The 57671-nt window shown below is 44.5% G+C and carries 39 protein-coding genes and 2 pseudogenes (2 of these 41 only partly in view); 30 read left to right on the forward strand and 11 right to left on the reverse strand.

Annotated elements, in window-relative coordinates; all coding sequences use genetic code 11:
- The 17 genes and pseudogenes from NST69_RS15430 to NST69_RS15510 form a co-directional block, all read left to right on the forward strand.
- Positions 1-594: the 3' portion of a sigma-70 family RNA polymerase sigma factor gene (locus NST69_RS15430; protein ID WP_342549967.1), read on the forward strand. Its footprint begins 1383 nt before the window's first position; only the last 594 of its 1977 coding nucleotides appear in the window; the start codon falls outside the window, past its left edge; it ends in the stop codon at positions 592-594.
- Positions 595-900: 306 nt separating this feature from the next.
- Positions 901-6237 carry a sugar-binding protein gene (locus NST69_RS15435; protein WP_342549969.1) on the forward strand — a complete coding sequence of 1779 codons (5337 nt, stop codon included), beginning with the start codon at positions 901-903 and terminating at the stop codon, positions 6235-6237.
- Positions 6238-6504: 267 nt separating this feature from the next.
- The gene (locus tag NST69_RS15440; RefSeq protein WP_342549971.1) at positions 6505-7653 is read left to right on the forward strand and encodes an AMP-binding protein; all 1149 of its coding nucleotides are present in this window, start codon (positions 6505-6507) and stop codon (positions 7651-7653) included.
- Positions 7646-8152 carry a phosphopantetheine-binding protein gene (locus NST69_RS15445; protein ID WP_342550182.1) on the forward strand — a complete coding sequence of 169 codons (507 nt, stop codon included), beginning with the start codon at positions 7646-7648 and terminating at the stop codon, positions 8150-8152. The genes NST69_RS15440 and NST69_RS15445 overlap by 8 nt, the downstream gene beginning before the upstream one ends.
- Before the next feature lies 1 nt (position 8153).
- The gene (locus tag NST69_RS15450) at positions 8154-9101 is read left to right on the forward strand and encodes a DUF6005 family protein (protein WP_342549972.1); all 948 of its coding nucleotides are present in this window, start codon (positions 8154-8156) and stop codon (positions 9099-9101) included.
- Positions 9064-10437: a glycosyltransferase family 4 protein gene (locus NST69_RS15455; RefSeq protein ID WP_342549973.1), complete on the forward strand. Its 1374-nt coding sequence runs from the start codon at positions 9064-9066 to the stop codon at positions 10435-10437. The genes NST69_RS15450 and NST69_RS15455 overlap by 38 nt, the downstream gene beginning before the upstream one ends.
- Positions 10424-12220 (forward strand): ABC transporter ATP-binding protein, encoded by a 1797-nt coding sequence (locus tag NST69_RS15460; RefSeq protein WP_342549974.1) that lies wholly within the window; start codon positions 10424-10426, stop codon positions 12218-12220. The genes NST69_RS15455 and NST69_RS15460 overlap by 14 nt, the downstream gene beginning before the upstream one ends.
- The gene (locus tag NST69_RS15465; protein WP_342549976.1) at positions 12217-13761 is read left to right on the forward strand and encodes a class I adenylate-forming enzyme family protein; all 1545 of its coding nucleotides are present in this window, start codon (positions 12217-12219) and stop codon (positions 13759-13761) included. The genes NST69_RS15460 and NST69_RS15465 overlap by 4 nt, the downstream gene beginning before the upstream one ends.
- Entirely contained in the window at positions 13745-14002 is a 258-nt protein-coding gene (locus NST69_RS15470; protein ID WP_342549977.1) for an acyl carrier protein, read from the forward strand. The genes NST69_RS15465 and NST69_RS15470 overlap by 17 nt, the downstream gene beginning before the upstream one ends.
- Positions 13999-15141 carry a hypothetical protein gene (locus NST69_RS15475; protein ID WP_342549979.1) on the forward strand — a complete coding sequence of 381 codons (1143 nt, stop codon included), beginning with the start codon at positions 13999-14001 and terminating at the stop codon, positions 15139-15141. Before NST69_RS15470 ends, NST69_RS15475 begins: the two co-directional genes overlap by 4 nt.
- Positions 15142-15145: 4 nt before the next feature.
- On the forward strand, positions 15146-16138 hold the full coding sequence (locus NST69_RS15480) for a hypothetical protein (RefSeq protein ID WP_342549980.1): 993 nt from the start codon (positions 15146-15148) through the stop codon (positions 16136-16138).
- Between the two features lie 46 nt (positions 16139-16184).
- Positions 16185-16997, forward strand: coding sequence for a sugar phosphate isomerase/epimerase family protein (locus tag NST69_RS15485; RefSeq protein WP_342550183.1), 813 nt, complete (start codon positions 16185-16187; stop codon positions 16995-16997).
- On the forward strand, positions 16994-18280 hold the full coding sequence (locus tag NST69_RS15490) for an ATP-grasp domain-containing protein (protein WP_342549981.1): 1287 nt from the start codon (positions 16994-16996) through the stop codon (positions 18278-18280). Before NST69_RS15485 ends, NST69_RS15490 begins: the two co-directional genes overlap by 4 nt.
- Entirely contained in the window at positions 18277-19548 is a 1272-nt protein-coding gene (locus NST69_RS15495; protein WP_342549982.1) for a hypothetical protein, read from the forward strand. Before NST69_RS15490 ends, NST69_RS15495 begins: the two co-directional genes overlap by 4 nt.
- Positions 19549-19578: 30 nt before the next feature.
- Positions 19579-20637 (forward strand): hypothetical protein, encoded by a 1059-nt coding sequence (locus NST69_RS15500; RefSeq protein WP_342549983.1) that lies wholly within the window; start codon positions 19579-19581, stop codon positions 20635-20637.
- 445 nt (positions 20638-21082) lie between these two features.
- Complete coding sequence (locus NST69_RS15505) at positions 21083-21946, forward strand: hypothetical protein (protein ID WP_342549984.1); 864 nt, start codon at positions 21083-21085, stop codon at positions 21944-21946.
- A gap of 386 nt (positions 21947-22332) precedes the next feature.
- Positions 22333-22782, forward strand: a pseudogene (locus tag NST69_RS15510) (AbiH family protein); the annotation flags it as partial.
- A 690-nt stretch (positions 22783-23472) separates the two neighbouring features.
- Here the strand turns inward: NST69_RS15510 and NST69_RS15515 are convergent.
- On the reverse strand, positions 23473-23634 hold the full coding sequence (locus NST69_RS15515) for a hypothetical protein (protein ID WP_342549985.1): 162 nt from the start codon (positions 23632-23634) through the stop codon (positions 23473-23475).
- Between the two features lie 151 nt (positions 23635-23785).
- On the opposite strand from NST69_RS15515, the gene NST69_RS15520 reads away from it, so the two are divergent.
- Entirely contained in the window at positions 23786-24778 is a 993-nt protein-coding gene (locus NST69_RS15520; RefSeq protein WP_342549986.1) for a hypothetical protein, read from the forward strand.
- Between the two features lie 558 nt (positions 24779-25336).
- Here NST69_RS15520 and NST69_RS15525 read toward each other — a convergent pair.
- Positions 25337-26419: a hypothetical protein gene (locus tag NST69_RS15525; RefSeq protein ID WP_342549987.1), complete on the reverse strand. Its 1083-nt coding sequence runs from the start codon at positions 26417-26419 to the stop codon at positions 25337-25339.
- Between the two features lie 1217 nt (positions 26420-27636).
- Between NST69_RS15525 and NST69_RS15530 the strand changes: the two genes are divergently transcribed.
- Entirely contained in the window at positions 27637-28608 is a 972-nt protein-coding gene (locus NST69_RS15530) for an ATP-binding protein (protein WP_342549988.1), read from the forward strand.
- A gap of 343 nt (positions 28609-28951) precedes the next feature.
- Here the strand turns inward: NST69_RS15530 and NST69_RS15535 are convergent, their stop codons facing one another.
- Entirely contained in the window at positions 28952-29428 is a 477-nt protein-coding gene (locus tag NST69_RS15535; protein WP_342549989.1) for a helix-turn-helix domain-containing protein, read from the reverse strand.
- 228 nt (positions 29429-29656) lie between these two features.
- Here NST69_RS15535 and NST69_RS15540 point away from each other — a divergent pair, with 228 nt between their 5' ends.
- The 9 genes from NST69_RS15540 to NST69_RS15580 all read left to right on the forward strand — a co-directional run bounded on the left by NST69_RS15540 (position 29657) and on the right by NST69_RS15580 (position 45101).
- The gene (locus NST69_RS15540) at positions 29657-30880 is read left to right on the forward strand and encodes a restriction endonuclease (protein ID WP_342549990.1); all 1224 of its coding nucleotides are present in this window, start codon (positions 29657-29659) and stop codon (positions 30878-30880) included.
- Between the two features lie 817 nt (positions 30881-31697).
- Positions 31698-32276, forward strand: a complete 579-nt coding sequence (locus NST69_RS15545; protein ID WP_342549991.1) for a hypothetical protein — start codon at positions 31698-31700, stop codon at positions 32274-32276.
- A 261-nt stretch (positions 32277-32537) separates the two neighbouring features.
- Positions 32538-33341, forward strand: a complete 804-nt coding sequence (locus NST69_RS15550; RefSeq protein WP_342549992.1) for a hypothetical protein — start codon at positions 32538-32540, stop codon at positions 33339-33341.
- Between the two features lie 97 nt (positions 33342-33438).
- A complete protein-coding gene (locus NST69_RS15555; RefSeq protein ID WP_342549993.1) occupies positions 33439-33816 on the forward strand; it encodes a hypothetical protein in 378 nt (125 codons plus the stop codon).
- Between the two features lie 2052 nt (positions 33817-35868).
- Positions 35869-36546, forward strand: coding sequence for a hypothetical protein (locus NST69_RS15560; protein ID WP_342549994.1), 678 nt, complete (start codon positions 35869-35871; stop codon positions 36544-36546).
- A gap of 244 nt (positions 36547-36790) precedes the next feature.
- On the forward strand, positions 36791-37540 hold the full coding sequence (locus NST69_RS15565) for a hypothetical protein (protein WP_342549995.1): 750 nt from the start codon (positions 36791-36793) through the stop codon (positions 37538-37540).
- A gap of 1231 nt (positions 37541-38771) precedes the next feature.
- The gene (locus NST69_RS15570) at positions 38772-39992 is read left to right on the forward strand and encodes a hypothetical protein (protein WP_342549997.1); all 1221 of its coding nucleotides are present in this window, start codon (positions 38772-38774) and stop codon (positions 39990-39992) included.
- 129 nt (positions 39993-40121) lie between these two features.
- Positions 40122-43934, forward strand: coding sequence for a hypothetical protein (locus NST69_RS15575; protein WP_342549998.1), 3813 nt, complete (start codon positions 40122-40124; stop codon positions 43932-43934).
- 261 nt (positions 43935-44195) lie between these two features.
- Positions 44196-45101 carry a DUF4238 domain-containing protein gene (locus NST69_RS15580; protein ID WP_342549999.1) on the forward strand — a complete coding sequence of 302 codons (906 nt, stop codon included), beginning with the start codon at positions 44196-44198 and terminating at the stop codon, positions 45099-45101.
- Between the two features lie 41 nt (positions 45102-45142).
- Here the strand turns inward: NST69_RS15580 and NST69_RS15585 are convergent.
- Positions 45143-45742: pseudogene (locus NST69_RS15585) on the reverse strand (Ku protein); the annotation flags it as partial.
- Positions 45743-46309: 567 nt separating this feature from the next.
- On the opposite strand from NST69_RS15585, the gene NST69_RS15590 reads away from it, so the two are divergent.
- Together NST69_RS15590 and NST69_RS15595 are read left to right on the forward strand one after the other, a co-directional pair.
- Positions 46310-47839 carry a PIN domain-containing protein gene (locus NST69_RS15590; RefSeq protein ID WP_342550000.1) on the forward strand — a complete coding sequence of 510 codons (1530 nt, stop codon included), beginning with the start codon at positions 46310-46312 and terminating at the stop codon, positions 47837-47839.
- A gap of 275 nt (positions 47840-48114) precedes the next feature.
- Complete coding sequence (locus tag NST69_RS15595; RefSeq protein WP_342550001.1) at positions 48115-48894, forward strand: ATP-binding protein; 780 nt, start codon at positions 48115-48117, stop codon at positions 48892-48894.
- Positions 48895-49601: 707 nt separating this feature from the next.
- Here NST69_RS15595 and NST69_RS15600 read toward each other — a convergent pair.
- The 7 genes in view from NST69_RS15600 to NST69_RS15630 are tightly spaced (at most 20 nt apart) and all read right to left on the reverse strand, a layout consistent with a single transcriptional unit that may run on beyond the window.
- Entirely contained in the window at positions 49602-51383 is a 1782-nt protein-coding gene (locus NST69_RS15600; RefSeq protein ID WP_340952623.1) for an ABC transporter ATP-binding protein, read from the reverse strand.
- Entirely contained in the window at positions 51364-53136 is a 1773-nt protein-coding gene (locus tag NST69_RS15605; protein ID WP_340952620.1) for an ABC transporter ATP-binding protein, read from the reverse strand. The genes NST69_RS15600 and NST69_RS15605 overlap by 20 nt, the downstream gene beginning before the upstream one ends.
- Positions 53133-53585 (reverse strand): hypothetical protein, encoded by a 453-nt coding sequence (locus NST69_RS15610; RefSeq protein WP_340952619.1) that lies wholly within the window; start codon positions 53583-53585, stop codon positions 53133-53135. The genes NST69_RS15605 and NST69_RS15610 overlap by 4 nt, the downstream gene beginning before the upstream one ends.
- A gap of 20 nt (positions 53586-53605) precedes the next feature.
- Positions 53606-55144 (reverse strand): radical SAM protein, encoded by a 1539-nt coding sequence (locus NST69_RS15615; protein ID WP_340952615.1) that lies wholly within the window; start codon positions 55142-55144, stop codon positions 53606-53608.
- Entirely contained in the window at positions 55125-56198 is a 1074-nt protein-coding gene (locus NST69_RS15620; RefSeq protein ID WP_340958045.1) for a radical SAM protein, read from the reverse strand. The genes NST69_RS15615 and NST69_RS15620 overlap by 20 nt, the downstream gene beginning before the upstream one ends.
- Entirely contained in the window at positions 56125-56394 is a 270-nt protein-coding gene (locus NST69_RS15625) for an acyl carrier protein (protein WP_340952612.1), read from the reverse strand. The genes NST69_RS15620 and NST69_RS15625 overlap by 74 nt, the downstream gene beginning before the upstream one ends.
- 12 nt (positions 56395-56406) lie before the next feature.
- Positions 56407-57671, reverse strand: the 3' portion of a protein-coding gene (locus NST69_RS15630) for a class I adenylate-forming enzyme family protein (RefSeq protein ID WP_342550002.1). The gene runs 199 nt beyond the window's last position; 1265 of the gene's 1464 nt are visible here — the last part of the coding sequence; the start codon falls outside the window, past its right edge; it ends in the stop codon at positions 56407-56409.

Raw genomic sequence — 57671 nt, forward strand, 5'->3', positions numbered from 1 at the left:
AATGACCGGTCTTGGAAGGCCTATTGGGCTAATCAGATGGAGGGAGCGGTTAAGGCGCGAGTAGACAGCCAAACCGGACAACTGATTGACTTTGTTTCGCATGTTAAGCCAGATCAACTAGCTCCATTAACCTGGGATCGAGACGCATGTATAGAAGTAGCTATGGACTATGTCCGAGGACTAGCAGCCGAAATGTTGCCGTATCTCAAGCTTCTAACTGAAGAGACCGACGACGAAGATCGTTTGGAAATCATTCGCTTTGGTGTATATGTTCAAGACGTATCTGTCAGGGATGAATGCTATCAACTAGCTGTTGACCGCTCTAATGGGAGGGTCAAAAGCTTGATGTCCCCCTCGATAAGGCCAGAACAGTTAAAGAAGCTGGAAACCGTGCCTTCATTTGATTCCCAGTCAGCCATCCTCCGATGGACGGCACAGGCCAAGCTGCGTCTGCAATGGGAACGGATGCACAATGCTAGGGCGAAAGAGGCCCCGTACGAACTAGTGTATCGAATGATTGGTAGCGAGTACGAGCGGACGCCCGAAGTGCTTGATGCGCATACGGGGAAATTATACGAAAATACTTTTTACTGACGAACAAAAACATCTTTTGTCAGTGGACAAGAAAATAGCCCTATTAGAACCCGCGCCCAGCGTGGGTTTTCTGTTTTAAGGGATCAAGTTCTTGTCCTTTTCTCAGGACAAGAACTATAACAACACTGTAGATTGATATTTGAATAAACTGTGAAATTCTGCATAGGGTGAAATAATAACAAATTTATGGAGGAGAAAATATGAAAGCGCTATTATATTCGCTGCGATGAAGTAAGCTGTTGAAGCCTTGGTGTTTACGATATGGGTAAGCCGTGGGTGCACGGATCGAAAAAAGGAGGATTTTCAATGATATCAAAACGATTTGGCAAAATGCTCGTGTTCCTATGTTGCTTGCTAATGGTGGCGTCACTAATGCCTGCCAGCTTTGCCGCCGCCACTGACAACAACGAGTATACAGAAGCACTTAATGGCGACAGCAGTTCTACAGATCTTACAAGCTTGCAGACAAATGAAACGCCTACCGCCATTTTTGGCACTCCCGAACTCGGGTCAAACGACCCGCTGTGGGCCCTGACAATGGAGCATCTTATCAACAAAAGCACTGTGCCCGACGACCCCAGGCCCCATTCCACAGGCACAGCCAGGATTCTTTGGGACCAAGACTATCTGTATGCCCGCGTAGTCGTGGAGGACAGCAATCTATATCAGGGACCCGGCAATGATTATCAGTACGACGGCCTGGAGTTTTATGCCGGCGCTGGAACCCAAGGTGCGAATCAATGGCGCATCAGCGCAACGGGCGTGTTTTCAGGGCAAAACGCTCCGGGCAGAGCTGCGTGGACTGAGATCACGGACACAGGATATATCGTGGAGATGAGAATCCCTAAAAGAACCTTGAACTTGCAGGCAGGCCCGTTTACCTTTGAAGTATATATCAATAACTCGTCGGAAAAGGGCGGTGACCGCTATGAAGTCGTTTCCTGTTTCGGAACTCCGGATGCGGCTTACAACAATGCTGCTTCTTATACAAACAGCCTGAATCTCATTGCCGCTAGTGGAGCGGACGAGAGATTCTCAATCACCGCCACGGCGGAATCGGGCGGCCGAATAACGCCGAACGCACCCGGCAATGTTCTGAGAATAGCCAGCGGCTCAGACACAACCTTAACGGTTACCCCCGATTACGGCAAAATTGTAGATACCGTAAAGGTAGACGGAGAGGACGCAGTTCTATCCGATGATGGCACTTATACCTTCTCAAATGTTGTCGCTAACCATACCCTTCAAGTGACTTTCAAAAATGATTCGGCCGCGGAGTTGCTCCCCTTTATCGTATGGAATGACAACTTCGCCCGTGGCGAGTACACGACGGCTGTCATCATTGACTTAGGCGAAGGGAAGGCAGCGGAAGGCTCCAAGCTTAATCCGGACTTGTTTACCGTCGCGGCCAGGAACACGACCCTGAACGGCGACTCGGTAACCTTTGAAGGGACGCGCAAGATCACTAGGGTATACGCCAATGACGAACCGAAGGTACGCGGCTATCTGGGGACGGTAAGCCGTTCACCGGATTATCAGGAGGGACTGGAACGCGGCCGTTACATCGTAATTGAGTTTGAGTTCTATTCAGAGAGCGGCGGCAATATAACGCTGGATGGCAACATGAACTCAACAAAACAGGTTTACAGCGTGGTCCAAAACGGCGAGATCCCACTGACAGAAGGGGATCCGCTTAACTTCGCGGTTTTTGAACAGGATAAAGTTGTGAATCCGATCCTTGACCAATTTACAACACCTACGGGCAATTCGGTCAATCGCGCACTCTACCTTCACAAGGATGGAAACGGTGAGGTGTCGCGGGGCTTGCCGCTGTATGTCTATACCCACGGCATGGGGCGCGGCGGCACAAGCGCTGCGACTGACCCAAAAGCGGCGATGAAATCCGCGAATGGCTCGGTCGCTCTGATGAAGAAAATGGAAAAGTCCCCCGAGAAATACGCCAGCCATATCCTGAATATTTCCTATAATGGCACGAGTACTCCCTCCACAGCCAATGTTAAGAAGGTTATAGATGACCTGGTTGCCAGCGGTGCAGTAGACCCTAACCGTATTTACGCGGCGGGCTTCTCATGGGGCGGTCAGTATACGAACAGCTTAATTAACGCTTATCCCGGCTTCTTCGCGTCCGCCGCACCTATGTCTCCGGTAAGCGGCTCACCGAACGCGAACGCCAACTACGTTCACACCAACCTGGCCTATTGGATGTTTATCAATGAGTATAACGTTGGAGTATACCAGACTAACCTCGCTAACTTCATAAACACCAATATGCCAAAAATGATCAACGCGAAAGCTTCGCGCTTTGAGAGCAATGAGGCTCTTGTATGGCCTTACAATCAATTTGATCAGCCGAATCAGAAACCGAATCCGAACCATTCACCTGCCCTGAGTGATTCGGTGGCGCATGAAGTTGAAGCGGCTGTTCTTTACAATGACATAACGATGGGGACTTGGAGCATAGCGCCAACAGCGCAGTCCTCTAACTTGCCGGCTTGGAACAATGACTACACTGACGTCTTTGATTGGATGTTCGCGCAGACCGCAGCAAACAATCGGCCTGTTGCCGGATACGGTTCACCTGTACTCAGCACTAACGACAAACTGTGGGAACAAGCTGCGGAGTTCGACATCAACAACAGTAGCGCACCCGACCAAAAGATAGGCCCCAAGGCCACCGGCAAAGCCAAAGTATTTTGGGACGAAGACTTTCTATATGCACGCGTTGTGGTTACAGACCCGAATGTCTGTGCCGGTCATACGCCTGGCACTGAGTACATGACCGACAGTGTGGAATTTTATGTCGGTGACGGAAAAAGTGGCTCAAACCAGTGGCGTATTGGCGCAAGCGGTATTTTCTCAGGTCAAGCCGCTGAGGGCCGCGACGGTTCAGTTACACGAACGGATACCGGGTATATCGCGGAAGTGAAGATACCTAGAAGAACCATTGAATTCACAAGCAATTCCCCGATTACGTTTGATGTGTACATCAATAACTCAACTGGTGCAGGGAATGACCGTTATGAGGTTGTATCCGCTTTAGGTAAGCCCGACGCGGGTTATGGCAGTTCTGACAGCTTCAAAAATAGCTTGCTGCTGCTTGGGAGCTCCACGGTAACCAGACACCCCGTTAACGCCACGGCAGGATTAAACGGCACCATCTCGCCATCCGGCTTGATTCGGGTAGCTGACGGCGGAAGCCAATCCTTTACATTCACTCCGATCGGCGGTTATGTCGTGGATACCGTAACTGTAAATGGAGAGTCTGTAGAGATTGCAAACAATACCTATACCTTGAATAATGTGAACACCGATGACAAGGTAATCCATGTTACATTCAAACCCGATCCTGCCGCAACGTTACTTAACTTTATCGTATACAATGATAACTTTGCCACCGGAGAATTTACCACAGCTGTTATCATTGATCTGGGTGAGGGAAATGAAGCTGTGGGTGCCGACCTTAGTTCAAACCTGTTTACAGTATCGGCGAGGAATACTTTGCTGGGCGGTAGCCTCGCATATCAAGGCACACGCACCGTCAACAGAGTATACGTCAATGACCAACCTAGACCCAGAGGGTATAAGGGTGTGAACCAGAACTCCCCTGATTATCAAGCTGGACTTACTAAAGGCCGCTACATCGTTGTAGAATTGGAATTTTGGACATTAACCGGCGGACAATCCACTTTGGAAGCATCCAAATCCACCGTCCAGAATTACAGCATTGTATCTAGTGGCGATATCAAGCTTGATGGCAAGGCTGCCATTGTTAAGTCGGCTTTCGCACAGTCAGGTACCGTCAATGAAATCATCGACAAATTTGAAGTGGGTCCCAAAATTGATAAAGCGGACGCGATGCAGTATGGACTCTATATTCATAAGGACGGCAACGGCGCTCCGGTAAAAGGGCTTCCCCTTTACATCTATGCTCACGGTTCTACCCGCGGCGGTACACAGGACGGGGATACCTTTGCGCCCATCAGGTCCGCCAACGGAGCCACCGCGCTTATGAAAAAAATGGAGAAGAACGCTAAATACGCTAGTCATATCATCGCTCTGCGGGCTCAAAACAACGTTCAGGCAACACCCGCTACCTTAAAGGCTTATATCGATGATCTGGTAAGTAAGGGACTTGTTGACCCCAACCGTATCTACATGGCAGGCTTCTCTATGGGATCCGCTTATACGAATACTTTCTTGACGACATATCCCGATTTGCTCGCAGCCGCGGCGCCTATGTCTTTTCCACCATCAATCAACGCGAAACAAGCCGAAACTCTTAAAAACTTTGCATACTGGTCATTCGTTAACACAACTGATTCTTCAACAATAAAAACAGGGGCGGAAACTTATATAGCGAATATAATGCCCCTATTGGAAAACGCTAGGCACACGTTCATCGACAGAAATGAAATATTCGTCTGGCCTTATGACCAATGGACCAAGGCGGAAGCACCTGTTAATGGAACCAATTGGATTCCTTCCGGCCATGAGATGGAAGCTTCAGTTCTGTGGAACAATATTTCAGGGTACACAGATACTTTGTCCAATGTAGGTTCCAACAAAGAGTGGAGCCTTAAGCCTACGGCGCAGTCCTCTAAGTTGCCGACTTGGAACAATGACTACACTGACGTCTTTGATTGGATGTTCGCGCAGAGAAAAACGAGCGTACCCGGTGCTTCTGGTGGCAATACCGGCAATACCAGCAGTTCGGGCAATACCGGCAATACGGGCAATACCAGCACCGGGACAGTCACTGGATCGTTGAAGCCGACCTACAAAGTGAACACACCGAAGGATAAGCCCGCGGTCACGGACAAGAACGGCAATACCATCCTGCCCGGCGGCGGCGAGATTACGACCAAGGGCGGGACGAAGATTAAGGTACCCGAAGGCACGACTATAGACTCAAAAGGTAAGGTGACCATTCCGGCGGGCAAGAGCGCCGAAGTGACACTACACGGCGGCGCGAGTGCCGGCTTAGACAAAGGCATGTCGCTGAACATCCATGAGGGTACGGAATTTGTATTCGATGACGACACCCCGCTGGGCTTCCTCGTGGTGTCTGGCAATCCTTTCAGGGATGTCAACATGGACGACTGGTTCTACAGCTACGTAAACTCCGCCTACACATACGGTCTTTTCAACGGCACGACGTCCACAACGTTCTCACCGGGCACCTCAATGACGCGTGCGATGTACGTGCAGGTACTGGCCAATCTTGAGAACGTAAACCGCTCCAGCTACACGAATTCCCGTTTTAGCGACGTGACGGATGGGCAGTGGTACACGGCGGCAGTCGAGTGGGCGGCCCAAAGCGGCATCGTCAACGGTATAAACGCAGACCTGTTTGAACCCAATTCACCGGTTACACGCGAGCAGATGCTGGTGATGCTGTACAATTACATGAAGTACAAGGGCTATGAGATACCTGAAAGTCAATCGAAGTCCTTCGCGGACGAGAGTCAGATCAGCTCATGGGCGTTGAAGGCCGTTCAGGCACAGCAGGGCATCGGAATTGTATCAGGCAAGCCAGGCAACTTCTTTGCCCCCCAATCCAATGCCACCCGCGCTGAAGTAGCTACTATCTTTATAAAGTTCATCGAATATCTCGCTAAGTAAAAGCGTAAACAGAAACATGCGGACCCTTTCGGCTGAGCAAGATCCAGCCGGAAGGGTCTCTTTTTAGCAATCCTGATTACAAGGGAAGGAAAACGTCGTTATGTGGCGAAAATACTCAAAGAAGTAAAAAAATCTCATGGGAAAGGAGACCCCATGTTCATTGTTAATAAAGAACATTATGACCAGCATGAACTGGAACGTCGAATACACGCGATATACGTATTATTGGGTTCCTCTGCTTGGAAGAAACGGCGGACAGCTGTATGTATGAAGGAGCCGGCGAATATTCTGGCCGCCACGGAGCTGATGATCAGGAATGAGGGTTCGGTGCTTCTGATAAACGGCGACACCCCGATTGAAACCGCTCTCAGTCAAGCCGATGACGCAGGCTGTACGGGTCTGCTGACCGACGCAGGAGGCAGCACCGTCTTTCACCCTCTGCACTCACGCCTGGATCGGATGAACGGGGAGCCGTCCTTGCTTCAATTCAGCTCCGGCACGACCGGCGCTCCCAAGCTAGTGGAACGGTCTTGGTCTCATGTGCAAATGGAAATCGAGGCCTACAACAAGCTGCTGCCCTGCAGCGGGGAGGATACACCGATCATTCTGGTGCCCGTGTCCCATTCCTTCGGATTCATCACAGGCACGCTTTCCGCACTTAAGCGCGGTGTAGCGCCGGTTATCGTGACGGACAAGAACCCCAAATTCGCCCTGCATCTCATGCAGCAGCATGATCGCCATGTGGTGTATGCGGTGCCCTTCCTCTTTCAAATTCTGCTCAGTCTGATGAGAGAGAAGGTGCTTCTTAGAAAGCTGGTATCCTCTGGCTCCCCGATGTCTGCAGAACTGCTGAACAGGCTTGGGGGTGCAGAGGTGGAGGTGATCCAGCAATACGGGTGCTCTGAGGCGGGCTGCATCTCGCTTGGCGACCGGCCCTCTGATTCTACGGATGCCGGGATGCTTCTGGAGCATATGGCAATGGAAAGGGCCGGAACCCGGGAGCAGCCGGATGAAATCATCATTGCCACAGGCGGACGCCGGATTCATACCGGAGATTTGGGATATTGGCTCAGCGGCAGGCTTCATGTTCAGTGCCGGATGGATGATCTGATTAATGTGTCAGGACTGAAGGTAGCTCCCTCCGAGGTGGAGGATGTCATCCGAAGGCTGGACGGCGTTCAGGAAGCTGTCGTGCACAAGGCTCCGCATCCCGTTTGGGGGGAAGCTGTCAAAGCCCGAATCGTCCGGAAGGGCGATGCGCTGTCTCAGGAGGAGGTGAAGAGGTGGTGCGCGCGGTTTCTGCCTGCTTATAAAGTTCCGGGCTTTATTGCTTTTACGGAGGACATTCCGAAGACGAGTACAGGGAAGGTTATGCGAAAACAATTGGTAGAAGAGGAGTATGGTATTCATGGATAAGGAACAAACGATAGCTCAATTGAGGCAGGTCATGTCCGAACAATTGGAGCTCGCTCTCCCGGACGTCATTAAAGAGGAAGACCGGCTGTACGAAGACTTAAACGTAGATTCGATCATGGTACTCCAATTGGTGGTCTACATCGAGGAAGTGTTCAACGTGACTGTGCCCGAGGAGGATTTGGATCCTGCCGTCTTCCAAACGGTCGGTTCTTTAGTCGATTTCATCCATGCCCTTAAGGGGGAGCCCATCATACAATTCGTGATTGACCGGGTGGCCGATTTGACCTCCAGACCGGAGCTGGCGGAGGAATTGAATGGGGACTCCCCATTGGAGGATGCAGGCGTGGATTCGGTGCTGCTGGTCAACCTGATGATGCAGATTGAACAGCAGTACGAGATTTTTTACGAGGACGACGAGCTTCTGCAGGAGAACTTCGCCACCGCGCGCTTGATCTCACAGCGCATATTGGCCAAACGGGCCGTTAAAACCGGGGGTTGACGTGAAACAAGCCCATTGCTTTCTGAACGGACTCGGTTATGGCTTGGAGCAAGCCGGGTGGGATGAACGTCCGCTCTATATCGGTGCTTGGGACGCGCCATTCAGCGTTACGGAGGACGGCAAGCTGACCTATTTCTCAGCGGACATCACCCCGTCGGAATATTTGCGGCTGTTCACCCGTCTGTACGGGGAAGGGGCCGTGGAGTGGTATGATTACGGGGCCGAAAAGCTCATCAACCTGAAGAAGTTCCTGGAGGTCCTGCGGCGTCATCCGGAGCTTCCTGTTCTGGTACAGCTTGACCTGTTTCATATGCCCTATCAAAAAAGAACGTTTCAAACCATGCATCAGCCCCATTTTGTCATCGTACACGGAACGCGGGGCGATCAATTCGTGGTATACGACCGCTATTTTGAATGGGAAGGGTTAGTGGCCGCGAGCCATGTACACGATGCTTTTCTGAGCAATGAGCTGGGCGGGGGACTGCTGCTTCATCCCGAATGGCTCCATGCGCCGGACGCTCACGAGGTGGCGAGAATCTTCGAGGATACGATTGAGACCGATCCGGGTGAACGGTCGCTAACCGGCACGGTGAGGCGGAGGATTATGCAGACGGTGGAGTCGCCCGATATGTATCCGCCCGGGGCCTTGAAGGATGCTATATCCCAGCTCGGCATCCTCTCCAAACGCAAATACAGCTACGGACTGCTGTATCAATATTTTTCGGAAGCGCTTAATCAAGGTACGGAGCTGTATCAGGAGCAGCTGGAAGGCTTCATAAAAATGTGGAGCACGCTCGCCTACCTGGCGATCCGTACGTCCATGCCGGGACGAACCGGGGAAATCGGACTGCTGGTGGATAAGGTGGAGCAGCTGCACAGGACGGAGCAACAGCTGAAGGAGGAATTGACCGATGTCTATCACCGCTGGAAACCTCGATTTACATGCTGAGTGCAGACCTAGGGTGGGCTGCTTCGATGGCCATTCCCCCCGGTTGAACGAACGGGTGATTGATGACCAATGGACAGGGTATCTGGCTGAATATACGGAGCTGGTCCGCATTCCGCCGGTGCGCTTTGCCAAGATCTTCGGGGGTTCGCTTCGCCAGTTCTCCAAGCAGCCGATGTCTTCGCTTCCGCAAGCATCGGAGCGGCTGGCCCGATTATGCGAGGAATACGGAATGGATACGCTTTATGTGAACGCTCCTTATTTCATGCCTTTCCTGATGCTGGTTCGGAGCTTCGCCAAGCTTCCGCTTCGCTTCATGGTTATCGCCCATTCCGTCGCATCCGCCCGTTGGCTGACAACCTGGCTGTCCTGTGCGCCTTGGATTACCGAACAGGATGTGCTGCTTGCCAGTACGGAATCTTGCAGACAGGCGCTGGTGAATATCTCCCCCCGGTACGCGCATGCCCATAAGATTCCGTTATGCATCGACACCTTGCTGGCTGCGGAGCCGGTTCGGCCGCTTGCTGGTAAACGTCTGCTATCCATCGGCCGGCTGGAAGAGGTCAAGAACATTCATGTGCTCTTAGAGGCTATGACGGAAATCAAGCAGCGTGTCCCGGACACGGTATTGACGATCGCCGGAGAATATACGGGGTCATTGCAGGATGCGGACCGATATCAAGAACGGCTTGAAGCAATCGTAGCGGAATATAGACTGGAGCAAACTGTGGAGTTTACAGGTCCCGTCCACGGGAGTGAGAAAGACCGCCTGTTCCGGGAATCCAGGCTTCTGGTCAACCTCTCCACCGATCCGGGAGAGACGTTTGGCTTCAACCTTCTGGAAGCGAAAGCCTACGGTCTTCCTGTGGTCTGCACCAGCTGGGACGGTTTCCGGGAGCTGCTTGTTGACGGCGGGGACGGTTCCTTTGTCCAGGTAGACTGGTCCGGTGAACAGCCGAAGATCGATCTGGACGAGCTGGTTCGCTGCTGCACCGAGGTTCTGCTGGATGAGAAGCTTCACGGCAATCTCTCGCAAGGCGCGCGGCGCAACGCTCTAATGTACGACTATCGAACTATTATGCCGCAGATCAGTAGTCTCCTGAATGCTCCCCTTGGACAGATAACGGGTGAGGCGGAGGAGACCGCCCTGCTGGAAGCTTCGATGAGAACGCTGAACGAAATCTATCATTGCAGCTTATTGGAAGCGACAGGCTGCTTGAGTGAATCGCCGCTGTCGGTTCTGGATTGGCAGCCGCCCGGTGACACGGAGGAATGGATGCGCAGGGTGAAGCCGCTTATTCAACATTTTGCCGGGAGGAACCATCATGCACACGTTTAAACTCTTCCGACGTCTTGCTCCCTACGTGAAGATCAAATGGAATTTAACCTTGATTGCTTATGCTTGCACGTTCCTGCAATTGGGACTCGTCATGCTTCAGCCCTTAATCTTCGCCTATCTGATCGACCACGTGCTGATTGAAGGAAACCGTGACCTGATTGTCCCGCTGCTTAGCCTTTCCTTGGGAATCGGTGTTCTCTCCATCGTGTTCCTGTTTATCCGGGTAGGTCTGTTCCGCTATCTGGGCATCTGTAATATGCTGGATATCCGGGACGAGCTGTTGAAGCATGTCCGGCAGATCCCCATTCCGGAAATTCAGAAGCATGGACCCGGGAAATTCACGGCCTTGCTCGGGATGGATACAGCTACGATGGGAAATTTTCTCAACCACATTCTGGTCGAGATTACCTCACAGCTGTTTATGATGCTGATCTCCCTCGGAATCCTGTACTATATGGACTGGCGGCTTGGCATCGTTGCGACGCTTAGCATCCCCTTCCTCTTATGGGTACCAGGGCTGTTCCGCAACGCTGTGGTGCGTTATTCGTCCGACGTTCGAACCCACAATGAAGAGATCGGAGCCTATCTCTATGAAGCGATCGAAAGCTCGCAGGAAATCCGGGCTTTAGGACTAGAGGGATGGGAACGGAAGCGGAATGAAACGATGTACAAGGGGCTGGTGAAGGCCAGCACCCGGGAAACGCTATATGCCGTTATGTCGTTTCAAATCAGTGGTTTCGTGATTAGCCTGATTCTGGCTGCCATCTATTGGATCGGCAGCTATCAGGTGCTCAACCAAGTTATGACCGTTGGCATGATGGTTGCTTCCGTAACCTATCTGCAGAACGCTCTGAACCCGGTACAGCAGATTAACAACTTTTTCAGAGAGCTTCAAGGCGCGGAAGTTGCAATGGGCAGAATCGAGCAATTCATCCAGACCCCGATCGATCTCTATTCGGAAAATGAGAGGAAGCAGGCTTCGCCTGCAAGGGAGCCTCAGCTTGAAGCAACGCCGTCCGATATCGAGGTGTGCAGTCTGCGCGTCGGGTACGGTGGAACGGAAATCTTGAAGGATCTATCCCTGTCGCTGTCTCCGGGCAAGGTATATGCTTTCGTCGGACGAAGCGGGGCAGGGAAATCCACCCTTTTCCGGGCGCTTATCGGGATGATGCCCATTCTCGAAGGTGAAATTCGCATCGGGGGACAGAATCTGGAGGAGATGACCCGCAGCGCGATCAGCCGCAAGGTTGGCATCGTGTTCCAGGAGCCTTACTTGTTCCGGGGTACCCTTATGGAAAATATTGCTGTCGGGAAGCTGGACGCGACGGAGGAGATGATCCTGCAAGCAGCCCTAAATGCGCGGCTCGGATCTCTGCTGGATCAACTGCCGGAAGGACTCCACACGAAGATTGACCATAAAGGCTTCCAGCTATCTGGCGGACAGCGGCAGAGGCTGGCTATTGCGCGTGCCCTCTTGCACAATCCCGATATTCTTATCCTGGACGAACCGACCTCCGCCTTGGACCAGCTTACGGAGAGTGAACTCATGAATTCCATACGCCACGCCATGGCGGGCAAGACGGTTCTGGTAGCCACCCATCGCCTGCAAACCATTATGAACGCGGACCGTATTCTGGTGATGGAGAACGGTTGTCTGGTGGCGGAAGGCGACCACGAAGAGCTCATGAAGCAATCGCCTGAGTATTATGCTATGGCATCGACCTTCGAGCGCGATACATCTGTGGCTGGACAGGCATCTCATAAAGAGGAGGTTACGGCATGAATGGCACAGGCACCCTCAGGGAATTGTTTCAACGTGCACGAAGGCATGACCGGGGAATCACTTACGCGGCACGAAGCGGCGAGTCCGATTGGACAAGTTATGCGGAACTCGGAAACCGCATGGACCTGCTCGCTGAACGGCTGAAGCAGGAGCAGCTGAGTCCGAATTTTATCGGGGCCGTCTGGATGGCTCCGACGCCGGAGTGTCTGGCTGTCATCGGGGCAGTCATTTTGGCGGGAGGCATTCCGCTCCCCATCCACAGCTACATGCCGGGACAGGACATGCTTCGCCTCATCCGCAAATTTGAACCCGAAGCTGTGTTCGTCTCTGAAGAGAAGCTTCCAATCCTTGCGGAATGGAACATGCAAGGGGAAGAGCTGCCATTCTGCCTGTATGCAGGTATGACAAGCGGACCGGTTGCAGGAATCAGCGCCGCTCCGCGGCCGGTACGCCGGTACACGCCGCCAGAGGCCGCGCGTATGATATTCCTCTCCTCCGGTTCGACGGGAGAGCCGAAGGGTATCATGCTGAGCGACCACAACATGCTGTCCAATGTGGACGCAATCCTGGACTACACGTCTCTGTGCGACAAGGACATCGTTCTGCTCTCGAAGTCACTGGGGTACTGCTCGACCATTGTTGGGGAATGGTTTGCTGCCATGGCCTCCGGAGCCAATCTTGTGCTAAGCGGGGGCTTCGTGCATCCCTTCGAGATGATCCAGTGCGTCCGTACGAACAAGGTGACCTTCTTATGTACTGTACCATCTGCGATCCTGCCTCTAATCCATTCCGCCAAATGGTCGGCGGAGGATCTGCTCACGCTCCGGCAGATGCTCATTGTCGGCGGCCCGATGCCTGCCGTCATGCTGCTTCGTCTGGCTGACCGTCTGCCTCACGTGCGGCTGACGCCCTCCTATGGACTGACCGAAGCCTCTCCGCGCGTCTCGTATTTGCCCTACGCGCAGTTGAGGACGAAACCGCAATCCGCCGGGATACCCATTAACGGCGTCGAGCTGGCCATCGTTCAGGACGGAAGGGAGGCGGCAACTGGGGAGAGTGGAGAGGTGGTCGTTCGCGGGCCGAATGTGATGATCGGCTATTATGACGATCCGGACCGCACCCGTGAGATCCTAGGCCCCCTCGGCCTGCATACCCGGGATACCGGGTATCTGGACGAGGAAGGATATTTGCACTTGACCGGGCGGACCGATAACGCTCTCCTTGTCGGGGGACACACGGTGTACCCGGAAGCGGTCGAAAGCGTCCTATTAAGCTTGCCGGGGGTGGCAGACGCTGCTGTGTCGGCCGTAGAAGACCTTCAATGGGGACACCGTCTGATTGCCGTGGTCGTATCCGAAGCTTCCACAGAGCCTGTCCGCAGCTCGGAGCTGCATGCCTGGTGCGTAAAGCGGTTATCCCCGGCCTTGCGTCCCAGGGAATTCCGCTTCGTTACGGCTCTGCCCAGAACCGCCAGCGGAAAGCTGGACCGCAAAGCCCTGAAATCTATGGTGAAGGAGGAAGAGCATGTCCACCGAGCATGAAGATCTAATCTTTAAGGTGAGAGATACGATAGCCGCTGTGGCCAAGAGGCTAACAAGCGAGGTCGAGCTGGACCATGCCTTGGTAGATGATCTGGGAATCGACTCCATTCAAATCCTGGAGCTTCTGGCGGCTCTGGAGGATACATTCGGCTTTGAGCTGGATGTGGACGATATTCGCCCGGAATCGTTCCGAAGCGTCCAGGCCGTATTGCATTTTGTAGAACGCAAGGTGGCTTCATGACAGTGTTTGCCTCTAGCCATTTGCAAGAGCTGGCCGACGAATTGCGCCGGACGTACCCGTTTTATAGCCCGTATACGGACGTTGATTTCCATCAGCTGCCGATTACAGACAAACACTTGATCGCAGGCAACCGCGCCCTTTTCGAACATCCCGATGCGGGGCGGGTGATCGAATCGTTCACCTCGGGAACTACCGGAGTGCCGCTGCGCTGCGTGAAAACCCCGGAGGAGATATGGAAGCTCTCGCTGACCCTGTATAGGCATAGAAAAAAGTGGGGGCTGCCGCTCAGACACCGGATGCTGCTGCTGAGCAACCGTCTGCTGGCGGAGCCCAGGTCTCTTAGACATTATGCAGAGCTGATGATCAGGGAAGAACCTCATTTTATCCAGGGGAGAGCTTCCGCTCTCTGCGCGTTGGCCGAATATATGCGTGACGGGGGATATTCGTTGCCGTCTTCCCTCCTGTTTACCCAGAACTGGGGCGAAACGCTGCATGGCTCCCAGAAAGAACGGATCGAGGAGGTATTCCGCGTTCCATGCGTAGACTATTACGGACTGGAAGAGTTCTGGTGTATCGCGTTCGCAGGCCAGAGCGGCCGACTGGAAATCGATGAGTCCTCCGTATATGTGGAAATTATCGATTCGGCCTCCGGACTCCATGTAGAGGAGGGGGAATTCGGCGAGGTGTTGGTCACCTCGCTGATCATGAGGAGTCTGCCTTATGTCCGTTACCGGACAGGGGATATCGGAAGTATACGCAGGGACCCTGAAACCGGCCGTCTCCTTCTTGGGCTGCTTCCCGTCCGAACATCCCAGATTCGGCTGCCGGGAGCGCAGGTGCATTCCGCCGTCTTCCGGTATTTGGACAAGTTTTTTTGGGAGCTTGCTGCAGCCAGAGGAGTCCGTCAATTTCAGATCGTACAGAATACGTACACCTCTTTTTCCGTCCGGCTGGCGACTGAAGCCCCGCCAAGCGAGTTCGGGGACGTACAGACCAAGTTATCCGCTTTTCTTCACCAAGCGGCGGGCAAGCCGGTGAAATTGTCCATAGAAACCGTCTCAAGGCTCGAAGCCGATCCTGTCAGCGGCAAAATACCGTCCTTTGTCTGCCGTATTTCCTCAAATGAAGAAGGAGAATGAAGAGATGACGTCTCATACGGATACGCCGGCTGCCAAGCCGGAAATGTTGAAGCTGGCGGCGATGGAATGTGCAGCTTCCTGCATCCTGACCCACTTATACCGGTCCGGGGCCAACCCTGATCTGTTCCTGCTGGATTACTGGAACGTCAATTATGTATCGCGCATTATTACGGCGAGCCAGCATGTTCGATTGAACAAAAGCTTGCCCTTTCTGTACGGCATCCATCTGGTCTACAAGGGAACTGGACCTGAGCCTCTAAAGCAGTCTGTTCAGTCAGGGAACCGTGCGGTAGTGAAATGCCGCCCATCCGATCTGGATTTTTTCCCTCACCATATGCTGAGCATGGCGGAGAGCGGATTCGAGCATTATATCCTCGCAGACAGCTTCGATGAAGCGCGTAACGCCTTCAGAGTATTCGATCCCATTGTCGATTTCAACGGATTCCTGACCGGAGAAGAGCTTATGCGGGCATCGGCGGAGCCGGGAGAGGAGGAAATCATTTTCTATGAGCTTCAGCCGGATCAAGAAGGGAAGGGGTTCGAGGCTCCCGGCAAGCATGATATCTTCGCCTACGCAGCCAAGCGAAACTACGAAATGTATGTCCGTTCTCAATACAGTTCGGGTACCGCCGCATTGGACAGCTTTGCCCGGGATTTGCAGGAATCTCTAGCTTTAAGCCCGGAACAAACGTCGAACTGGCTGAGCCAGAACTCGATCGGCATTGCTTCCATAACTAAGCTCCGCTCTTCCATATGGAATAGCTTTGCCCAGCTGGGCGTGATGGACAAGGGGCAGGCGCTGGAAGGGACGAACCGAATCAGCGGGATCGTGAAGTTATGGACGACACTGAATTTCTTGCTTGTGAAATACCGCAAGAACATCGGGGACGAAGCGCTGCTGCGTTCGGCTCTTGCCAGGCTGCGGGAAATTCGGGATGCGGAGCTTCAATTCCTGGCCTGGATGAATGGAATAGGCGGTGATCTGACTGCGGTATAATCTATGCACGATTTCTTTTCGGCATGAGCTGGTATCCTTCCAGGAGCTGCTTCGTTATGCTCTTGATAAGGGCTTCAACGGTATAGAACTGTGGGGCGTGCATGCCAAGGCTTTGCTTCGCCAACGGGGCCAGGAGCTGGGAGATATGCTGGACGAAATGTTCAGCTACGGGCTCGAAATCAACATGCTGAGCGATTATATCCCTCTCATGGGGAATCTCCCAATGGACGTTCTGCTTAAGGAATGGCAGGACACCGTACAGGCGGCCAAAGCGTTCCACACCAATAAGCTGAGGATTTTCGCCGGAAGCCTGAGCAGTCAATCTCTTGATGAGAAGGACTGGGAGCTTTGCACCGAACGTCTAAATATCCTTTGCGCCATAGCAGAGAGGGAAGGGGTCTATACCGTGGTTGAGACTCATCCGGGAACCGCTGCCGACGGCATAGATTCCACACTTCAACTGCTCAGGCAAACCGGCCACCCTGCCTTGAAGCTGAATTTGGACTTTCTGCACATTTGGGAATCGGGCGCTGATCCCCTTGCCGCCTACGAACGCCTGAAGCCATGGATTGTCAATATCCATCTGAAGAATGTGGAAGCCCGGCAATGGCTCGAAGTATTCTCTCCTTACAATATCTATTCTCCGAGCGGCAGCCGCAGAGGTATCGTATCCTTGGCCGATGGAGAAATGGACTGCCAAGCCATCATGAAGCGCCTTATCCTGGACCCTACCCAGGCCCCAGTATCTCTGGAATGGTTCGGAGCCAACCCCTTTCAAATCTTAAAGTCGGAGCTAGGCTGGCTTAAAGGGCTGGAGTCCGGTCTCAAGCCGGAGAAAGTGGAGGTGACGGGAACATGAATAACGCACCTTATGTGGAGCATCTGACCGGAACGCGCGCACCGAAGCTCTGGTACTCCAATATTAATTGGGAACAAGGAAAAGCCGCTCAAGAGATTCGCTTACCCCATATTAACAATGCGTCCGGAGACCGGCTCGTATCGCAAATGGATCTCTACCAGATTTATTTGGCTGACCGGGATGATCTTGTTCTCCTGAAAGAGGCTCCAGATCCTGAATTTCTAGCTTATTTGGAAGAAGAGAAGATCATCATGCCATCCATCGCGATTGGCGCACGGTCTGAATATACGGGTGAGTTTCGCAGCCGGATTGCTGTTCCTTACTTGATGGACGAGCAGGAGGAGCAGTTTCTCAAGGAAAGCGGAGGGAGCTGGATCGGCCCGCCAGCCCGATTGTCCGTGGAACTGAACAGCAAGATCGCAACGCGTAAATTATGCGAAGAAATCGGCTTTCCAGTCAGCGACGGCAGGATATGCGAGGGGCTTGACGCGATCCGCCGTTCTTGCGCCGAGTTGGAGGGACGGCATCCTGGAGCCCGGCTGGTTGTAAAAACCGCTTACGGTTCTTCCGGCAAAGCGCTGTTCCATATCCATCGGGGCTCGGATTTGGAGACGCTGCTTGGATATTTAGAGAGGCAGATCTCTCGGGGAGGCGGGCAACCGGTTGTGACGGTGGAACGCTGGCATCAGGTCGAGCGCCATCTGACGGCACAGCTCTGGCTGGGGAGAACAGATTGCGAGATCCTGGCTATGACCGAGCAGAGGATTACGGATGCAGGAGTTTACAGGGGGAGCCGTCTGCACCCGGACCTGCCTGAATCCTTGATCGTAGCTTATACCGAACAGCTGCAACAGCTGGGTAAATCTTTACATTTCCGGGGCTACGAGGGTTTCATTGGGGTAGACTCCATACTGGATGAAGACGGAACTTTAATACCGGTTATTGAGATCAACGCCCGTCTGACCATGGTCACGTATTTGCTGAAGATCCGCAAGCACTTGCTCGAACGCGGGTTTCCTAGAATGGAGACTCAATCCTATGATTTCAAGCTCCACCCTGGAGCCCAATTTGCAGAATTTGCCGAAAAGGTGACCTCGATAAGGATCTCTGCCGGACAAGGCGGGGCATTCGTGTATGGTTTCCACCAAGACGGGGAATCGGCAGACCGTATCCGGCCTTGCCGGGTCTCGGCTCTGAGCTGGGGTGTGGACGATGAAGCTGAGAAGCTTGCCCGTCAAGGGCTGGAGGAAGCAATCATGGAATGGAGGGGAGCTGTCATATGACTATGGGTTCACAACGACTGTCGAATCAGCAGGAAGTGGGCCATCCCTTTTGGCTGGAAGCAGCCCGGCGGTTTGGATCACCTGTTTATGTGTATGACGAGGGCAAGCTTGCCTCCGATTATTTGTCGCTGCGAGACGCTTTGCCCAAGGATGTAACGCTATATTATTCCATGAAGGTCAACCCCAATCCGGAGGTATGCCGTCTCATCAACGGCTGGGGTTCGCCGATCGAAGTCGCATCGGTGGGGGAATATGAGATGGCCCGCTCTAACGGGATAAATCCCAACAGCATCGTGTTTACCGGACCGGGCAAAAGCGCGGACGAGATTCATCATGTGCTTCGCCATGGGATCTACGCGATTAATGCGGAGTCCATCCCGGAGCTATTCGTCATTCACGATGAAGCTACTGCGCTTGGTATTACTGCTCCTGTTATGTTAAGGGTCAATTTGTCTACTGGAGCCAAAGGCTCGCGTATGTCATCGGTCGGACTTGCCTCCCAGTTTGGCATCGACGACAGTGAAATTAATGAAGCGGTGCATACCGCCATTAACCTTGAAGGGCTAGAACTGATCGGATTGCATACGTACCAGGGCACGCAAAATTTTCACCTCGACTTTTATCGGGAGAGCGTTCCGATGATGTTCGGTCTCACCCGGCAGGTGCGAAACCAATTCGGCCTGCAGCTTCGATGCTTAGGGCTCGGCGGCGGTTTCGGTGTTCCCATGTTTGAAGGCGATGAGCCGTTTCCTGTCGAAGCTTTCGGGGCGTATCTTGCCGGGGAGTTAGAGCGCAACCGGGATCTGGAATTGGAAATGGTATTCGTAGAATCAGGGCGGCGGATTGCCGCAACGATGGGGATTTATGCGGTCAGAGTGCTGTACACCAAGCTCTCCAGAGGCAAAGCCTTCGCCATTGTCGATGGGGGAACCCATCACCGGGCTTTTTCCAGCCTGATGGGACGAAGCTTCAAGCAGCCGCTGCCTCTTCAGCTTTGGAAGGCGGGGGAGCGCAGGCTATACGAATCAGGTGAAGGAGAAGGCCGGATCTCCTACAATGTTTGCGGTAAATTGTGCACTCCCGCAGATGTGCTGCAAGGCAGCGTCATACTACCCCCTCTAGAGCCGGGGGATTGGATCGCGTTTCCCCATATGGGGGCATATGGCTTAACCTGCGGCAATGTTCATTTTCTGTCTCATGCTCTTCCGAAGGAAGTGATTCTCCGCCCTGACGGTACGTTAAATGATGTGAGCTGGCTATCCACCTAATCAGTGAGTTCATCAAAGGGAGTTGACCATGTGACACCTGCCCATCGGATTGTGCCTTATAATGACATATGGCTTGATTGTGTCAATAATAACTTGATGGCGATTCTGATTAGTCATCATTCATCGTTCGAGAAGCTGCCGCTGACCTTTAAAACACAGTACTGGAAAAAACTCATCAACCAGACCTTCCCCGAAGACAATTTTGAAAGCTTGCTTCAGCAAGGATTAATGCTGCCGAAGGTTCAATATGATACTGAACAGCTCTATCATTATCTTCGCTTTGAGGATCAGCTTCTGGAGCAATCGGATATCCCTTTCCTGGATGAGATGATTCAAGGCGCTTTAGACAAGAAGAAATATGTCTTTCTTGATGTGGACCGTTTTTTTTATTCCAGTGGAAGAGAAGCCGGAAAAATACATTTTATCCATCCGACCTTTATTCATGGAAAAAGTGCCAGTGGGGAGGCATACACGGTAATTGAAGATTGCTTATCTCCAGGGCGAATGCACGATTATCAAACTCCACTTGAAGTCATTATGGAATCTACCCAATATCTAATGAAAAGCGGCAAAAAAGTTAGATTCATAATGGTTTTTGTGCATGAAGGATCGATCAGGAATTTTAACCACGAATTTTCAGTACAGGACTCGTTTATCTCAGAAATGAGAAGCAATCTATTGGAGGATAAAGTCGTTTTTCTTGAGCAATATGGTCTTCATTATCAGTTGGGTCTAAAAGCGTTGACCGATTATGTAGAGGAATTCGAAGAACTTGTAGGTAATTTGAACGAGATTAGCATATTTGCCTTGAGAAGCAGTTCTTTTGCGCAGAATCATAAGAAGAATAACAGGCTTTTTAAGTTACTGGAAGATCAATCGTCCCATACCAATCTCTATAAGCAGTTAGCAGAACAAAGCATGGACCTAAGTCGTTTATGGGAAATTTATAGAACGACAGTTATTAAAATGATCGCATCTAATCGTGTTCGTGATCAAGCTATCGTAAAACTCGAAGAGATTGTGAAGAAAGAATATCACATGGTCCAGACGATGGAAATGGCAGCTGAGGTTAGTAACCAATGCAATTGAGATGATCTAAATGATAACTAAAGAAAAGACGCCTTTTAGTCAGGTGTCGAAGGACAAGAACATAGTCCCATTAGAGACCGCGCTTTGCGTGGGTTTTCTGTGTTATGGGATCAAGTTCTTGTCCTTTGCTCAGGACAAGAACTTGATCCCATTGCCGATAATGGACAAGAACATGGTACTATTGCCGATTTGATGAATGACTAATCATAAGATCGTTCAGGTATATTAAGAAGTAATTTCGCAAGGCTTTTTTAATCTAATCCTTAACCTTACGATTACAACAAGACGAAAATCCATCATATTGATAACCTTATCGAATGTGCTTTGAGGATTAATCAAAACAAGACTTCTCGATGCTAAGACGATTTCGATTCATTTTTCTAAAAGCAGTTCTTGAGTTATAATGTATTTTCAAAAAGAAAATCAATAGGATGGTTGGTTGTTAATGGCAAAGATAGTAATAGCGGTACTTGAAGACGATGGAACATTCAGGCCTAATGCCGTCCAAGACATTAATGAATGGAATAATGGTGAAAAAAATATCAATGTTATGTTAGAAAAATCAGGATATACACTGTTTGATATTTTATTTAATGACTTAGGGAAAATTATATTAAATGAGGGTAAATTCAAATTTACACATATATTCACAAAGTCGACAGAAGAAACGGCAATGCGACTTATGGGAAATATAGCAGAAGCAATAATAGTTAGAAGATGTTCCGAAAGTATTGAGTTAAATGAACGGTATATAACTATTGCAAGAAAGGGGAAAAAGCTCCTAAAAACTACAGAAAATTATATTGCAGTTGCTACAGGCCACAAAAAAACAAAGTCTTTACATCCCACTAAATATAATCCTAATCATACACAGAATGATATTATATGGCTGGATAAAAATAATCCAGATTTTCAGCTTTTAGAAGAGGGGGCAAAGGTAACAAGCGGGAAAAGCGCAGCATTACAAGTTAAAGCGAGCAATTTTAACAGTGATTATGTATTTAAGGAATTAAAAAATGAAAAATATAAAGTTCCAATTGTATACTTTGGAATGAGAGATAACTTTTATAAGATAAAAAATAAAATTATATTGTATCAAAATGTGAATAACGTCAACAATAAATTTATTGATATAAGAGATATTGATTCTGAGGCATATATTCAATATCTTGAGTACAAGCAAATTATTAAGAAATTAATTGATAAGGAGATTGAAGTATCAGATTTGATCAGCACTAAAGATACTCTACTAAGTACCGGGTTGTTACTAACAGAAAAAAGTAACAAAAGTCCCATCATTTTTACGTGAAGAAAAAGTTTGCTTGAACCGCTTCAATTAACTAAAAAAGGACTTATGTCTGTGGACAAGAACATAGTCCCATAAGAGCCCGCGCCCAGCGCGGATTTTCTGTTTTAAAGGACCAAGTTCTTGTCCTTTGCTCAGGACAAGAACTTGGTCCCATTGCCGAAAATGGACAAGAACATAGTACTATTGCCGATTTGATAACCATCAAGTATGTTATAAACAGCAGGATACAGCCTCACCACTGAATAGATAGTGCTACGGGAGGTGTGCATCGGTCAAAAGAATTTGTGTTTCTATGAAATTTACCCAGGATATGATGATGACGCAAAGAAAGCCATGCTATGAAATGACTTAGAAACCAATCTCGCTAATCAGCCGTTAAAGAAGTCTATGGAATTGACGATATAGACATTTTACACGTCCATGGGTCATTGAATAATGGTCCATTCGGTGATGACCCGATATTGGGCGTGGTAATATTACAAGAATGGAAGAGATCCAAGAACAAGCAGGTGAAGCAGAAGAGAAGAGAAAAATTGTTGAGCATCTGTGGGGCAATTCAACGTTATTACGAGGAGACCTATAAGAACATAAAAGAATATATGTACAAATTGGATAAATTACGAGGGAAATGTATCGATGAAATTATTTCTATCAGTCATTCTATCGTCGGTGTGGATCTTCCTTATTTCAGCAGTATAGATGAGCTTTCACAGGAGCAGGCTAAGTGGATGGTTTACTATTATTGGGAAGGTGAGAAGCAAGCTATGTATAATAGTTTGCTTGAATGTGGAATTTACCTTGATCGGATTGAAATGAGACAATCGGACGAGTTCTAAGATTTTTAATCAATTAGCTGCAAAATGGACGGTTCATCCAGTCATCGGTAGAGGAAGGAGAATGGCGGCACTTCTTTGCTACTACCGGGTTCATCGGGTAACGAGAAATAAAGGAAGAATTCTCGGCACCACCGATGAGGAGTAACTAGTCGTATCAAGCTCCGAAGCGGGGGAGTTTGCCTGACAACCAATCTCCTTTTTGGACAGGCAATAAAATAGATTGTCTGGTGCCACTGACGCTTCTTCACATCAGTTTGGGAAGAGTGGGAGAGTCATGTAAAAACATGTCCGAGTTTGCCAGACATTCGAGCTGAGAATGTTAGTTGAATAAACTGAACTTGGCAGTCGGCTAAAGGTCCGGCTGCCTTTTTTTGATCCATTTGGAGTTTAGTTAAACAAGATAAGTGGAGATTCTTTGTCGCATTTAATGCAACCATTGTTTGAAGGAGTAAGGGCATTTTATTGTTTATATAGAGATGCCAAACAGCAGAACGCGGCTGGGTGCGGACCGAGGGGCCACGTTCTCTTTGCCATGCGTATCCGGTCAGACGCGCCGGACGTACCGAAATCAACTGTGCTCCGGATCACCGGTAGGCCTGATGCTCCACCACACCGAGCTATAGAGCAGTGTGACATTTCATAATTAATTCTAAGCATATCAACCTAGACACCTCCTGTTAGGAACGTCACCTAGTTGTAACGGAGAAGATTGAAAGGATGGTTGGAGCCGATTAAAGGTCCGTCTACATTTCTACGTGCCTGCATCGCTACCGGAGCCTGCAGATGATAAGCGTCACCGATCTGCTGCTGGGTCACCGATGCTGCGGTACCAATAAGGTTGGCGCTGTACATTAAGGAATGACCCTGAGACAACCGGTGAGGCGTTAGAATATGTACACATTGATTGTAAACAACTTATGACGAGTGGGGGTGGAGAGCGGACTTTTGGCAAGACGGAATTCTTAAGGTTCACATTAATATTCCCTTTCAGAAGCCAAAAAAAATGAAACTTGAACCCTTACAGACAGACACATGGGTTCCTTTAGCCAAAGACCTTCAATCCGTAGAATTATTGAATTCCATGCTTCGTTCAGATCCTTTGAACCCTGAAGGAGTTGACCAGTTTGCACAGACATTTGGTTTAGAGAGCTTAGCTTTTCTGTCCTTTGATCATCTTAACATGCTGGATGACAGCATGCTTGAGGAGAGAGGGATTATTACGCTCCTTGAGAATAAGTCAAAACTAAGAGTTAATGAAATCATACTGGATGTATTGGAGGAGCCTCTAAAGAATTGTGGTTATACTCTCTTACCTACTGCTCAAGGAGGATATAATGAAGATAGAGTGATTTTCTTTAAAATGATAGATTCCTACCAATATAGGATACTACTTAGTAAAAATGGAGATCTGTTTTCTAAATGGATTAAGTTACATTATGCCCCCCCCTATAATAATTATGAAACATATATCTGGCTGAATGAGAATGGATATGAGCCAATCTTTCCGTACAATAACGAAAGTGAGCTGAGAACCTCTCTACTGGAAATACTTCGGCATATAGAAATGAAAGGAATTCCATGGCTGGAGTCCCAGCGGATTGAGTCTATAAATGTTGAAGCGGTTTATGAGAATGTATTGAATCCTTATTTAAATAAACATGGCTTTTTTTTGCGTAAAGAAGTTGGAATAGGTAGAGATGATAACTATAGTTCAGAGTTTATCTATCAGACTATGGACGAAAAGTGGCGCATTTTATTTAGACATGGGAAAGTTTTCCCAAAAGTTTATATTTATATGAAAAGATATAACGAGCTGATTGATGCTACTCTGCATGACCCTGAATCAAATATATCAATATCTGGGGGGATTTTTTCTTACAAAACATCGCATGAACTTGGGGAGCAACTTCTTGTGGCTGCGAAGGGTTTTATTTACTTGATGCAATATGAAGCCACATTAAGATTCAGAACAAATCAAGAAGGTCCTCAGTTTTAACAATTAAGTTTAATCTAGAGCAAATAAATTTTAAAACAAGGCTGAGCCCATAGTCATATCCTTACTTAAGCTCAGCCTTTTAATGCTGTTTCAACCCGTTAATTCGGGCAGTTATTTACATGCGTTGCGTCTATTCGGATTCAGAACGAGAAAATCCTCTGAAAACTCGAACAGTTTGGCACCAGCTCATTCATACCAGACTCCAGTTTAAAGTCCATTTCCTCCTGGTAAAGCAGAACCAGAAATAAACATGAACCTGATTTCCATCTTTCGTATGGACGGTGCTAACCTCTTCAGGAAGAGCAAAGAGGATCATTGCTAAAGGGATTTGAAATTTCTAGTATTCCACTAATTGAGGCGCTACCTAATGCAAAAATTTCAAATGTGAAGGATAAGGGCTGGCAGAGGTGCAGGAGAATTAAAGAGACCGTGATACTGCCCGTGTCGAGCGAATAATATGTACAACTACTGAAGCTGACAATTTCTCATTTGTCACAATGACCATTAACTAGCTTCATTAATTCATCACTTCATCGCTTAATCAGGGCAGATAGTCTATTAGTCAAGAACGCTAAAATCCATTTTAGAAAATAATGTTTCTAATGGTATTCCTTTTATCTCGCAATATTTGACGAGACTGGATACTAAAGGCCAACCAGCACCTTTACTGGTCACATAATAATAGTCCCGGTTATCTTCTTTGTCGTGGTAGACAAAACCAGCTTGTTCTAAAACAGTATATTCTTCAAATAGTGCTCTGCTGTTCATTCGAAGGTGAGACTCTACTTCTCTGACTAGAGCGACCCTATCCTCATTAAGCGCCCTCGCTGATGGCTTGGAACGCTCAAGAATGCCTGTGAGAATTTCTCTTGAGTTCTGCGTTAAATTGCGCAATTCTGAAATGTATCGTACGATACTCTCTTTAGTTTCATGCAGATCATCGGCACTTAAATCCCATTGTAAGATAGTATTCATCTGAGCTGCGGTTTGAGGTTCAGCATAACTGTACTCTTTTCTTCTCGCCAAGTAGCCTTCAGCGGTCTCGTAGTCTTTCTTATTTAACGTTTCGCTTAACATTTGCTTTAATTCTTCAATATTATCGCGCTCATATGCAAACCGCTGATATTCAAGATTAAATTGTGTTTCGTCCAGCGTGTTAAGGTTTGTAAAGAGTGCAGCAGTATGATCGGGTCCAAATACGCAGTGATAATTAGTTTTCAGGCTGCTTAATTCGTTGATCAAATGGCTAATTTTCATTGTGTAATTATTGGTTTTGTCCTGTATTGGACTACAAATTAAGATGTAATATTTATCTAATGCATGGAAAAATGATTCTGCAAGCTGCCGTTTTACTTTGGACTGAAATTCTTGTTCTGAAACGTCATAATGGCTTTTAACCTGAAATCCAATTTTGCAAAATCCTTCTATGGTTAAAATAAGGTCTACTCCGTGATCATTCATGGCTTGGGTAATTTCGAGATGGATGTTTCCTCCCAAGAATTTTCTGTTAGCATCAAGGTAATCTCTTAATTCTTTAACCAAATCATCATGCTTTTGACCGTTAAATAATGTGGTTTGTCCGCTGTCTATTCCCCGATTAAGTAAGATTGTAAGGCTTGTTATAAGTTGTTGTTTCTCCATGGTTTCCCCCCATAGTAATATCGCATATCAATATAAGTTACACAACGTAATTATCATTCTTGAACATAATTTTACCCTATTTGAAATGGATTAACTACTTACTATGGCCTCTACTGCTAAAAAGAATCTTTTTGAAAGTTTAATAAATTATGAGTTGAAAAGATTGTCTCTAATTCGCTGAGAATGAGGTGCGCCTAGGTCGGGCCGACAATATCACAAGGACTGCGGCAAGTTGGATTTGGCTTAGACGATGGATAAAACACTAATAGACCGCAGCTGCAGGCGGAAAAACGGTGCCCCGATACTGGAAGTGCAGACTCGCGAACATTTAAGAAAGACTTCCAAGTGTAGTCAGCAAGGAAACCGAGAAGAACGATGAGAGTCGGGGCCGGAGTCGTTTACAGTTTAACGTCTGGTATTGTTCCAGGACCAGGGCCGGGCATTATGTTTGAAGACGACAGTTTTTGCTCTATATGCCACCTAGTAGTAGCTAGAATCGCAGATGCCGTGCTGGTCAGTATGGTCAGCGATTCAGTCAAAAAAAGATTAGCAAGCGGCGTAAGCGAGGGGAAAAGGAAGATGAGCATCACTGAGATGGTCCACCTAGAGCGTCACCGATCTTGCTGATGCAGTTGGGCCGTCAGGGTCGGCAATACTATAATCGATGACCAGGGACAACCAGTGATGATCCCATCATGGGCCTCAGAGTTGGTCGAAAGTCCAAGCACATAGTAAAAACTGTGTATCTACAACCTAGAATTAGAGAAACAGTTTTTACTTATGGCTAGGAAAAAGAAAGCATGGCTTACTGCCTGCCTATTTATCTTCTGGACTATCGAATGCTCTAGTAAAAACACTGCTCTTTCCTCGTACTGATGTATCCCATAAAGGTAACCAGAAGGCACTTGGAACATGAGCGGTGTTGTCCCGGTTACGATCCGGTTCTATCGGTGACCGTTGCAACTGGAGCTGATGGAATTCGCCAGCGGTTCAAGCAGTAGGGGGGTGAGAACCAATTAGTGTTATGGTTTGATTTATAGGGACGATCCGGCTGCCGGTATCGGCCATTGTAACTGGTGAGCATTAATGGTGGTACCGGCAAGCCTGACAAGAGTAATTCGTGTGAGCTATTATCAATATTTAGTTGACTAGTGTAAGAAATTTTTTTAATGTAATTTAAGAGACTGCTTTCATAATGAATGGAGTGAACATTTCAAATGAATAATGCCATGTCTATTTATGAGAAGATTATTGATGAAGGTTATATAGGGATTCAAAATATGATTGGTTTTAGGGAGGAAAACTTATTTTTGGATTTTAAAGAGAAAAGTTCACAGGTTAAACCAGGAATTGAAAAAAGCGATAAGGGTACATATGCTAAAGCATTATCAGGTTTTTCAAATTCTTCTGGTGGAGTCATTGTGTGGGGGATTAAAGCAAAAAAGCTTCAAGAAAATAGTGCAGATATAGCTATAGAATTGAAGCCAATTAAGGTGCTTAAAACTTTTTTGACTGATCTTAATGGATTAATTAATGAGGCAGTTGTTCCGTTAAATACAGGTATAATAAATCAAGCTATTTATGTAAATGATGATTCGGGAACTGATGAAGGATTTATAATTACTTATGTTCCTGAGAGTGATTTAACCCCGCATAGGGCGATGCTTGGGGATCACTCATATTATACTCGAGCTGGGGACAGCTTTATTAAAATGGAACATTATATGCTTGAAGATAGTTTTGGAAGAAGACAAAAGCCAAGACTCGGGTTATATTATCATTTGAATCCTGGAGCAAGAAATGGTGATAAAAATTTGTATTCAATTACATTTGGTATAAAAAATACTGGTAAGTTTCTTGCAACTTATCCTGCAATAAAACTCACAAATTTAAAAGGGTTAGATCTTTCTCAAGGTTTTAGGAGCTTAAATTTAACCCATATACCAAATACTATTCCAGGTTACTTTGCAGGTGGTATTAACGATGTTATTCACCCCAATACACATATAGAAGTCTCTAACCTCCATCCACAAGACGATTGGACTACAAAGCAAGGATTAGCAAAAAAAACAGCTGCTAATGAGGTATTATCCTTCACATTTGAAATTTTTGCATCAGGTTGCGCCCCAACTAGTGGAATACTTGAAATTTCAAATGAAGAAATTAGGGATTTTATTATTTATAGTTGATTGTTGCACCTTAATCGGGCACGGCAGCCCTCAGCAAGCGATGAGTTATAAGTAATTTTCACACGTTTAAATCTGATGGAGTACTAGAGTGATTATAATAAATGGTAGGCATAAATGCAGTCAAACAACTAAATCGCCCGAGTTGTCGCCAAATTCTGTTTAGCTGCATTTCGGAGACAATTTCATAAACATTTTGTACCATTCGTGTTTGATGAGCATTAATGTCACATCAACAGTCATCTCTAAACAATAAACAAACGATTTTCGCTAGATGATTATGCGTCTAACTATGATGAAAATTATGAAATTGTCTCTTTCATGCAATTAAAATCTTAAAATGCTTCTACACCCAGTACATTTGCAAAGAATCTAACATGAGATCCATGAACATGGTACTATTGTAGCTGGGCCCTAAGCGTTCCATGACCTTGGAGATCCCTCGGAGCGAATAGCGATGATTCCATTCTCGCATCACATAGGCGGCAATGAGTTCAAGCTTCCAGTTGTGTTTAGCCGCAAAGCCGACCTCATGCGGAACCGAATAGGCGATCGTCTGTTTCAACTGATCCTGCTGCTCTTTAGTGAGCCGAGTAGGCGCACCTGAGGAGTACTTCAGGTGCAAGGCTGGTAATCCACCGGTTTTGTACGTGTGAATGTAGTTGCTCACCGTCATTCGATTTCGATTTAGAATGCCAGCGATCTCCAGCATGGATGTGCCCTTCAAATGCAAATAGATCGCTTGATAACGCTCATACATGCGTCGCTCTTTGGCCTGTTTCATGGCCTCTGTTACTTTTTCCAGTTCGGTATGCTTATCCATGACGTTCCCCACTTGTCCGTTTTTTTAGATTTGTTTCTTATTCGACAAATAGTTCGTTTTTCATTGTCAAAGTTTGCTAAGAACTTTGATTCAACTTATATAGCATATTTTGAAACAAGATCTTTAGATTATACGGTTTTTCAAGTTCTTTATATTTCATCTTATTTAATAATATGTAGATAATGATATGTACGTGACATTAGATATTTAACAGTTGGAGGCTGAGCTATGTATTATAAAAATGAAGATGAAACTTACGTATATGCAGAATGTGAGAGATGTAACGAAGAAGTTAAACTTAGTAAGTATGCACTTTTAAAAAGAGTTGGAGATAGCTATAAAGCAAGTAGATACATCACCTGCTTTAAATGTAAACAGGAGTCAAACTTAATTGTGAATATTGAAACAAGGCTGGAAGAATTGAGAGAAACTCAGCTAAAACCTTACATAATTTTTAAGAATGAAACCGAAAAAGTATTCGAATTACTAAATAGTGACAACGAAGTTATTCAACTAATGCGCAATTTTATCCAAACATTGGACTCAGATATTGGAAATAAAAACAATATTTTATATTTTGAACATTTACTTAGATCGCAAATGCCTATCGGCAACTTATTACTGCGAAATATAGACAAAATCAATATTATTCCTACTACACCTAAACAGAATGTAGATGATGATTACAAGGATAAATTCCACAAGCTAGTATTTATATTGAACAAAAATTATAGATTAAAATCAGAAGAAGAAGCAATGTATGTATCATGGATGCTTCTACAGAATGAAATAATTCATCATAGAGCAGCTGATTTTTCGAAAGAATTCGGGGTTGATTATAATAATGTTGAAAAATCTTTAGAATCTTATGTAGAAAAGTTTTGCGGTAATCCCATCGTTAATTTGGATTCTTCTCAAACGATTAATTCTTTTACATACTATTTAATCAGTGAGGGATTACTACCTTCTAGGGATATTGTAAATGAGTTTGACTATGTTCAAAATCATATTAAAGCTCATTTGAATAAAATTAAAATAGATAAATTCGAAAAGCAACTTTTGGGACTACATACAACTCCAAAAAAAATAAGCTGGGATATGTCAGATATTGATCTTATGACAGGACATGAGTTTGAACATTTTGTTTCAGGTTTATTTACAAAGATGGGTTACTTAACAACGGTTACAAAAGGATCTGGTGACCAAGGAATCGACGTAATTGTTGAAAAGAATGATTTGAAATATGGTATTCAAGTTAAATGTTACAGTAATACCGTTACAAATAAAGCTATACAGGAAGTAGTCGCAGGAATAGCACATTATAAATTAGACAGAGGGATAGTTATAACAAATAATTATTTCACATCTTCAGCTACTGAACTAGCTTTATCTAATAATATTCTTCTGTGGGATAGAAATATAATAAAAGAAAAAATCAAGGAATATTACTAGGGCCTGTACGCATAAGGCGATCAGTAGAGATTTTCTAGCAAAAAGAGAGATGTTATATAATGATAAACATCTCTTTTTAGCCATGTTCTCCACTAAATTAAAGTTTTAAACTCATTTAGTAATAACCCCCACGACAGAGTTGATGACTGACTACCGGATTCAGTACCAGTTATATAACAGCGCTGTTCCAATTTTGAACAACTTTATCGATCCTTAATCATTGACGTAGAGATGGCTGAAGTGTACGGCAAAATCCAACGGAATTCCCAAGCCGTGCTGGACAATAAACAACGGCGATGCCCACAGCACCAGCGGATCGCTGAGCTGTAAAGGGAAGGATCGCCGGAACCAACTCAGTGAAAAGGTCGGTCGAGTTGGAATAAATGAAGAAAGCCCCCTAGCAACCAGGGTAGAGAAACCAGGAAAGGTGCTGAGAGGCAGGCCATATAGTCCGTTTTAGTACCTTTAAGAAATAAAAACCAAGAACTTCACAGGAGATGTGTAGTTCTTTCACTGAAAATATTATTTAAAACTGTGAATGTTATTCTTCGAGTGACAGTGTAGCATCCGCTATAAGATGCACGCAGATATCAGTTACAACAATGTGAACCACTCCGTAATTACTTCCGAAGTTAATCGATTTATACCTATAACACCCTATATCGCTTTATCATTACTCTAATACTTGAGGAGTGTAACAGTTCCACAATTATTTAATGCGACTTTTTGCACAAAAAGTCTTATATATTGATGTTAAAGTTGCAAAGATATAAAGATATAAGATTTAACTTCACCAATAGTAGGGGGAACTAGCATTATGAATAGTAAATTCGCATTAGTCTTAAAAAGTATAATGGCAATGATCATACTTATAAGTACACTAGGAATAAGGACAAATGGTAAAGTATATTCAGCGGTTGAGCAGAAGAAAGTTATTGGGCTTAAATTCTATTACAATGACAACGAAGAGATGCAACAACTAGTTCCTACGGTTTCAGTCTATGAGATGGACTACTCTACTGGCGATGAAACATTTAAAGAATATGAGTTTGTGAATATGGCATTTTCCTATCCGGACGGGTACTCTACTGATTGGAACGTTATACGTCAGTATACTGGGGAAGCAATGGAGGGAGAGGATTACAATCTGTTTATAGACGATCGAACAGTAGTCATTGATGGCCGCGTATATGGCTATGGCTTATATCAAAACAATAAACGAATATACAGTGGAAAACACCCTTTCGCTGATTCGGAGCATATCTCAGAAAGGCTATATTTTTTTGACTATGCCAATAAAGAGTTGAAGCTATTAAGGACGGCAGCCCACATCAATAAAAATAGATTTTATCCTATTCCCACTTGGGATAGCGAGGGCAATTTAATTTATTCTTAGACCTGGGACACTACTATTATGGGTACCACGCTCTCTGTGCATCCTAGTAACAATACATACATTGTAGATAATACCGCTACGAAACAGCTGCAATTCTATTCTTTAACTGACAATACAACCTATCTTACTGTAAAATCCGGAGATTTTCTGGGAACACGAGACCTTTCTTCCTGTACCAGATCTTATGCCTGCTATTTTGGCAATGATATAGTATCAGTGAACGATAGTCTGGTCATACGGAAGAACGGGAAGATATATGAAATGGATCAGCAAAGGCATTTATCTGAAATTAAAAAAATCGACACCTCAGGTGAACGTTGGAAAATTCAATTTGGGGATTATATCTTAGAGCGCCAACAAAGATTATACATGACCAATCAAAAAACCAAACAAAAAATAGCAATAACACCTCAGAATTCCTATGTACGAGCACTACATTTATCACCTGATCGTCGCTATTTGGTAAGTGAGCTATGGCCTTCACAAGGAAAACCAATATATTCGGTATATGATACAGTTGCACAGAAAAAAATTCGCAACATAGAACTCCCTTACACTCAATATCCAACAGATGTCACATGGCACTCAAATACAGTGTTTGAATATACTCCTTTCACAAGCAGCCGTCCTGATTATATCAAAGATGTTCATATTGATATATTAAAAGGAATTGTTACTAAAGAGGATAGGAGAGCCTTTGATTCACCTGAGGAATATGTCATTATCCCAAATTCGATTCATAATTATTTCACCTACGCTCGACCATGGAAGATCATTTATAAAGATAAATCAGTACTTCACACTAACCAACCTGCATTTTTGGGCATGAACGATTTATTGCTTTGCTCTGTAAAAGACCTGGCAACTGCTCTGGGAGCAGGTATACGCCTTGAAGGAAGGCAAGTGATTGTCTCATTAAAGAACAAACAGGCTTCCGTCGATTTAGATAATAAGGATGTTCTTGTTCAAGGCGGGGTTGTATATGCTCCGCTAAAAGCGATTGTGTTGAAGTTGGGGTTACATTATACAAGGGGTGAGGAAGGAAATTTGATTGTGATCAAGTAATATAAATGTTAGTTACAATTAACTTTCAGAAAATATTACTTACAAATTTGATCAATATATACTAACTTAATATAACAATTAAAGGAGGCTATTTACTATGGGGAATCCTCAGATTATGTTGCCGGAAGAATCACTTGAATGTTTGAAGTATCTATTTAATGAATTATTAAACACTAAACAGCGGATCCAACTTCAGTTTTACAATGATAATATATACATTCCGAATTGCATTATTAAATCCATCAAAAATGACATTATTATCGAATTGAATTTCGGTGGAATATTTTATCTAAATTCTCATGATATAACATCCGTTACTTTTGATTTTGGCGTTGATGAAGCTATTCATAAAGATTTCAAATCAAAATTCACACATTTAAAAACTAATCCTGAAATATTTGATTTTATGATTAGTTTTAGTTATTTCGATGAAATTCATAAAGATATAAATTGGCTCTCTGTGAAATTATTATAAGATAAAGAGCGGGCAGACGGTAGTAAACGTGGTTAACAGACAATGATAATTTAACATCTACCAATCGGGCACTCTAGGTAAATAACCCCAAAGAGTGCTCTTTTTTCTACAGTTGACTAATTAACTAACAAAGTTTGTTTTCAATCTGTTTTAGGTAGGCAGTAGGGTCTCGGCGGAAGCGTCTGCGTTTAGTAGTTTCGTCCAGCCTTTTCGTCCACTGACAATGTTCTTGGTAAAATGCTTCATATGAAACTTGTTGACCAAATGTTGCTGGTTTAAAGCATCGTTCACGAGTACGACAAACTCACCACAACGAAGAATATGTTCATTCCAACTGCGGCCCCGTCGTTCGCCGATGTTTTGTTTTCGTTTGTCGAAAGAAACGTTCATGGTCATTGTTCGTGCGAGGAACCCAAGGCCATTTTTGTGTCCACATAATCCCAGAAAGGTCGTAGGATTGTACCCGGCTTTGGGAGAGTGACATAGCCCGTAGAGAAAATTTATCCACTCAGCCAGTGCTGACCTGTTATGTAGCATTAAATGAAGATTCCTGGACGCAATCTGTGAGGACACCAGCATGGTCAGTGAGAGTTGGGTAACTCAGGTGCTCCGTAATCACTGCATAATTGTGACCCGAATCAACGGGCGCGAGGGCAGTCTCCCGGGGTCGAAGCTACCTGCGCGGTAGCGGTAGGCGACCCTGGACCCCACGACTGGTGTCAAATGTATAGTGCAGTTCAAATTTTCGCTTAAAGGTGTGCGGGGTAAGGGGATCCCTGCATGGAATTCACGGTAAACCGATCAGAAGCATCCATGCAACCTGGACATGACGCTGAACGTCGTGTCAGGGAGTGTCTGCAGGTGAATGCGAACAATGGTCCGCCGCATGTTTCGAAGTGGGTTGTCTTGATGCGGCGGAAGGTCATCTGTATCGCCTTTATCGGTCAGACCGTGGTTCAGCGGAGTCGGTCAAAACGATGAAGAGGGAGCCGATACAGCCAGAGATAGGCCAACAGCAGAGGCCAGCATCCTTCAGGGTCGCGCCGCTGAAAACGACCCGCTGCACTATAAGGTCGATGAGGGTCATTAGGATCTGAGCTGGTTCGGCCGATGGCTTGGACGACGTGGGAGCGCTGACATACAATGTCGTCTACGACGTGGGTATCCCTGCTTAGCTGGTGATGTTCCGCGACACGAGGTTTGATAGGCTGTTGTCTGCCGGGGAGACAAACATCGAGGGCCTGACACAAGGCGATAGGCCGTTCGCTTCGGTAGCCTACGGCCCGCATAACCTGACCGACCTGTAAGCACAGGCAAAGTTGTTCACGGGCGTTCTGGTAGGAGAATTTCAAGCGCAATCGCGCAGCAGCTAGGCCTGGATCTTAGCCAATCAACCGCCGATTTCAGCCGGAACACATAGGTACGGGTGACCACTAAGCCGGGCTCCATCACCTCGTTGAGTCCGGCCGGCCGCACGTGCCGGAAACCGCTTGCTGTTCGTCCCTGTCAGAGACCGCTACCTGTATACTGCGACAGTGGTCGACGTCATGGATTCTCCTAGCTACCTTCACCACCCTCGAAATCCGGCATGGGCCGGAGAGATGGAAATCGGCAGTCTCGCGCTAGAACGCTACTTACCAATGAGAATCAGTTACCAGAAGAGTAGATGATATGGCGGCCATTCGACAGTCGCGATGCCGAGTTGCAAGGAAATCTTCTGGCGGGTTTGACGGAGGAGCATTAAGAGTAGGTTAAAAGACCATTAATCAGCGTACACGTATCATTATATAGCTGGAGCCAGAGCCCGTATTCTGGACCAGACTGTGGCCGTCACCATAGAACACTTCTTCCACACTTTCGCCGAGTTAAGCCGGATCTCCAGTTTCACAGACACTGCCCAGGTCAGGCGGACAAACATCGAAGGAGTTGAGCAAGGCCGTCGGCGCGGGGCCAAGGTTTGCTATAACTTTAGTTTAACTTATAAAGTAGAAACTACTAATAAAACTATCCGTATTAGAAAGAAGAAATAGTTAATATGAAGGGGGCTGTAACTTGATTCGACTTGATCCCAATAATCCTACGCCTGGAGATTTACTCTACGTTAAAATCGACAAAGGATTTTCAAGTGTTTTGGATAAATTTTACCGAGTAGCAGCATGGGATAGCAAATTGAAACTCCATTGGATTCGGTATTGTCTTTTACCAATCATTTTGATACCGAATATCAAACATGCAATTGAGTGGTATTCCGAATACCGGCATATTTCTTTTAACCAATTGATAGAGAGCCTTCCTTGGGTAATTTATTACATACTATCGGTATTAGCAAATTCATATATCTGGTTCAATCAGAGTGGATTGTTACACCTAATCGTTGCTCCCTTGTTTGCTTTTGGGTTTTTGTCGACACTTCGAAAATCAGACAAGAGCGAGAGACGTGTTCGCCAGAAGGTTACTATATCAAGTGTTATTGGTGTGGTAGTAAATTACGCTTTCTTATTGATGGGAGCGAAATATCTATTACCTGGCTTTCATAGAATCATAATTATTATTCTCGTTATTTCCGCAGCTCTTGAACTTTTTCGAATTCCGGCTCTTCATCGCTTCCAAAAAGAAAATGGACCACTGGATGTTGAACGGTTTCAAATAAAAAGAGATCGGAAAATGCGAAGACAAGAAAAAAAGAATCGAAGAAAGAATAGCCGTAACAAGAAAAGACACGGTCGTTAGCGATTTGGAAAGATAGGGCAGCAGCACCTCTTTTATTGTGTTTTTGCTTCAAAAAGCTAACAGACCTTGAATTTTAAATATGTGGTTTATTGAATGACGTTTAAAAGATCCCTTCACAACCTATAAAGTGCTATGACTACATTTAAGGCTGCTGGGATGAAACGGGCCAGTTATGTGACAGAACGATGTATCAGAAGGAAATCTCTCCTGAGAGCCGAAAGTTATTGTTATAGGGGGATGTAACATGAAAGCTTTGGATTTATATGAATATGAAGATGTACACCACTGGTTGGATTATTCTCCAAAAGATCCACAGTATCTTAGATTTTCGCCCAACATACTCGCAGCTGGGTTTAAAATTGTTGATGTCTATCGTTCCTTTTGTTACGGAAGGCAATCATTATTATTTGTTGAATCTGATGATTATGGTGAATTAGTTTTTCCCAAAGGAGATAACATAGGCACGCTTTCTTTGCGTGCTAATTTCTTGCTTAACGCCCTAGCTTTTTATAATTACTCTATTGATTTATCTTGGCAAGTTTCATGGTTTCTTTATGGAGATTTTGGTGTTGAAATCATTGAAGATAGTTCTAAATTTTCTAAAATTTCAACTTTATGCACCTTTGATGAGTTGAACTACCTACTCACTTTAAGCAGAGATTATAAATCCAGAAAGATCTATCGTGATTTTTTCAACCACAAACTAACGGTAGAACTTAGAGAAAAATATAATTTGATTAAGCATAGAGGCTCCCTTCATTTTAACGGACTGGGTATCCAATATGAGCATATTGGAATTCAGATCAATGGGAAAATACCAAGAATGCTAGTCAATGAAGTAGTCGAAGTTGATCATTTAAAAAAAGACCTAATAGAATTCGACATTATGTTCAAACATTATTTTGAAGGCATAATTAAAAACATGCCGAATGATTATTTGAAGAATAGCTATAGTCTAGAGGATATAATGAAATTTAATAACGATTCTTTATAAGGTCAATTTCTATTTTATATTATTAAGTTAACTGGCAAACGTTAGTTCAATGAATGCAGCGACGGTCTAGGACTTTATTTTCAAGTCTATGGCAGTCGCTGTTTCAATTTCAAGGGTCAGTCTAAAACTTATTCTATGGGATCTAGCGGCACGACAATTCGAAACCCCTATGAAATATAGAAATCCAGCCTAATACTATATTTTCTGCCGACAGTTATACGTATTTCTGAAGATATACATGTTTAAAATACTAGAAAACAGAAAGGATAGTAAAATAAAATCGAATTTACGAGAGGAAGAGAGACGTGCAGAAGTATACAACTATAATATTTAACTATTAAGAGTTGTCACAAATTGTTGGGATATATTTCTCACAAAAATTAAAAAGACCAACACCTACTGAGCTCAAGATGTTAATTAGCGATGATCTAATAAGTTTTGAAGTGAAATTGTGGATAGAAAATAATGAACTTCAAACATTAGAGATTGAAGAATACGCCGCATGGGAACCCTGGTGCTGGTGATGGGCTGCTGCTGCAGTATCAGCTAGTCCTCCGACAGAACAAACGTCGGGGGACTAGCATTTTTTCCTATTACGATTTGACGATTATCTAAACCTTCACTAATGCAAAACTTACTGCATATTCACTGTGCTGTGATCCTGCACTGCTCACCAGTTATGAACATCTTTGAGAACGGTACTTCCCAGGTAGAGCACAACCATACCTGAAAGGAAGAAGAGTATAGTAATAGCGGAATTAAATACGTTTAAGTTAAAAAGACTACTTCTTAAACTAAGATTTCCAACAAATACTTAGAAGTTCAAAAATAAATCAACTTTCTATAGATGACTTATGTCAACCATAATTAAGTACGGTTTGTGTAAGTCATTTTAATTCTAATACTGAAGTTCTTTAGTACTTTGCAACGAGGGTGATGTCTGAAGGACAAGACTTGTTCTCATTGTCGAAAATATCTAAGTAAAGTTCTCTTTTTGAAGCCTTCAAAGCAAAATAGTTTAACCTTATCAAACTTAATCAATTCAATAAAATAACGTCTCATGCCTCCTAGGAATCATCGAACTGACCAAATGGGTTAATGCGATCTACGAGTGAGGTTCAAGATCACAATCAAATGCTTGTTTTATTTTATTTCTTTTAAAACGAATTGCCATTATCTCTGCCCTATTGGTAAGATATAATTATCATCGTTTAATTATGATAGGAGCAATATGAGAAAACTCGATTATTTATTAAATACTAGTAAAGGCAATTATCATGCTCACATTAATCGTTTTTTAAGAAGAATACGATTCGAAATAGAACAAGAACCATGTAGTAAAAAGAGCATGAGGGAACCAGAGAAGAGAGATTTCCATGAACAAGTAAATGCATACATGCAAACAAAAAATCGTCGCTCGTTCAGAGGTCCAGTCATTATGCAGCTTGATTTTTTTCCTTCTAAAGGTAATCCACCAAGTATTCAACATCTGACAAAAAATTATATTGATTTATTATACCGAAGGTCTACACAACAACATTACAAATTTCCGTTACTTGATGATCGCCAAATAAGTATATTAATTGTTAATTATCATGTTCAATTTCCAGTTAGGAATCCAAATATTAAGATATCTATGACTTCTCTAGGAGACTACCTAAAAGACTTAAAACTATTAAGCTTAGTTAAATCAGGGCATATTTTCGCTAAAGATGACTGGTTTAATGGTTATGATACGAATGAAATTTTCAATCCTGATAATATAAATATTGATTTTGAGAGAGCATATGATCTGCTATTAGAACATCGTGAGCTTATATTAAACTATGGGGAGGAAAATAGTGGAGGTGAATTTGAAAACGTTTTAGTCAAAGAGGCTCAGGCAGCATTTTTAAGTTTAAATAGATTTGTTCCAAGTGATCTTGCTAACATTCATTACACTAAACTCTCCGGGATAGGGAGTAGCTATGACAATACATTTTCTTTTAACCGCAAGTGGAGCATCTCAACATCCTTCGATACTTTAAAGCCACTTACTCTTCCAACACAAGAAGGAGACACAGAAATATTTAAAGAACGAGTTAGACAAACGATGGATGAATTCAGTAAGCAATTCCCCTTATTAAAGCCCTTGTTAACAAACTTAAGTCTAACTATTCTATATGTACCACCTAAAAATCAAGATATCGATTTAGACAATTTGGCTAGGTATATTGTGCCTTTAGTGAATGAAGCCATCAAGCCGCCTACAAGCTTTTGGTTTTCAGAAGTACCAAAAAAATTTCCTAAACATACTATAATTCAATATCAAGTCATCAAGTTACCACGTTCGTTCAACGATCCACTTAATGGATTAGTCAGTATACTTCTGAATGAATATAAACCTTTCAATAACATATGGGAAGAGACAGATGCTGTTCTTCAAAGATGGTCAGACGTTGCATTCGATTAATCAGGATTATTTGATTATATAATTCACTTAATACAATATTCAAATTTGTCCTGTGGTCGCCTCGGTGGCATTTGCCCACAATAACTCATTTGTGAAATTTTAGTATTTTCCAGGAAAGAAGGCTATTCCATGATCGATATTACTGGCAGTGATATTCAATTATTGAATGATACTGACTTAAGAAGCCTTATTGGTCTTCTTTGTGAAGCTGATCTTCATGCTCTCGGATTATCTACGTCAGGTGTGACATGGGGTGGAAACCAAAATGCTCCTGATGGTGGTATAGATGTTCGCGTTACACTATCAAGTCAGTTACCTGATGAAGGATACATTCCTCGAGCAAATACAGGGTTTCAAGTAAAAAAACCTGATATGCCTCGTTCAGCTATCATTGATGAGATGCGTCCAAAAGGGGTTTTAAGGCCCGCCATCGGTGAACTTGTTAATAGTGGAGGAGCTTATATCATTGTGAGCAGTCAAGGCTCTTGTTCTGATTCGGCACTGGCAGACAGAAGGTCTGCTATGCAAGAGGCTATAGCAGATGTTGATAATATGAAAATTGATTTTTATGACCGGGATCGTGTTGCAGGATGGGTTCGTTCTCATCCTTCTCTAATTTTATGGGTTAAAGAAAAAATAGGACAATTACGTCTTGGCTGGAAAGGATATGGAAACTGGACAAATACTCCTGGTGGAGTATTCGAGGAGTATATTCAAGATGAACATATACGCTTATATTCTGACACAAGTAATCATCTTGATCGTTCCAATGGAATTTCTATCATCGAGGGCATATATGAACTTCGTACAAAGCTTCAAAGATATGGATCTTCAGTTCGCTTAATTGGACTTTCCGGTGTTGGCAAAACACGGTTACTTCAGGCGTTGTTTGATGAGCGAATCGGAACTAATGCATTAAGTAAGTCCATAGTTTATTACTCAGATGTTAGTGATAACCCCGTTCCAGAACCAGTTCATTTTGCAGAAAGTTTATGTTCACTCAATACGCCAGCTATTCTTGTCATTGACAACTGCTCTTCTGCTTTACACAGTCGTTTAACTTCAATATGTACAGCTCCAAACAGCTCCGTAAGTCTGATTACTGTAGAGTATGATGTGCGTGATGATCAACCTGAATTAACTCATATTTTTCGCTTAGAACCCAATTCCAATGAATTAATACAAAAGATAATTTCTAAGCGATTTCCATTACTTAGTGAAGTGAACGCACGTACCATTGCCAAGCTTTCTGATGGAAATGCACGAGTAGCAATTGCACTAAGTAATACAATTGAATCAGGTGAAAACTTGGCAAGAGTTCGAGATGATGAGCTTTTCAATCGTCTATTTGAGCAAAGAAAAAAAGCCGACAGTAGTCTTATGAAGGCAGCTGAAATCTGCTCGATAGTCTATTCATTTAGTATTGAAACTACTGAAGAAAATAACGATGAGCTTAAATTACTTGGATCACTAATTGGAATGAGCGTAAATGATCTCTATTTGAATATCAGAGAACTTCAACGCCGCGAACTAATTCAAAAAAGAGGAGTATGGAGAGCAATTTTGCCACAGGCAATTGCAAATAGGTTAGCACAAACAGCCTTAGAAAATATACCTCTGGATTTAATTTGTAATACCTTTGAATATGGTGCGTCTGAGAGATTTCTAAAATCTTTTTCTCGACGACTGAGTTATCTCCCTAATAGCAGTGAAGCAAATATGATAACAAAAAAATGGCTTTCAGATGATGGATTATTATCTCAAATAGGTAATTTAAATAAATTAGGAATTCAACTCTTAGAAAATGTTGCACCTGTGAATCCGCAGTTGGTTCTTGAGTCTATTGAAAGAACCGCAGCAAATGATATAGAAAATGAAGCATTTCTTACTCTAGATAATCCTCATTATGATGAAATAACCAAGATATTACGCTCAATAGCATATGATAAGCGATTCTTCAACCGATGTTGTCGGTTATTAATTCACTTTGCTTTATCAAATAATGCTGAAGATAAGAACCCTACACATGAATTATTTAAATCTCTATTTTATATTCATTTATCTGGAACTCATGCTACTCCTGAACAAAGATTAAATGTTATTACCGAATTAGTAGAATCCACTAGTGAAGAACAGTTTCTTCTAGGATTATCATTGTTAGATGCTGCATTAGAGGTTATGCATTTTAGTTCTTATCATGAATTCGATTTTGGTGCACACTCTAGGGATTATGGCTTTGCTCCACAGACTAAAGATGATTTTCAAAATTGGTACAAGATTTTTTTAGGTTACACAGTAACCATTTCATTATCTAATCAGCCCTTAGCTTATAGAGCAAGAGTATTGCTTGCAGAGAAGTTCGGAGGACTTTGGATAAAAACTGGTTTGTATGATGAATTAGAGCATGCTGCCCTAAAAATTTCCGTCGAAAAAACATGGCTGGAAGGCCTCGTTGCAATAAAAACGACTTTGAGTTTTAACAAGGATGAATTCCCTGTAGAAATATTACATCGATTAATTTCACTAGAAAACATGCTCGAACCAAAAAAATTATCAGACAGAGTCAGATTGTTTTCTTTTTCTATAAAGAACTCAGATCTAAATTTACTTGATACAACTATACAGGAAGATGAACAAGTTCTTGAGCAATTAAATAATACAATAAGATTGTTAGGTCAAGAGTTAGCATGTGATTACAAGTTATTTACAGAGCTATTACCTGAAATGTTAAACCAAAATTCTGATAGGTTATTTGAACTCGGTAAAGGTCTTGCAATAGGTTGTACTAATTTAGAGCAGATGTGGTTGGAGTTTTATTACGCTCTTTCGTCTAATTTGTGTATAGACACAAATAATACACAAGCATTATGTGGTTTTTTTAATGTACTAACAACTCGGAATAATAATTTGGCAATGCGTATCTTGAACCAGGCTGTTACCGATAAAGTATTAGCTCCTATTTTTATGCATTTGCAAATAAATGCCCAATTAGATGATCAAGGAATGAATAGAATCAGACAATCAATCCAATATGGGGCTGTTCCAATTCAGCAGTATGTATATATAGCGTATGGAAGATATCATGAAAATATAAGCGATAATGACTATTGTGAAATAATGAGAGACATTTTATTAAAAGCCGATGGATTTGATATAGTCCTGGATATGTTCTGTATGAGAATTCAAAAAAAAACAGAAGATTATTTGATAAGTGAAGCTATAATAGCTTTTGGCAGAGAGTTATTATTAATGATTCATCCTTCTCGAAATGTCAATTTCATTCAAAAAGATTATAAGCTATCAAAAATTATGAAGCGATGCCTCATTGGCGAGGATGCCGTAGAGATTTCTAGAATTATTATTAAGAGATTTATTGAGTCCTTAGTAAAACATGATATTCACGTAAAAGAATATAAAAACATATTAAAGGAATTAGCTAAAACTCAGCCAAAATTAATTGTAAGTATGTTTCTTTCAATTCCTATTGATAATGTAAGAAAAATTAGGAATAGGTACCTATATTGGAATCATATTAGTTACTTTCCAATTTCATTCGTTGACGATGAATTAATTCTTAAATGGTGTGCAGACTCTCCAGATACAAGTTATCTAATATTAGCAGCATCCATTATTCCCTTTAGAAATACTAATGATGATTCAGTGGGATGGACACCTTTAGCATTAGAGATCATTAACAAAGCTTTAGATCCTATAGCGATTCTAGATGAATTTAAACATACAATTCGTCCATTGGCATGGAGTGGATCTCGCTCAGTACTAATGCAAAAACGATTAGTGTTGTTTAGCGAACTAATGGTACATCAAAATAAGACTATACAAGAATGGGCCTTTAAAGCAGCAAATGAATTCCAAGAAGAAATTCACTCAACGCGGGATTCTGAGTTAAAAATGTCGATGGATCATTATAATGGCTTCGAATAGAAGTTTTTTCATCTTAATAGATAGATGAAGCGTACTTTTGAACTTGAGCCCCATGTAAAATGTAACTTAAGACTTACGGTGGGAAATAGATTATGGGTGTAATTTCTGAGGACATGGGCGTCCTAAAATAGCTTTACTGATTTGTGTGCTTCGAAAAACCTATCAAAGGCTTCCTTGCTTTATACAAGAAGAGGAATTGAATTTCATCATTTTTTTCCGTATAGCAGCGTGTGTAGGATCTTCTAGGCAAGGAGGTTAGGTATGGCTAATTCATCTGAGAATAAGGTTCAGCATTGGGTACCTCAGTGTTATCTTCGGCAATGGTGCGATATGAGTATCCCTAAAGGATATACACCTTATGTATGGCTTTATTCCAAAGATTGGGCAACTCAAAAACGTAAGGCGCCTGCTAACATTTTTGCAGAAAATGAGTTATATACCGTTGAGATGCAAAATGGAATACGAAATCTTTACATTGAAAACGGACTATCCAAACTCGAAACCTCATATAGTAAGATTGTTTCAAAAATCGTAAGGAATGAATCCCTCATTAAGGATGATCATGAAGTGCTCTGTGTATTTATCGCTGCGATGCGGGCGAGAACTCCTTTTCAACGAGATCATATGCAGGATCATTGGGGAGAAGTATTAGGCATGATGGAGAGCATGCAAAGCCAATATGAAGAAACTACTCACAAACCAAGAGGGAGTATGAGTCGTACCGAGCATGTCAGTGACGATATTTCCGCCTTCTCCATGAAGGAAGTGAAACGGCTTGCGGAAACCCCCCTTCAAGAGATGCTGCCGACTATGCTTTCGGTACAAACATCAATTCTGCTGCAAATGAACATATCTATTCTCTATTCTATAAGTAAAGCCCGGTTTTTGACGTCGGATAATCCTTACGTTTTATTTGATCCCGAATCAAACAAGCGACACTGGATGTACAGAGGCGGCATGGGATTCGATACGGTCGAAATCTCTCTACCTATTACTCCAAGACATTTGCTGCTCTTAACCTGGAGGGAACTTCCACCCTATATTGATATCACCCGAAAACAGGTGGAAATGTTTAATCAACGACACTGGGCTTACGCTCGTAATTATGTCGTGTCTAATTCAGAAATAAATAAGCCTTCATGGATATCAGATGACTCGTATGATTAATAAATAAAAAAGAGCGCCTCAACTAAGGTGCTCTTTTTATTTTATCCCAACTTTTCCTCACTCTTCTGAGTAGTTTCTCTTGGTTTCGATTTACTTTTACTCATTTTAACACTCTTCTGAAGTGCCTCCAACAAGTCGATTACAACCTCAGCTTCTTGTGCTGGTTTAGAGATGATTTGCTGACCAGCAATCTTAGACTGAATAGCTGCTAAAAGTCTTTCTTGCTCAGGACTGGAGAGAGAGGCCACATCAGACTTTCCTGACATCCCTTTCACAATCTGCAAAGCCAACTTCAATTGGCTCTCCTCAACAATATTACTGTTTAGTAAATTGGGGACATTAGTTATTGAACGAATCTCATTTGCGTAATGCATGGTGGCCAGTTGAATGCAATTCCCATTAAGAGGCTTCATTACGCATAGCTTAGTGTTAGATCGAAGAGTAAGTTTGCCTATTGCCAATCGTTTGGATGTTTCCAGAGCTTTTAGGAACAGATAATAGGCATTACTCCCATGTGTATCCGGACCGAGGAAATAAGCCTTCTGCGTAAACATCAGGTCAATTTGATCTTCTTTAATAAAGTCAATAATGTTGATCCTCTTGCTGGACTCTTCTTGTATCTTATCCAATTCTTCTTTCTCGAAAGTAACATATTTTCACTATTCAAGATATTGAGTGGGAGAGCAGCGATGAAAGAGGCATGGGTGAAGAAACACAATACAGCTTCACCGAAGATGTTTCTTGCCCCCATTGCGGACACTTAAATGAAGTGACCGGAGAAGTGTGGGAACATCCGATAGGAGCGGTAAACCTTATTCAAATAACTTAGCTAGGACGCGGAGATGGAGAGCAAAATCCAGACTATGAGAATTTTTTAGTAATTAGATCTTTCAGGTTTGGCATGAGTTGACTATGGTTAATCTTCCTACGAGTAATTCAAGCTGCCGCGAAAATCGGCAGCTATTTCTTTGTCTTGGATACATGACCTTTCTAAGGTATAGGCTAAAGCCCAATATTAAAAATTTAGTTCTGCTTGTGATTGTAATTGGGTGAGAAGGATATTTATGGCATGTGTCGAATTAGTTCTCAATACCCACATTTTCTTTGAAGAGTGATTGTGAGTTATCTTAAAGGCTTTAGAGACACTTTCAACGAAAAAAGTGAAACAAAGATGACGACAAGCTGGATTATTAAAAGGAGGTACCACAATGAAATATTTATTTCTTGACACTAACATCTATATTGATATGATTGTTTCTCGAAACTCTTCACACTCCGCAGATTCCTATGAGTTACTAAAGATTTTACTGGATCATGATCAAGTAAAGATTTTAGTTCCTGCAATTATTGAAACAGAAATTAATAGGCATATTGCAAGCGAAGTTAAGAATGTAGGTAGATTAGTGCAAGAGGCAAGGAGGTCAATAGATAACGTCTATTGGATTAATCACGTTGAAGAAATCAGAACCTACAATGAAAAAATTGGACCACTAAAACAAACGCTTGGAAATATGGTTGATGAGTTTGGAAGAAATGAAGAGCGATACAAAAATGATGCGACTCAAAAAATAACGGGATTAATGCAGTACAGAAATGTAATAAGACTTGAGGAAAATAGTGACTTATTACTTAAAGTACAGAAAAGAAAATTATATAAGCTATGCCCATTTCATATTGAAGATAAGGAATCTTGGGCAGATGCTTTGATTATTGAGACACTGATTAATATTCGGGATTTTGTAGACATTGCTGCTGAAGACGAGTTATATTTTATAACAAGAAACCACAAAGACTTTTCAAAAGGAAATAGCCAGACGGAAAGAACTATAATTCATCCTCATATCGAAGAACAACTATCTCAAAAGGACTTGCTTCCGATCTTTCACTATCGATCACTTTACACAAAAACTTTATTAGAGGACTTTGCTGATGAAGTTACGGAAGCCAATATCTATCAACAATTGATGGAAGAGGCTGAAGAAGAAAGAAGAGAAATGATTGATTCAGCACGTCATGAATGGCATGCAATGGAAAGAGAATCAGTTGGGTTATCTTCATTATCCTCTGATGATGCTTACATTGAAAGAATCTGTGAAAGCGACGAAGTTGAGGCTCTGGTCAGTACAATTGAATCTTCAATTTCTTCACTTGATGCTGAAATTGAAAGTGCTATTGAAGAATATTCTCAGTTTGAATATGATCTTAGTACAATATCAATCGAGAATTTAATTGAAAGTATTCTTGCATATAACACACAATCTCCTTTTTTACAGATAATTTATAAGCGCACTTTTAGCGAAGAGGAAGTAAGGGATTCAGTTTTGGAATTTGTGAAAGACCATTTGTTCCTAGTGGAAGATCTAAATTCTTTTTTAGCTAGTATCAAATCTAAGGATTACTTCGAGATAGACGAGCTGGTTAGTTTTAGGGATTTAGATGACAATATAATTAGACTTTCTGTAGATGGGCAATTAGATCCGAGGGATGATGATACAGACTCTCTTTGGGTGGAACTTTACAAAAATGAAGAACGCATTTCTTATGGTGAAATTGAAGTGTATTACGGTTTTATTAACTTCGATGAAGACGGCGGAGCTGCTGATGGATCGGATGAGTCATTTACCTATCGTCTTGAAAGAGTCATTGATGATATGGCAGATGCTGTTCAGGAGAGCGCAGAGTCTGTTGTTCAGATGAAGGGAAACCTTAACAAATTGCGCGCTGTTCTCAATATGTAATTAGTTTCCACAGCACAAGGGGAAAACTTGAAGGTCAAGGTTCCATACTCGCCAGGAGAGACAACTAAATGAAATAATGAAATTGAAATAATGAAATCGAAGGTGCTGATAATATCAGCACCTTTCTTTATGCCACAGGATAATGGCTTATATGCTAGCAATGCTATTATTTTTATTGCTCAATTAGGACTGAATTATAATCACTTTGACCTAACTCAAAAGTGTGGAGTAAAATGGAATAGTAGTACAGAATTAGGGATGAGGGGAATCAGATATTGCTCCAATCTACTTTGAGAATGGAATCCATTTACGACATACATGAGTGGTTGAATCGGTGTGCCGAAATTAAGAAAGAGCTTGATACTGCAGTTAATCTCTATGTTGAGCTGGGTAAGCTGAAATGGGTATCACCCGCTGGGATTACGGTGCTCTTATCGACCTTGAACTACATGGATAATTATTATTACTTAAAGACAGGGGCGCCGTCGTATGAAATGACGGATCGTTTTGATATCCTGGGGTATCTGGAACGAATGAATTTCCTGAAGTTATGCCCAACAGACGTAAAGGACTCCTTTGAAGAAACCAATAATATGGAGGCTTACTATCACCGAAATCGGCATAAGAAGGACGACGAACTGGATGAACTTCGCCTTTCGAAATCTGATGATGATATCGTTGATCTTGATAGATCTGTCAAAAAGATCATGAGGGCAAAGGGACTCCATCGAAACAGAGTAACTGATATAGCCGGTATTGTTACGGAGTTGGGTCAGAATGCTGTAGAACATGCCGCAACAGATAGCTACTCCTGCGTTCAGTACTACAAGAAGTCACGGACACGCCCTGAGCGTGTAGAGATTGCTATATGCGATACTGGCCCAGGGATCGTTAAATCGTTGAAGAATCATATTAATTATAAGAACAATCACGATATCGTAAAACAGGCTATATTCACCCGGGCAACCAGTAAACCAGAGCAGGATCGGGGTAAGGGGCTGATGGATGTAAAGCAAACCACATTTATTAATAAGTTAAATGCAGAAGGTATTTAATCTTCATATATACATATGTACAAAATACGGGTTTTGTGAAGAAGTAGCGAGTAAATAAATAAGACCAGCCTAATTTAAGCTTCTTCGAGCCGTTTTTACAGTTTTTACATCTGATCTGGCTTATTGTACTTGTATACTTATAATACTGATTCATTCCTCTTTATCTTTACATAGATCATTTTGTAAATTATTTTTCTTTTATTGACACAACACTTTTCATTTAGTTAATACGGCCGGTCAAATATAGTTATTTTTTACGATGCTTTTAATAACTGTGATCCCTGAGTCCCATCATCTTACATTCCATATAGTTCTAATTAGTCCTGTTAATCAATTGGGTTAATTTTACTATTTAGTGCAAGGCCCTTAGTATCTAGCTGCAGAGTCTATTGAGTCCCCAGAATAGATTGCTACATTTCTTCTAGCTAGAATACCTTGTGTTCTTAAGCGCAGGATAGAACTATTAAATACTAATCCTTCTTCTTTTTCAAAATCAATATATCGTCTTGGAAAAACGGTGAAGCACCGCGGGTTTATCGATTGTTGTTGATTGATACAAAGTTCCCTACTAAACGCTCTATTCGTTAAAAATTCTAGAATTGTTTAGAACTGATTTAGGTAAGTAGGCAACTTTGTATCGAAGCTTCTTCGGCGTTCTCTTGTTTGATCTGTTACCAGAGAAAACAAGTCATCAGGCTATTCATTATTCAAGCTTGCGGCAGACTGCCATTAAGATTGTGGTCAAACAATTTCCGGTAGAGCGCATTCTCCAGCCACAATTCATGATGACTGCCTTCTGCTACAATAGTCCCTTCATCCACCAGCATAATCCGGTCTGCCCGCAGCACTGAAGAGAGACGGTGGGCAACCGTTATTATCGTTCTGTCATCCGGCAATTGCTCGAAGGCCTGGTGAATGGCTGTCTCCAATTCATGGTCCAGCATGGACGTAGCTTCGTCCAGAATAATAATGCTGGCATTCGAGAGCAGTACCCGGGCCAGAGCCAACCGCTGTTTTTGCCCGCCGGACAACTGGACCCCCTTCTCCCCGATTACCGTATCATACTGTTGCGGCAGCTTGACAATGAATTCATCCATATGCGCTAATCTGCAAGCTGCCTCAATATCCGCTGCCGCAGCTTTGGGCCTGGCAAGCTTGACGTTGTCCATGATCGACATGTTGAAAATCGCCGGGTCCTGCATCACAGCGCCAATCGTCCGCCTTAATATAGATTCATCAATGCGATGAAGTTCTTGACCTGCGAGCCTTATCTTTCCGGTATGTGGCGGATAGGCCCCTAACAGCAGCTTCACCAGCGTGCTTTTGCCGGAACCGCTTCTGCCTACAATCGCAATTCTCTCTCCTGCCTGAATTTCAAAAGATATCTGCTGCAGAACCGGCTTGCCTCCGAGACCATATTCAAAGGAAATGTCATCAACGCTCAGCGCACAATCACCAGACAGAATGGCAGTAAGCGGTACGTTGACATCCGCTGGTTGGTCATTTGCATCACCGATCATCTCTTTGATTTTCTCAAGTCCGGGGAGATCGCCTGTAAACTGCATGTCGAGCTCATTAATTGCTCCCAACTGCGTGAACATCATTTCATAATATTTCATAAATACCAGCAGACTTCCGATCGTCATCTCCCCGTGCAGAATAAATAATCCGCCTATGAAGTAGAGATTCATCCGGGTAATGAAAAGATCCTTGAATTCCTGAAGTATTCTGCCTGTGAACCAGTACATTTCCTTTTGAAAAAAAACCTTGCTGATGTCGTGCCAATATTCCGTAAACTTCAGTGATACCCGTTTTTCCATCCTGCTCGTTTTAATTTCCCGCCAGCCCTGAATCGAATGCTGCAGCCAGCCCTCATATTGTCCATAGATCCGGCGGTAATCCGTTGAGACACGTTGGGCACCAGTGCTCAATCTTCTGGTGATCCAGAAAGAGACCGGTACCATTAATAAGCCAAATAAGGCCAGCTTCCAGCTGAAGATCATCATCATTACGGCTCCGATAATTAGAAAAGCATAGCTGTAGCCATAGTCCAGAAGCTGCACCTTGAACAATCGGTCAACTGAATCCGCATCCTGGTCTACTCTTGCCTTAAGATCCCCAATGTTCATCTGATCATAGGTTCTGAGAGGCATTCTTAAATATTTGTCCCACACCGCCTTGCGGACCGCAAAGCCCAGCAGGTTGGAGAACTTGTTGCCGATGGATATCTGACCTCCCGAAATGACAGTCTCAGCAATGTAGATCACAACGTAGCCTGTGCACACCATCCAGAGTACATTCAATTCTCGATTCACAATCACCTGGTCAATTAAGAGCTTGAATAACAACGGGGAGGCGAGTCCCAGTCCCAGCAACAGCACTTTGAACAAGATGAGGAGGACTAGACTATCCCTTTGGCGGTACCATTGCGCCCGGAATATCTTCGCCCAGTACAGCTTCATTCTTAGGTTATGTAGTGATTGCTTCATTCCGCACCCCCAAACCGCTTTCTGAATATTGCTCATCAAAAAGCTGACGGTAGGCATCACTCTCGGCCAATAGCTTCTCATGATGATCGTAAGCTGCAATACGACCCTGATTGATGACCGCAACCTTATCTGCATGGACAATCGTAGACAGCCGGTGGGCAATAATAATTGTTGTCACTTGCTCTCCAAGAGCCTGCCAACTGAACCGGATGGCCTTCTCCGCCTCACCATCCAATGCCGATGTCGCTTCATCAAAGACCAAAATCCGGGGTTTCCTTAAAAACACACGCGCCAGAGCAATCCGTTGCCTTTGCCCCCCTGACATAGAACTCCCATGCTCTCCGCCAATGCGGGTACTCAGTCCATCCGGAAGTCCGCGGACATATTCTGCGATAAACGCCTTCTCGCAAGCAAGCCATAGTGCCTCATCCGGTTGATATGGACTGCCCCAGAGCAGATTCTCCCGAAGGCTCCCTTCAAACAGAAAAGTTTCCTGGGAGACCACACCTATCGATTTGCGCAAGGAATGAAGATTGCAATCGGCAATAGAGACACCATCAATGAGAATGTCACCTTCATCCGCCTTGTATAGGCCTAGTAGCAGCGAGATCAGCGTGCTCTTCCCGCCTCCGCTTCTGCCTACAACAGCGACCGTAGTCCCCCCTTCTATGAAGAAGCTGATACCCAGCAGAACCGGAATTTCCGGCGAATAGCGGAAAGAAACGCTCCTGAATTCAATTTCCCCTTCAGTTACAGCAAGGCTGGGAGCGCCAACGTTCATCTCCTCCCCTTTTTCCTGAAGCAGCGAGAAGACCCGGCTGATTGCAACTTTGTTCCTCTGAATGCTTCTGCTGGCGCCGCTAATTTTTTGCAGAAGTTCGCCTCCCTTGGAAAAATACTCAATAGTGGCAATAAAAACACCTAAAGTTATGTGCTGATGGACAATGAGGTAACTTGCCGTGGCATATAGGGCCAAGTCAGATCCAAGACTGATGACCTTCACCGTTCTCTCAGAGATCCACTCCATCTTGCTGGAACGGCTCCTGGTCCGCATATATTGAATCATCATCTGCACAAAAACTCTTGTACTATACTTGCTAGCTCCAAGAAGGCGGATGTCACGCATTCCGGCAATTCTCTCCAGGCACCAGCTCATCCAATCACCATACTGCTCTCGCTGTTCTTCCATACGCGATTTCAGAGCTTGGCCGAAAGCCATGGCAGTGAATACTGCTGCAGGGATAGCCAGCAGCATCAGCAGACCCAGATATATATTGGCATACAGCACAAATGCCACAGCTGTAGCCAGACGGATGATATTAGCGGTCAGAAAAAAAACATTCAAGTGAATGAAGGACATCACTTCATCGGTATCCCGGTTAATGACGGCCATCAGGTCACCGGATTTACTGGTGGTGAAAAATACGGACTGCAGTGAAAACAGTTTATCATACAGCTTCTTCCGGATATCAAATGAAAACCTGGTGGCCAGATACGCCCAAACGCTGTTGAAGCATATATGCAGGCACTGTTCGCCCACAAAAACCAACCCGTAAGCGGTCATAATATAGACTAAAAAACGGAAATTCCTATGGTAGAACACCTCATCTACCAGCAATCCAAAGATATAAGGATAGGCCATTCCAATGACTGACGTAAACACAACACATATAAAAAGGTTAAGGAAGCTCCATTTGTACTTGCGGATGATAGGCCATAAAGCCAGAAGCTGATCTCGCAAGGCTCCGTTCATTGACTCACCTCTTTGTTGATCATCTTGGCCCAAACCGTCTGCTTGCCTTGGGGGAGATCAATGTATACATACGGTTCGTAGAGCCGACTCCCGGATTGCGCCTTGGCTTGCAGCCACTGCTTGCGGCTGATTTCGACTTCAATAATGCTATCGCTCAGCTTATTGTCCGCACGGATAACTGTGCCCTCATACCTGTCTCCACCGGCACTTAGATACCAGGTTATGGGAGCATGGAGTCCTAACCCGGCAATTCCGAAATCCCCCTGCACACGGACAAGTGTAGAATCTGCCTGCTCAAGCGGTATACCTGTCACTGTAAGGTAGCTGCGAATTGTGGTGTTGTTCATCCAGGTGAATAACCCTAACGTCAAGATGATAATGATGAAGATGGCGGCAATCGGAGTTTTAATGAAAAAAAACGAAAACCTGTTCCATAATCGTCTGCGCATAAAGCTTCCTTTCTATGGGATCATCTGGAGAAGCTTCCAAGCAAGCCTTCATAGGCTGCTACCATTTGAGTTGAAATCCCCAATTTGTCAGCGTATTTCACACACAGATATGAAGGACCATAGAAATCATTCAAGGCAATCTCCGAACCGATTCTGCATTTTTTAACAGTTGGCCCGCAGTGATCGAAATGCTCGCAGCCGGAGCAGACCGACAATTCTTCCCTCGTAATCACCTTTCTGGCTCTGTTCATACCTTGGGAATTCCATATTTCCAACAGCGTATGGTCTTTGACATTCCCACAATAATCGTCGTCCTTGCCGGAGTTGGCATAAATCATGCACGGATACACAGCGCCGGTATAATCCACGAACATCTGGCTAGTTCCCCCATCGCAGTTCATCAAGGTCTCGGGCTGCTGCCTGTTGATGCTGAATTGATTGATCTTATTCTTGTCACCGCTGAGGATGCTCTTCAGGAAGAGCTCCGCTTCCTTCCGGGACCGGGCGGACTCCTTCTTGAACAGACCCGCTGGAAAATAAGGATCGCTATAACGGACATCCACGCTGTAACCGCTCTGAGACATATCCTGTATGCGCTTGAGGAAACGGATTCTGAAGTCATAATCAAGCTCAAGCTCCTGAATTCTGGAGTCCTGGTCGAAATTGAACACAGGATGCAGATATAAGCTCTTGATGCTGTAGCGTTCACAGATGGAGATAAGCGAATCCAGTTCTTCGTACAATTCCCGGGTAGCCATACTCTCCACGGAAGCAACCGGTATTCCTGCTTGCTGCAACCGCTCCAGGGAAGTCACGATTCGCTGAAAGCTTCCTTTAACGCCTCTGATTTCATCATGCGTGCCTGGTGTTCCGCCATCCAGCGAAACATGCAGCTGCAATCCTCCCGGCTTGAGGCTCTCAATCTTCTTGAATATCCCCAGCCACTTATCATTAATCAGCATACCATTCGTGTACAGTATTACTGTATAACTTCTATTCAGCGAATCTTCCAGCACCTTGGCGATAGACTGCCACAACAGAGGTTCCCCACCAGACAGCACCAGATTATCCAAACCATGCTCATCAATATCATTCAGAAAAATGCTCAGTTCCTCAAATCTGAGTACTTCCCGCTGCTGATGATGCTTGTCGGAAACAATGCAATGCTTGCAGAGCAAATTACATTTAGGTGTACAGTTAATCATAATCGTCCGTGGAACTAGCGGAATGCCCGTTAACCGCGGGTCCTCCGGCGCCCGCAGCAGCCTGGCATAATTCTTCGTTGGCGCATCAACCTGAATAAGCTCATGCTCATGCAGAATACGCATTATCTCCTTAAGCTCCTCTTCTGCATAATGACTCGAGAATACGGAATAAGGAGTGGGCTCTATTAACATTTCCAGCAGCTTGAATGTCTCAGCGTTCAGCACTGTAGTGCTTCTGCTGGCTTGGTCCCGCACATAATACGCCGGTAACAGCGGCAGGCCTGCCGGTGCGCCGGCGGCTCTTTCGGACTGGTCGATCAACAACAGAGAAGGCTTAGCCTGATATAGATTCATGAGATTTCTCCTTACTGTATGAGATCTGCCCAGTTGCCTCGCTCCCTGCTCCAATAGAAGTGTTCAACCCAGCCGCTTCTATTGTCTGCAGCGCATGCGCCAGTGTGACGACAAACCGGTTCTCACCATAAATATGGTATTTATCCGACTCCTTCTTGGGCGTGTAGTTGACCGTAATAACGTTGGCTCCAGCACGAAGCCCGGCAACCTGCCCGCCTGTGCTGATCTTCTCCAGTGCACTTACCGAAGGGATGAGCCAGTCGGGAGACAACAGCCGCATGATTGCCATCGCATTCAGTGTCATTTGAATGGAGCCGGGAGGATGAGACTGCAATGGTGTGTTCGGAGCTGGAAGAAAAGGCGATACGCTGCACATCTGTACCTTCAGCGACTGAGCCAGAAGAATGTCGTCGGCGATGGTGTCGAGAGTTTGGCCGGGCAGTCCGATTATCATTCCAGTGCCTACGCTATAGCCAATGTTCAGCAAATGGCGGATAGCCTCAATTCGCTGCTCGTAGGACTCATGCCGGAGCCGCTCATGATTGACGGAATCGCTGGTTTCGAATTTTAAAATATAACCGGTTGCTCCCTGCTCATACAGGTAGGCATATTCTTCAACCGTTTTGACTCCCAGATTGAGGATAATAGCCACATCTCCATCATATAGTGATCTGATCTTCCCTATGGCTTCACCCAGACTTCCGGTTGTCATCGGGGTCTCTCCGGCCTGCAGAAAAACAGTATGAATTCCGCAAGTTCTAATCTGCTGAACCGCCCCTAATATCTCCTGTTCATTCAATGAATAAAGCTCGTTCATTTTCAAATTATCACGCCGCATGGGGCAATAATCACAATTGCAGGTGCACAGGTTCGTCGTTTCAATGACACCCCGTACACAAACCCCTTGCGGAAAGTGCTCATCTCTAATCTCCCTGGCCCTTCTGAAAAGCTCCTGCTGCTCCTCTCCCGAGGCGCACAATTTATGAAGAATATCCTCTTTGTTCAAGTGATCCCCCCCTTTCCTCTTGTCGCTTCTCGATATATCGGACCACATCGGCGAGCCGTTCAAAGGCTACCAGATCCTGGTCGGGAATGCTGAAATCCAGCCACTTCTCCAGCTCGGAAACGAAGATAAAGACATCAAAACTCCCTAATCCCAGCTCCCGCAGCCTCATCTCATTATGAATATGCTGGATTTGAATCGAGAATCGGCTGTGCAGCAAACTATAGATATACTCCTTGACAGTCAATAGAGGCCCTCCTCAGTGAAGCTCTGCAACCAGTCTTTGTTTGTCAAGCTTCCCGTTGGTCAGCTTCGGTAATTCACTTCGCTCAATGATGCGAAATTGGGCTTGGGACAGCATATGGTTCATTAGCTCCAGAATATCAATGTACGCGGCATGCGCATCGGCCTCTCCCGAGTAGAACACGCCAAGTGTATGACTAATATCGGAGTACAGGACAGCTATCTCACGTATGCCTTGAATTTGCCTGATCTGCTGCTCCAGCCCATACAGGGACACTTTACGTCCCCCTGCTTTGATGAAAGCATCCCGCCTTCCGGCGAACGCCAACAGTCCCCCTGGACCTTGTTCCACCAGATCACCCGTGTGATAATAACCGTACCCGTCAACAGGAGGCGGCTCCGTGCTTTTCCAATATTCCTTCATGACGCATTCTCCACGAATCAGTAATTCCTGTGTGTCTTTTTCAATGCGGATCTCGTAGCCCTGCACAGGACTTCCCAGAATACTTCCCTTTTGCAAAAAGAGCTCTTCCGGCACAACCAGCACAATTCCGGTAGTTTCCGTGCAGCCCCAGGCGATGAGCAGCTTCTGTCTCACCTGTGTGTAAAATTTCTCTCTCAGCACATAGGAAACGCTCTCCCCGCTTCCGATCAAATATTGCACACTGAGCCAGTCCTTCTCTTCCGGACATATCAGCAATAGATTGGTCAAGGTATGCGGAGTGGCAAGCAGATGAGTGATCTGATACCGCCTCATGTAGCCGCCAAAGCTTCTTAAAGAGTGGTTGTTCAGCAGCAGACACGCCGCTCCGAAGACAATTGGCCGGGTGAACAATTCATGGGGATGCATATCGGGTGCAAACAAACAGCAATAGCAGTCCCCGGCTTTCAAAGGAAGCCGCCGGTCAACAAGCCAAGCATTCAATATTATTTCCCTGCTTCCGGCTCTGACCGACTTGATATCTCCCGTTGATCCGGATGTAAGATTATAGTAGATAGCCTGTTCTTCCATAGAAGAATAGTTATGGCGGATATGCCGATAACCCAGCTCATGCGGAACAAAGAAATACTCCGCTGCCGCTCTGGTATCGCCTTCGGCTTTGCCGGTTCTTTTTAGACAATACTCTGTCCTGCTGTGTCCTGTATTTCCTTCAAGGGACACCAGCGCATCCATAGGTATTAATGCTGAAATTTTGTTATAGTGGTTGGCTTCAAGCTGCTCGGGCAGAGGGACCACAGACAATCCTAAGCCCAGTGCCGCCAAATAGATGAGAACCAGCG

This window comes from Paenibacillus sp. FSL P2-0089 (assembly GCF_038595095.1).
Taxonomy (GTDB): Bacteria; Bacillota; Bacilli; order Paenibacillales; family Paenibacillaceae; genus Paenibacillus_AQ; species Paenibacillus_AQ silagei.

Excerpts from the sequence above, each read along its gene's own strand:
- NST69_RS15435 (WP_342549969.1), top strand. The coding sequence starts at position 901 with ATGATATCAAAACGATTTGGCAAAATGCTCGTGTTCCTATGTTGCTTG.
- NST69_RS15440 (WP_342549971.1), top strand. The coding sequence starts at position 6,505 with ATGAAGGAGCCGGCGAATATTCTGGCCGCCACGGAGCTGATGATCAGG.
- NST69_RS15445 (WP_342550182.1), top strand. The coding sequence starts at position 7,646 with ATGGATAAGGAACAAACGATAGCTCAATTGAGGCAGGTCATGTCCGAA.
- NST69_RS15455 (WP_342549973.1), top strand. The coding sequence starts at position 9,064 with ATGTCTATCACCGCTGGAAACCTCGATTTACATGCTGAGTGCAGACCT.
- NST69_RS15460 (WP_342549974.1), top strand. The coding sequence starts at position 10,424 with ATGCACACGTTTAAACTCTTCCGACGTCTTGCTCCCTACGTGAAGATC.
- NST69_RS15465 (WP_342549976.1), top strand. The coding sequence starts at position 12,217 with ATGAATGGCACAGGCACCCTCAGGGAATTGTTTCAACGTGCACGAAGG.
- NST69_RS15470 (WP_342549977.1), top strand. The coding sequence starts at position 13,745 with ATGTCCACCGAGCATGAAGATCTAATCTTTAAGGTGAGAGATACGATA.
- NST69_RS15475 (WP_342549979.1), top strand. The coding sequence starts at position 13,999 with ATGACAGTGTTTGCCTCTAGCCATTTGCAAGAGCTGGCCGACGAATTG.
- NST69_RS15480 (WP_342549980.1), top strand. The coding sequence starts at position 15,146 with ATGACGTCTCATACGGATACGCCGGCTGCCAAGCCGGAAATGTTGAAG.
- NST69_RS15490 (WP_342549981.1), top strand. The coding sequence starts at position 16,994 with ATGAATAACGCACCTTATGTGGAGCATCTGACCGGAACGCGCGCACCG.
- NST69_RS15495 (WP_342549982.1), top strand. The coding sequence starts at position 18,277 with ATGACTATGGGTTCACAACGACTGTCGAATCAGCAGGAAGTGGGCCAT.
- NST69_RS15505 (WP_342549984.1), top strand. The coding sequence starts at position 21,083 with ATGGCAAAGATAGTAATAGCGGTACTTGAAGACGATGGAACATTCAGG.
- NST69_RS15515 (WP_342549985.1), bottom strand. The coding sequence starts at position 23,634 with ATGTACAGCGCCAACCTTATTGGTACCGCAGCATCGGTGACCCAGCAG.
- NST69_RS15520 (WP_342549986.1), top strand. The coding sequence starts at position 23,786 with ATGAAACTTGAACCCTTACAGACAGACACATGGGTTCCTTTAGCCAAA.
- NST69_RS15525 (WP_342549987.1), bottom strand. The coding sequence starts at position 26,419 with ATGGAGAAACAACAACTTATAACAAGCCTTACAATCTTACTTAATCGG.
- NST69_RS15530 (WP_342549988.1), top strand. The coding sequence starts at position 27,637 with ATGAATAATGCCATGTCTATTTATGAGAAGATTATTGATGAAGGTTAT.
- NST69_RS15535 (WP_342549989.1), bottom strand. The coding sequence starts at position 29,428 with ATGGATAAGCATACCGAACTGGAAAAAGTAACAGAGGCCATGAAACAG.
- NST69_RS15540 (WP_342549990.1), top strand. The coding sequence starts at position 29,657 with ATGTATTATAAAAATGAAGATGAAACTTACGTATATGCAGAATGTGAG.
- NST69_RS15545 (WP_342549991.1), top strand. The coding sequence starts at position 31,698 with ATGAATAGTAAATTCGCATTAGTCTTAAAAAGTATAATGGCAATGATC.
- NST69_RS15550 (WP_342549992.1), top strand. The coding sequence starts at position 32,538 with ATGGATCAGCAAAGGCATTTATCTGAAATTAAAAAAATCGACACCTCA.
- NST69_RS15555 (WP_342549993.1), top strand. The coding sequence starts at position 33,439 with ATGGGGAATCCTCAGATTATGTTGCCGGAAGAATCACTTGAATGTTTG.
- NST69_RS15565 (WP_342549995.1), top strand. The coding sequence starts at position 36,791 with ATGAAAGCTTTGGATTTATATGAATATGAAGATGTACACCACTGGTTG.
- NST69_RS15570 (WP_342549997.1), top strand. The coding sequence starts at position 38,772 with ATGAGAAAACTCGATTATTTATTAAATACTAGTAAAGGCAATTATCAT.
- NST69_RS15575 (WP_342549998.1), top strand. The coding sequence starts at position 40,122 with ATGATCGATATTACTGGCAGTGATATTCAATTATTGAATGATACTGAC.
- NST69_RS15580 (WP_342549999.1), top strand. The coding sequence starts at position 44,196 with ATGGCTAATTCATCTGAGAATAAGGTTCAGCATTGGGTACCTCAGTGT.
- NST69_RS15590 (WP_342550000.1), top strand. The coding sequence starts at position 46,310 with ATGAAATATTTATTTCTTGACACTAACATCTATATTGATATGATTGTT.
- NST69_RS15600 (WP_340952623.1), bottom strand. The coding sequence starts at position 51,383 with ATGAAGCAATCACTACATAACCTAAGAATGAAGCTGTACTGGGCGAAG.
- NST69_RS15605 (WP_340952620.1), bottom strand. The coding sequence starts at position 53,136 with ATGAACGGAGCCTTGCGAGATCAGCTTCTGGCTTTATGGCCTATCATC.
- NST69_RS15610 (WP_340952619.1), bottom strand. The coding sequence starts at position 53,585 with ATGCGCAGACGATTATGGAACAGGTTTTCGTTTTTTTTCATTAAAACT.
- NST69_RS15615 (WP_340952615.1), bottom strand. The coding sequence starts at position 55,144 with ATGAATCTATATCAGGCTAAGCCTTCTCTGTTGTTGATCGACCAGTCC.
- NST69_RS15620 (WP_340958045.1), bottom strand. The coding sequence starts at position 56,198 with ATGTGGTCCGATATATCGAGAAGCGACAAGAGGAAAGGGGGGGATCAC.